70 protein-coding genes, 1 tRNA gene and 2 pseudogenes (1 of these 73 cut by a window edge) are annotated in these 52,303 nt (G+C 54.4%); 28 read left to right on the plus strand and 45 right to left on the minus strand.

The features are described 5' to 3' along the window. Positions 1-9: 9 nt before the first annotated feature. Together Q0683_RS08070 and Q0683_RS08075 are read right to left on the minus strand one after the other, a co-directional pair. On the minus strand, positions 10-207 hold the full coding sequence (locus Q0683_RS08070) for a lipopolysaccharide assembly protein LapA domain-containing protein (protein ID WP_298615169.1): 198 nt from the start codon (positions 205-207) through the stop codon (positions 10-12). Continuing rightward, the gene (locus tag Q0683_RS08075; RefSeq protein ID WP_298615166.1) at positions 208-459 is read right to left on the minus strand and encodes a hypothetical protein; all 252 of its coding nucleotides are present in this window, start codon (positions 457-459) and stop codon (positions 208-210) included. Positions 460-727: 268 nt separating this feature from the next. Between Q0683_RS08075 and Q0683_RS08080 the strand changes: the two genes are divergently transcribed. The 5 genes from Q0683_RS08080 (at position 728) to Q0683_RS08100 (ending at position 5,933) form a co-directional block, all read left to right on the plus strand. Beyond that, positions 728-2,752 carry a GspE/PulE family protein gene (locus Q0683_RS08080; RefSeq protein WP_298977195.1) on the plus strand — a complete coding sequence of 675 codons (2,025 nt, stop codon included), beginning with the start codon at positions 728-730 and terminating at the stop codon, positions 2,750-2,752. A gap of 73 nt (positions 2,753-2,825) precedes the next feature. Further along, on the plus strand, positions 2,826-3,923 hold the full coding sequence (locus Q0683_RS08085) for a type IV pilus twitching motility protein PilT (RefSeq protein ID WP_298977197.1): 1,098 nt from the start codon (positions 2,826-2,828) through the stop codon (positions 3,921-3,923). Positions 3,924-3,958: 35 nt separating this feature from the next. Further along, complete coding sequence (locus Q0683_RS08090) at positions 3,959-5,179, plus strand: type II secretion system F family protein (RefSeq protein WP_298977199.1); 1,221 nt, start codon at positions 3,959-3,961, stop codon at positions 5,177-5,179. Between the two features lie 8 nt (positions 5,180-5,187). Then, positions 5,188-5,664: a J domain-containing protein gene (locus tag Q0683_RS08095; RefSeq protein ID WP_298617056.1), complete on the plus strand. Its 477-nt coding sequence runs from the start codon at positions 5,188-5,190 to the stop codon at positions 5,662-5,664. After that, positions 5,661-5,933, plus strand: coding sequence for a DUF3143 domain-containing protein (locus Q0683_RS08100; protein WP_298977201.1), 273 nt, complete (start codon positions 5,661-5,663; stop codon positions 5,931-5,933). Before Q0683_RS08095 ends, Q0683_RS08100 begins: the two co-directional genes overlap by 4 nt. Here the strand turns inward: Q0683_RS08100 and Q0683_RS08105 are convergent. Further along, positions 5,930-6,274, minus strand: a complete 345-nt coding sequence (locus Q0683_RS08105) for a hypothetical protein (RefSeq protein ID WP_298617057.1) — start codon at positions 6,272-6,274, stop codon at positions 5,930-5,932. The two genes, Q0683_RS08100 and Q0683_RS08105, sit on opposite strands and share 4 nt — an antisense overlap. A 295-nt stretch (positions 6,275-6,569) precedes the next feature. Then, positions 6,570-7,721, minus strand: coding sequence for a cysteine desulfurase family protein (locus Q0683_RS08110; protein ID WP_298613733.1), 1,152 nt, complete (start codon positions 7,719-7,721; stop codon positions 6,570-6,572). Between the two features lie 111 nt (positions 7,722-7,832). Between Q0683_RS08110 and Q0683_RS08115 the strand changes: the two genes are divergently transcribed. The 3 genes from Q0683_RS08115 to Q0683_RS08125 all read left to right on the plus strand — a co-directional run bounded on the left by Q0683_RS08115 (position 7,833) and on the right by Q0683_RS08125 (position 9,895). Further along, positions 7,833-7,905, plus strand: a tRNA-Ile gene (locus tag Q0683_RS08115). Between the two features lie 76 nt (positions 7,906-7,981). Continuing rightward, positions 7,982-8,353, plus strand: a complete 372-nt coding sequence (locus tag Q0683_RS08120) for a ferredoxin-thioredoxin reductase catalytic domain-containing protein (RefSeq protein WP_298613731.1) — start codon at positions 7,982-7,984, stop codon at positions 8,351-8,353. 183 nt (positions 8,354-8,536) lie between these two features. Beyond that, a complete protein-coding gene (locus tag Q0683_RS08125) occupies positions 8,537-9,895 on the plus strand; it encodes an MFS transporter (protein WP_298617058.1) in 1,359 nt (452 codons plus the stop codon). On the opposite strand, the gene aguB is transcribed toward Q0683_RS08125, so the two are convergent. From aguB to rplC, 32 genes are read right to left on the minus strand one after another with little or no spacing between them, the layout of a single operon-like run. Next, complete coding sequence (gene aguB, locus Q0683_RS08130; protein ID WP_298977205.1) at positions 9,888-10,745, minus strand: N-carbamoylputrescine amidase; 858 nt, start codon at positions 10,743-10,745, stop codon at positions 9,888-9,890. The two genes, Q0683_RS08125 and aguB, sit on opposite strands and share 8 nt — an antisense overlap. Continuing rightward, a complete protein-coding gene (locus tag Q0683_RS08135) occupies positions 10,742-11,770 on the minus strand; it encodes an agmatine deiminase family protein (RefSeq protein ID WP_298977207.1) in 1,029 nt (342 codons plus the stop codon). The genes aguB and Q0683_RS08135 overlap by 4 nt, the downstream gene beginning before the upstream one ends. Before the next feature lie 9 nt (positions 11,771-11,779). Further along, a complete protein-coding gene (gene rpmE, locus Q0683_RS08140; protein ID WP_298613723.1) occupies positions 11,780-12,055 on the minus strand; it encodes a 50S ribosomal protein L31 in 276 nt (91 codons plus the stop codon). Between the two features lie 39 nt (positions 12,056-12,094). Continuing rightward, positions 12,095-12,508: a 30S ribosomal protein S9 gene (gene rpsI / locus Q0683_RS08145; RefSeq protein ID WP_298613721.1), complete on the minus strand. Its 414-nt coding sequence runs from the start codon at positions 12,506-12,508 to the stop codon at positions 12,095-12,097. A 2-nt stretch (positions 12,509-12,510) separates the two neighbouring features. Next, positions 12,511-12,969, minus strand: coding sequence for a 50S ribosomal protein L13 (gene rplM / locus Q0683_RS08150; protein WP_298613719.1), 459 nt, complete (start codon positions 12,967-12,969; stop codon positions 12,511-12,513). A gap of 16 nt (positions 12,970-12,985) precedes the next feature. Continuing rightward, a complete protein-coding gene (gene truA, locus Q0683_RS08155) occupies positions 12,986-13,828 on the minus strand; it encodes a tRNA pseudouridine(38-40) synthase TruA (protein ID WP_298617060.1) in 843 nt (280 codons plus the stop codon). A 6-nt stretch (positions 13,829-13,834) separates the two neighbouring features. After that, positions 13,835-14,185 carry a 50S ribosomal protein L17 gene (gene rplQ, locus Q0683_RS08160; RefSeq protein WP_298613714.1) on the minus strand — a complete coding sequence of 117 codons (351 nt, stop codon included), beginning with the start codon at positions 14,183-14,185 and terminating at the stop codon, positions 13,835-13,837. 22 nt (positions 14,186-14,207) lie between these two features. Further along, a complete protein-coding gene (locus Q0683_RS08165; RefSeq protein ID WP_298613712.1) occupies positions 14,208-15,173 on the minus strand; it encodes a DNA-directed RNA polymerase subunit alpha in 966 nt (321 codons plus the stop codon). A gap of 29 nt (positions 15,174-15,202) precedes the next feature. Beyond that, positions 15,203-15,595 (minus strand): 30S ribosomal protein S11, encoded by a 393-nt coding sequence (gene rpsK / locus Q0683_RS08170; protein ID WP_298613710.1) that lies wholly within the window; start codon positions 15,593-15,595, stop codon positions 15,203-15,205. Positions 15,596-15,637: 42 nt separating this feature from the next. Continuing rightward, positions 15,638-16,018 (minus strand): 30S ribosomal protein S13, encoded by a 381-nt coding sequence (gene rpsM, locus Q0683_RS08175; protein WP_298613708.1) that lies wholly within the window; start codon positions 16,016-16,018, stop codon positions 15,638-15,640. Positions 16,019-16,051: 33 nt separating this feature from the next. Further along, the gene (gene rpmJ, locus Q0683_RS08180; protein WP_011055957.1) at positions 16,052-16,165 is read right to left on the minus strand and encodes a 50S ribosomal protein L36; all 114 of its coding nucleotides are present in this window, start codon (positions 16,163-16,165) and stop codon (positions 16,052-16,054) included. A 60-nt stretch (positions 16,166-16,225) separates the two neighbouring features. After that, entirely contained in the window at positions 16,226-16,450 is a 225-nt protein-coding gene (infA, locus tag Q0683_RS08185) for a translation initiation factor IF-1 (RefSeq protein ID WP_011055956.1), read from the minus strand. Then, on the minus strand, positions 16,443-17,030 hold the full coding sequence (locus Q0683_RS08190) for an adenylate kinase (RefSeq protein WP_298613704.1): 588 nt from the start codon (positions 17,028-17,030) through the stop codon (positions 16,443-16,445). The genes infA and Q0683_RS08190 overlap by 8 nt, the downstream gene beginning before the upstream one ends. Further along, positions 17,030-18,340: a preprotein translocase subunit SecY gene (gene secY / locus Q0683_RS08195; RefSeq protein WP_298613702.1), complete on the minus strand. Its 1,311-nt coding sequence runs from the start codon at positions 18,338-18,340 to the stop codon at positions 17,030-17,032. Before secY ends, Q0683_RS08190 begins: the two co-directional genes overlap by 1 nt. A gap of 12 nt (positions 18,341-18,352) precedes the next feature. Beyond that, entirely contained in the window at positions 18,353-18,817 is a 465-nt protein-coding gene (gene rplO, locus Q0683_RS08200) for a 50S ribosomal protein L15 (RefSeq protein ID WP_298977232.1), read from the minus strand. A gap of 13 nt (positions 18,818-18,830) precedes the next feature. Then, on the minus strand, positions 18,831-19,355 hold the full coding sequence (rpsE, locus tag Q0683_RS08205) for a 30S ribosomal protein S5 (protein WP_298613698.1): 525 nt from the start codon (positions 19,353-19,355) through the stop codon (positions 18,831-18,833). An 11-nt stretch (positions 19,356-19,366) separates the two neighbouring features. Then, positions 19,367-19,729 carry a 50S ribosomal protein L18 gene (gene rplR / locus Q0683_RS08210; protein WP_298977234.1) on the minus strand — a complete coding sequence of 121 codons (363 nt, stop codon included), beginning with the start codon at positions 19,727-19,729 and terminating at the stop codon, positions 19,367-19,369. Further along, a complete protein-coding gene (gene rplF / locus Q0683_RS08215) occupies positions 19,730-20,293 on the minus strand; it encodes a 50S ribosomal protein L6 (protein ID WP_298977236.1) in 564 nt (187 codons plus the stop codon). Positions 20,294-20,311: 18 nt separating this feature from the next. Further along, a complete protein-coding gene (gene rpsH / locus Q0683_RS08220) occupies positions 20,312-20,713 on the minus strand; it encodes a 30S ribosomal protein S8 (RefSeq protein WP_298613692.1) in 402 nt (133 codons plus the stop codon). A 29-nt stretch (positions 20,714-20,742) separates the two neighbouring features. After that, the gene (gene rplE / locus Q0683_RS08225; RefSeq protein ID WP_298613690.1) at positions 20,743-21,288 is read right to left on the minus strand and encodes a 50S ribosomal protein L5; all 546 of its coding nucleotides are present in this window, start codon (positions 21,286-21,288) and stop codon (positions 20,743-20,745) included. Positions 21,289-21,346: 58 nt separating this feature from the next. Beyond that, a complete protein-coding gene (gene rplX / locus Q0683_RS08230) occupies positions 21,347-21,700 on the minus strand; it encodes a 50S ribosomal protein L24 (RefSeq protein WP_298977239.1) in 354 nt (117 codons plus the stop codon). Further along, positions 21,700-22,068 (minus strand): 50S ribosomal protein L14, encoded by a 369-nt coding sequence (rplN, locus tag Q0683_RS08235; protein WP_298613686.1) that lies wholly within the window; start codon positions 22,066-22,068, stop codon positions 21,700-21,702. The genes rplX and rplN overlap by 1 nt, the downstream gene beginning before the upstream one ends. Positions 22,069-22,079: 11 nt before the next feature. Continuing rightward, positions 22,080-22,328: a 30S ribosomal protein S17 gene (rpsQ, locus tag Q0683_RS08240; RefSeq protein WP_298977241.1), complete on the minus strand. Its 249-nt coding sequence runs from the start codon at positions 22,326-22,328 to the stop codon at positions 22,080-22,082. Then, positions 22,328-22,540: a 50S ribosomal protein L29 gene (rpmC, locus tag Q0683_RS08245; protein ID WP_298613683.1), complete on the minus strand. Its 213-nt coding sequence runs from the start codon at positions 22,538-22,540 to the stop codon at positions 22,328-22,330. Before rpmC ends, rpsQ begins: the two co-directional genes overlap by 1 nt. A 2-nt stretch (positions 22,541-22,542) precedes the next feature. Beyond that, positions 22,543-22,974, minus strand: coding sequence for a 50S ribosomal protein L16 (gene rplP, locus Q0683_RS08250; protein ID WP_298613681.1), 432 nt, complete (start codon positions 22,972-22,974; stop codon positions 22,543-22,545). 14 nt (positions 22,975-22,988) lie between these two features. Beyond that, positions 22,989-23,705 carry a 30S ribosomal protein S3 gene (gene rpsC, locus Q0683_RS08255; RefSeq protein WP_298977244.1) on the minus strand — a complete coding sequence of 239 codons (717 nt, stop codon included), beginning with the start codon at positions 23,703-23,705 and terminating at the stop codon, positions 22,989-22,991. A 12-nt stretch (positions 23,706-23,717) separates the two neighbouring features. Beyond that, complete coding sequence (gene rplV / locus Q0683_RS08260) at positions 23,718-24,086, minus strand: 50S ribosomal protein L22 (RefSeq protein WP_298613677.1); 369 nt, start codon at positions 24,084-24,086, stop codon at positions 23,718-23,720. Between the two features lie 30 nt (positions 24,087-24,116). Continuing rightward, positions 24,117-24,395 carry a 30S ribosomal protein S19 gene (gene rpsS / locus Q0683_RS08265; RefSeq protein WP_298613675.1) on the minus strand — a complete coding sequence of 93 codons (279 nt, stop codon included), beginning with the start codon at positions 24,393-24,395 and terminating at the stop codon, positions 24,117-24,119. A 22-nt stretch (positions 24,396-24,417) separates the two neighbouring features. Then, positions 24,418-25,284, minus strand: coding sequence for a 50S ribosomal protein L2 (rplB, locus tag Q0683_RS08270; protein WP_298977246.1), 867 nt, complete (start codon positions 25,282-25,284; stop codon positions 24,418-24,420). Positions 25,285-25,295: 11 nt separating this feature from the next. Next, entirely contained in the window at positions 25,296-25,598 is a 303-nt protein-coding gene (locus Q0683_RS08275; protein WP_298613670.1) for a 50S ribosomal protein L23, read from the minus strand. Next, on the minus strand, positions 25,591-26,223 hold the full coding sequence (gene rplD, locus Q0683_RS08280) for a 50S ribosomal protein L4 (RefSeq protein WP_298613668.1): 633 nt from the start codon (positions 26,221-26,223) through the stop codon (positions 25,591-25,593). The genes Q0683_RS08275 and rplD overlap by 8 nt, the downstream gene beginning before the upstream one ends. A 16-nt stretch (positions 26,224-26,239) precedes the next feature. Then, positions 26,240-26,878, minus strand: coding sequence for a 50S ribosomal protein L3 (gene rplC, locus Q0683_RS08285; protein ID WP_298977249.1), 639 nt, complete (start codon positions 26,876-26,878; stop codon positions 26,240-26,242). 367 nt (positions 26,879-27,245) lie between these two features. Here rplC and tgt point away from each other — a divergent pair, with 367 nt between their 5' ends. The 6 genes from tgt (at position 27,246) to Q0683_RS08315 (ending at position 32,107) form a co-directional block, all read left to right on the plus strand. Continuing rightward, complete coding sequence (gene tgt, locus Q0683_RS08290; RefSeq protein WP_298977251.1) at positions 27,246-28,388, plus strand: tRNA guanosine(34) transglycosylase Tgt; 1,143 nt, start codon at positions 27,246-27,248, stop codon at positions 28,386-28,388. Next, on the plus strand, positions 28,372-28,845 hold the full coding sequence (locus tag Q0683_RS08295; protein WP_298977253.1) for a DUF2752 domain-containing protein: 474 nt from the start codon (positions 28,372-28,374) through the stop codon (positions 28,843-28,845). Before tgt ends, Q0683_RS08295 begins: the two co-directional genes overlap by 17 nt. Before the next feature lie 362 nt (positions 28,846-29,207). Further along, positions 29,208-29,639: a BLUF domain-containing protein gene (locus Q0683_RS08300; protein WP_298977254.1), complete on the plus strand. Its 432-nt coding sequence runs from the start codon at positions 29,208-29,210 to the stop codon at positions 29,637-29,639. 1 nt (position 29,640) lies between these two features. After that, entirely contained in the window at positions 29,641-30,138 is a 498-nt protein-coding gene (locus tag Q0683_RS08305; protein WP_298613658.1) for a DUF177 domain-containing protein, read from the plus strand. After that, positions 30,135-31,634: an AAA family ATPase gene (locus Q0683_RS08310; protein ID WP_298617062.1), complete on the plus strand. Its 1,500-nt coding sequence runs from the start codon at positions 30,135-30,137 to the stop codon at positions 31,632-31,634. The genes Q0683_RS08305 and Q0683_RS08310 overlap by 4 nt, the downstream gene beginning before the upstream one ends. 11 nt (positions 31,635-31,645) lie before the next feature. Next, on the plus strand, positions 31,646-32,107 hold the full coding sequence (locus tag Q0683_RS08315) for an SH3 domain-containing protein (RefSeq protein WP_298613654.1): 462 nt from the start codon (positions 31,646-31,648) through the stop codon (positions 32,105-32,107). A gap of 10 nt (positions 32,108-32,117) precedes the next feature. Here Q0683_RS08315 and Q0683_RS08320 read toward each other — a convergent pair whose 3' ends face one another. After that, complete coding sequence (locus Q0683_RS08320; RefSeq protein WP_298613652.1) at positions 32,118-32,552, minus strand: hypothetical protein; 435 nt, start codon at positions 32,550-32,552, stop codon at positions 32,118-32,120. 152 nt (positions 32,553-32,704) lie between these two features. Between Q0683_RS08320 and murD the strand changes: the two genes are divergently transcribed. The 4 genes and pseudogenes from murD to Q0683_RS08340 all read left to right on the plus strand — a co-directional run bounded on the left by murD (position 32,705) and on the right by Q0683_RS08340 (position 36,723). After that, complete coding sequence (gene murD / locus Q0683_RS08325; RefSeq protein WP_298617063.1) at positions 32,705-34,069, plus strand: UDP-N-acetylmuramoyl-L-alanine--D-glutamate ligase; 1,365 nt, start codon at positions 32,705-32,707, stop codon at positions 34,067-34,069. Further along, on the plus strand, positions 34,066-35,238 hold the full coding sequence (locus tag Q0683_RS08330; protein ID WP_298977258.1) for an AI-2E family transporter: 1,173 nt from the start codon (positions 34,066-34,068) through the stop codon (positions 35,236-35,238). Before murD ends, Q0683_RS08330 begins: the two co-directional genes overlap by 4 nt. Before the next feature lie 4 nt (positions 35,239-35,242). After that, complete coding sequence (locus tag Q0683_RS08335) at positions 35,243-35,920, plus strand: hypothetical protein (protein ID WP_298977260.1); 678 nt, start codon at positions 35,243-35,245, stop codon at positions 35,918-35,920. A gap of 2 nt (positions 35,921-35,922) precedes the next feature. Further along, positions 35,923-36,723 (plus strand): annotated as a pseudogene (locus Q0683_RS08340) (DUF1838 domain-containing protein). Positions 36,724-36,789: 66 nt separating this feature from the next. On the opposite strand, the gene Q0683_RS08345 reads toward Q0683_RS08340, so the two are convergent. The 3 genes from Q0683_RS08345 to Q0683_RS08355 form a co-directional block, all read right to left on the minus strand. Next, the gene (locus Q0683_RS08345) at positions 36,790-37,812 is read right to left on the minus strand and encodes an aspartate-semialdehyde dehydrogenase (protein WP_298617069.1); all 1,023 of its coding nucleotides are present in this window, start codon (positions 37,810-37,812) and stop codon (positions 36,790-36,792) included. A 74-nt stretch (positions 37,813-37,886) separates the two neighbouring features. Next, on the minus strand, positions 37,887-38,423 hold the full coding sequence (gene ribH / locus Q0683_RS08350) for a 6,7-dimethyl-8-ribityllumazine synthase (RefSeq protein WP_298977263.1): 537 nt from the start codon (positions 38,421-38,423) through the stop codon (positions 37,887-37,889). A 47-nt stretch (positions 38,424-38,470) separates the two neighbouring features. Beyond that, positions 38,471-38,944: a hypothetical protein gene (locus Q0683_RS08355; RefSeq protein WP_298977265.1), complete on the minus strand. Its 474-nt coding sequence runs from the start codon at positions 38,942-38,944 to the stop codon at positions 38,471-38,473. 157 nt (positions 38,945-39,101) lie between these two features. Between Q0683_RS08355 and Q0683_RS08360 the strand changes: the two are divergent. From Q0683_RS08360 to Q0683_RS08385, 6 genes and pseudogenes are all read left to right on the plus strand, one after another. Next, positions 39,102-39,908, plus strand: a pseudogene (locus tag Q0683_RS08360) (thiazole synthase); the annotation flags it as partial. Next, complete coding sequence (locus Q0683_RS08365; protein WP_298612071.1) at positions 39,908-41,068, plus strand: glycosyltransferase; 1,161 nt, start codon at positions 39,908-39,910, stop codon at positions 41,066-41,068. The pseudogene Q0683_RS08360 and the gene Q0683_RS08365, both read left to right, overlap by 1 nt. A 53-nt stretch (positions 41,069-41,121) precedes the next feature. Then, positions 41,122-41,292, plus strand: coding sequence for a photosystem II assembly protein Psb34 (locus Q0683_RS08370; RefSeq protein ID WP_298612073.1), 171 nt, complete (start codon positions 41,122-41,124; stop codon positions 41,290-41,292). A 1-nt stretch (position 41,293) separates the two neighbouring features. Further along, complete coding sequence (gene tsaB, locus Q0683_RS08375; RefSeq protein WP_298612081.1) at positions 41,294-41,911, plus strand: tRNA (adenosine(37)-N6)-threonylcarbamoyltransferase complex dimerization subunit type 1 TsaB; 618 nt, start codon at positions 41,294-41,296, stop codon at positions 41,909-41,911. Further along, positions 41,901-43,379, plus strand: coding sequence for a CIA30 family protein (locus Q0683_RS08380; RefSeq protein WP_298612076.1), 1,479 nt, complete (start codon positions 41,901-41,903; stop codon positions 43,377-43,379). The genes tsaB and Q0683_RS08380 overlap by 11 nt, the downstream gene beginning before the upstream one ends. A gap of 13 nt (positions 43,380-43,392) precedes the next feature. Next, positions 43,393-44,700, plus strand: coding sequence for a DNA repair exonuclease (locus Q0683_RS08385; RefSeq protein ID WP_298977267.1), 1,308 nt, complete (start codon positions 43,393-43,395; stop codon positions 44,698-44,700). An 867-nt stretch (positions 44,701-45,567) separates the two neighbouring features. Here Q0683_RS08385 and era read toward each other — a convergent pair. Continuing rightward, positions 45,568-46,491: a GTPase Era gene (gene era, locus Q0683_RS08390; RefSeq protein WP_298977269.1), complete on the minus strand. Its 924-nt coding sequence runs from the start codon at positions 46,489-46,491 to the stop codon at positions 45,568-45,570. Positions 46,492-46,500: 9 nt separating this feature from the next. Further along, on the minus strand, positions 46,501-46,992 hold the full coding sequence (locus Q0683_RS08395) for a biopolymer transporter ExbD (protein ID WP_298611448.1): 492 nt from the start codon (positions 46,990-46,992) through the stop codon (positions 46,501-46,503). A 77-nt stretch (positions 46,993-47,069) separates the two neighbouring features. Between Q0683_RS08395 and gmk the strand changes: the two genes are divergently transcribed. Then, positions 47,070-47,645: a guanylate kinase gene (gene gmk / locus Q0683_RS08400; RefSeq protein WP_298611445.1), complete on the plus strand. Its 576-nt coding sequence runs from the start codon at positions 47,070-47,072 to the stop codon at positions 47,643-47,645. Here gmk and Q0683_RS08405 read toward each other — a convergent pair. Beyond that, positions 47,642-48,364, minus strand: coding sequence for an ABC transporter ATP-binding protein (locus tag Q0683_RS08405; protein ID WP_298611442.1), 723 nt, complete (start codon positions 48,362-48,364; stop codon positions 47,642-47,644). The genes gmk and Q0683_RS08405 overlap by 4 nt on opposite strands. 99 nt (positions 48,365-48,463) lie before the next feature. On the opposite strand from Q0683_RS08405, the gene Q0683_RS08410 reads away from it, so the two are divergent. Continuing rightward, positions 48,464-49,477, plus strand: coding sequence for a zinc-dependent alcohol dehydrogenase family protein (locus Q0683_RS08410; RefSeq protein WP_298611439.1), 1,014 nt, complete (start codon positions 48,464-48,466; stop codon positions 49,475-49,477). Between the two features lie 169 nt (positions 49,478-49,646). On the opposite strand, the gene Q0683_RS08415 is transcribed toward Q0683_RS08410, so the two are convergent. After that, complete coding sequence (locus tag Q0683_RS08415) at positions 49,647-50,798, minus strand: trypsin-like peptidase domain-containing protein (RefSeq protein ID WP_298977273.1); 1,152 nt, start codon at positions 50,796-50,798, stop codon at positions 49,647-49,649. A gap of 83 nt (positions 50,799-50,881) precedes the next feature. Between Q0683_RS08415 and Q0683_RS08420 the strand changes: the two genes are divergently transcribed. Both Q0683_RS08420 and Q0683_RS08425 read left to right on the plus strand, forming a co-directional pair. Further along, positions 50,882-51,073: a hypothetical protein gene (locus Q0683_RS08420; protein WP_298611434.1), complete on the plus strand. Its 192-nt coding sequence runs from the start codon at positions 50,882-50,884 to the stop codon at positions 51,071-51,073. 205 nt (positions 51,074-51,278) lie between these two features. Next, positions 51,279-51,773, plus strand: coding sequence for a hypothetical protein (locus Q0683_RS08425; protein ID WP_298611431.1), 495 nt, complete (start codon positions 51,279-51,281; stop codon positions 51,771-51,773). Here Q0683_RS08425 and Q0683_RS08430 read toward each other — a convergent pair. Further along, positions 51,768-52,303 carry the 3' portion of a DnaJ domain-containing protein gene (locus Q0683_RS08430; protein WP_298611428.1) on the minus strand. It continues 43 nt past the right edge of the window, so only the last 536 of its 579 coding nucleotides appear in the window; the start codon falls outside the window, past its right edge; its stop codon occupies positions 51,768-51,770. The two genes, Q0683_RS08425 and Q0683_RS08430, sit on opposite strands and share 6 nt — an antisense overlap.

Genomic DNA, 52,303 nt, shown 5'->3' on the forward strand with positions numbered 1-52,303 from the left:
ATCGCCACTTCATCGCCGTAGGGGACGGGTTAAATAGGGTACCCACAGGGCGATCGCTGCCACAAAAATCAGCAGCAAGCCAAGGGGCATCTCAATGGACTGCCAGAATAAAAATCTCAGGGATACCGCTTTAGCATTCTGTACCGAAAAAAGGGCGATCGCCCCACTGCCCATCATCCACAAAAGAAAGAGTAAAAAGCGGCGCATCTATCTTTTTTTACTTTCAGCCTTTTCTGCTTGGCGGATCATGTCTTCTGTTTTATGGTAGCGGTTATAGACCGAAAAGCCATCCAACATCCCTTTGAGCAGACCATTGAGCTGAGCGCGACTACTGGCACTGACTGTACTCAAGGGTGACGGCAAAAAGCGATCGCCAAAAGCCACAAAGACCACCCCCCCCACCAGCAGCGGCAGGATTAAATCCTTGACGCGCATGTTGAGACCCACCTTAACACGCATTGCGCAACCCTCCACAACAGAACAATTCAAGCGATTGATGGAAAGAAATACCCCTCAGCCTGCAGTCATCCCTACGCTATTAATGTGCCTCATGCAACAGGGAAAGTTTACAGTGAGTAGCCAAAAAACTAATTGAGCGATCGCCCTTTTCCCACCGCCGCCGCAGCATTGCCTCAATCTGAACCACCTCTTCCCGAAAGAGGGATGAAATCCTTGGGAAAGTTGTTGCTAGTATAGTAGGCAAGCCATCCAGACCCTAACGCGCCCTATGGTCAACACATCCTCATCTTCCTCTCGCAAAGCGCTGACTGTGCGCGGCAGAGCCGCCAGCCCCACAGAACGAGCTATTGTTGCCGCCGGTTATGCCAGTATTGATCAGGTGCGGGAGGCCATGAATACCGCCCGCAAAACCGGTAAATCTCTGGTGACCGTGCTGCAGGAGATTACGGGCACCACCATGCCCCCCGATTTGTTGCGCCAGTACCACAAGCAACAGCTTTTTGAACTCAAAGTCATCTACGGTGTCGATTGCCTCGACCCCGAACTCAATCGCTTCCCCATCGAGCAAATCGAGGAACTGATCAACACAATTGTCCCGATTGACACCTGCCGCACCTACCAAGTGATCCCTGTTGCCAAACATCTCGACGCCGACCCTCCCTATCTGCTGGTGGCAATGGTGGATCCCGATAACCTGCAAGCCATTGACAACCTCAACCGCCTCCTGCGCGCTCACAACCTCACCCTCAAGCGGATGGTGATCACCCTAGAGGACTACCAACGCCTCATTGACCCCATTCTCAACAAACAAGTGGCGGAAACGGCCGCCAGTAAAGCTGCCCCGGCCGCGATTGGTGAAATCAACATTGAAGAAGACATCGAAGCCATAGGGGGTCTCGAAGAACTGGAAGGGGAGCAAGAGGTTGACCTGGCTGAAGCTTTAAGAGGGGCAGAAGACGCACCGATTATTGCCCTGGTGAATAAAATTTTGGCCAAAGCCCTCACTGAAGGGGTTTCTGATATTCACGTTGAACCTCAAGAGGAATACTTGCGAATTCGCTTCCGCAAAGATGGGGTATTGCACCAAGCCTTTGACCCCCTGCCGAAGAAGATCGTACCCGCCGTGGTTTCCCGCTTCAAAATCTTGGCTGACCTCGACATTGCCGAGCGGCGTGCCCCCCAAGATGGTCGTATCCGCAAAATGTTCCAAGGGCGACGGGTGGACTTCCGCGTGAATACCCTCCCCAGCCGCTGGGGTGAAAAGGTCGTACTGCGGATTCTCGATAACTCCGCCACCCAACTGGGTCTGGACAAGCTGATTACCGACCCTGAGAGTCTGGCCATTGTGCGGGAGATGATCAAGCGTCCCTTTGGCTTGATCCTCGTTACAGGACCCACTGGTTCAGGGAAAACCACCACCCTATACTCGGCGCTTGCTGAGTGTAATCATCCTGGGGTCAACATCAGCACAGCGGAAGACCCGATTGAGTACACGCTCCCCGGCCTAACACAGGTGCAGGTCATTCGTGAAAAGGGCATGGACTTCGCCTCCATTCTACGGGCCTTTCTCCGCCAAGACCCCGATGTGATTCTGGTGGGGGAGACTCGCGACAAGGAAACAGCCAAAACCGCCATTGAAGCGGCCTTAACAGGTCACTTGGTGCTGACCACCCTGCACACGAATGATGCCGCCAGTGCCGTTGCCCGTCTCTCGGAAATGGGGATTGAACCTTTTATGGTCTCCGCCTCCTTAATTGGTGTCGTCGCCCAGCGCCTCATGCGGCGGGTATGTACTGAGTGTCGCATTCCCTATACTCCTACCCGTGAAGAATTAGCACGTTTTGGGCTGTCGGCCTCAGAGACAACCGGCATTACGTTCTACAAGGCCAACACATTAACCCCTGAACAAATTCAGACTGCTAAAGCCAGCGGGCAACCGATTTGCAGTAAGTGTGGCGGTGTTGGCTACAAAGGGCGGTGTGGGGTCTATGAAATTATGCGGGTGACGGAGCGCCTGCAAAGACTGATTACCGAGGGTGCCCCCACTGAACAGATTAAGGAAGCGGCGGTGGAAGAGGGGATGAAGACGCTGCTGGCCTACAGCTTAAATCTTGTCAAGCAGGGGTTGACTACCCTCGAAGAAGTGGAGCGCGTCACCTTTACGGACACAGGTCTCGAATCAGAACTCAAGGCCAAACGTAAGAGTTCTTTGACCTGCCGTAACTGTGGTGCCGAGGCGCAGCCCGAATGGTTAGAATGCCCCTATTGCATGACACCCCGCTTTGTGGATTGACAAGATCAGGATTATCCATATCCAGTGATAACTTTCGTGTTGTTGACCAAACCACTTAGATGAGGAACACCCTATGGAGCTAATGATTGAAGACCTAATGGAGCAAGTGGTGGCCAATGGCGGCTCCGATTTACATATCTCTGCTGGCTTACCCCCCTACGTTCGCATCAGTGGCAAGCTCACACCGATGGACTACGAGCCACTCACCCCAGAGCAATGCCAGCGCCTGATCTTCAGTATGCTCAACAATACCCAACGCAAACACCTAGAGCAAAACTGGGAGTTGGACTGCTCCTATGGGGTGCGGGGTTTAGCACGGTTCCGCGTCAATGTCTATAAGGATCGGGGAACCTACGCTGCCTGCTTGCGGGCCCTGAGTTCTAAAATCCCTACATTTGAGCAGTTGGGGTTGCCCAATGTGGTTCGTGAGATGTGTGAGCGCCCCCGTGGTTTGATTCTAGTAACCGGCCCCACGGGATCAGGAAAAACCACCACCCTTGCGGCCATGATTGACCTGATCAACAAGACCCGTGCCGAGCATATTCTGACAATTGAGGATCCCATTGAGTTTGTCTATGAACCCATCAAAAGTCTCATCCATCAACGGCAAGTAGGCGAAGACACCAAGAGTTTTGCCAATGCGCTGCGGGCAGCCTTGCGCGAAGACCCCGACATTATTCTGGTGGGTGAGATGCGGGATTTAGAAACGATTCAATTGGCCATCTCCGCAGCGGAAACGGGGCACCTTGTCATGGGGACGCTCCACACCAGTTCTGCGGCTCAAACTGTTGACCGCATGGTGGACGTGTTCCCACCAGAGCAGCAACAGCAAATTCGTGTCCAGCTGTCGAACTCGTTGGTGGCCGTCTTTAGCCAAACGCTCGTTCCCAAGAAAAATCCTAAGCCGGGTGAATTCGGGCGGATTATGGCCCAAGAGATTATGGTAGTGACCCCCGCGATCTCCAACCTGATTCGTGAAGGGAAAACGTCACAAATTTATTCGGCGATTCAAACGGGAGGCAAGCTGGGGATGCAAACCCTTGAAAAGGTTCTTGCTGATTACTATCGCGCTGGAATCATCACCTATGAAGCTGCCATGTCTAAATCCTCGCGTCAGGATGAGCTGCAACGTCTCATTGGCACGGGAACACCGGCGGCAGCCGCACGCTAGTTAGCAATCATTGAGAAAAGAAGGGGTATTCAGTCATGGCAACCTATGAAGTGCGGATACGGGATGCCCAAGGCAAGTACAAAACCGTCCGCGAGGAAGCTGCGACACCGCGGGAAGCACGTATGGCCTTGCAATTGCAAGGGGTACAGGTTCTAGAGGTCAAGGAGGCAAAAACCCTTACCCTGAAGTCTGATATTGACCTCAGTTTTTTAGCAAAGATTACGGTGAAGGACAAGGCCATCTTTGCTCGGCAGTTTGCGGCACTTGTGAACGCAGGCGTGGCGTTGGTGCGCGGGATCGGTGTGTTGGCCGATCAGTGCACAAACCCAAAACTGAAAAAAATCCTCATGGCCGTCAACAACGACATTCAGCAGGGGAGCAGCCTAGCGGATGCAATGCGCCCTCATCCAGAAGCCTTTGACAATCTTTTCATTGCTATGATCCAAGCTGGGGAAACGGGGGGGGTGCTGGACGAAGTGCTCAACCGTCTTTCCAAACTACTAGAGGATCAAGCCCGACTCAACAACCAGATCAAGTCTGCCCTGACGTATCCCGTCGTGGTGGGTCTGCTGGCAGTGGGGATTTTCTTGGGGATGGTGATTTTCCTCATCCCTGTTTTTGAGGGAATTTTCAAACAGTTGGGTGGGGAATTGCCCCCCTTTACAGCCATGATGGTGGCCCTTAGTCAGTTCCTGCGCACGCCCCAGTACATGGCTTTGTTGATTCTCTGTGTGGTTGGTTTGGTCTTAGGAATTCGCTTTTACTACAAGACCCCCAACGGTCGCCTGACGATTGACGGTTTGTTATTGAAGCTACCTCTTTTTGGTGAGTTGGTGGAAAAAACGGCGGTGGCACGCTTCTGCCGCACGTTTGGCTCACTCTCCCGTTCCGGGGTACCGATTTTGCGCTCCCTTGAGATTGTCAGTGCTACAGCGGGTAACCAAGTGATTTCCAATGCTATTGACCGCGCGGCAAAGGAAGTGCAACAGGGAGGAATGCTCAGCCTTGCCCTACAACAGGAACGGGTGTTTCCAGTTCTGGCGACCCAAATGATTAACGTGGGGGAAGAAACAGGGGAACTGGATAAGATGCTGATGAAGGTGGCAGACTTCTATGAAGACGAGGTGGAGCAAGCGGTCAAAGCCCTCACGAGTGTGATGGAACCCTTGATGATTGCGGTGCTAGGGGGTATGGTAGGGTCAATTCTGGTGGCGATGTACCTGCCCATGTTCAAGATCTTCGATCTGGTCAAATAACCCTGGTTATGGTCCCTCGGTCTCCGTCGCGCACCCATTACGATGTCCTTGAGGTGGCACCCACCGCCTCTTTAGCGGAGATCCGCCGTGCCTATCGGGAAAAGAGCAAGCTCTACCATCCGGATACGACCACGTTGCCGCTGGCGATCGCCCGTGAGGAGTTCCATCGCCTCAATGAGGCCTATGCAGTGCTGAGCAATCCGGAACAGCGGCAGTGGTATGACTTGCAATTGCGCTTGCGGTTACAATCAAAACAGGCCAGCCCGATGGGGATAGGAAGTTCCCATCGTCGCCCGCAAGAGTCTGGGCGTTCTACCGCGATGCTCTCCGAGGATCGCCCCCTCTCGCCAGGGGAGCTTTTTGCCTTGTTTATCTTAGGGATGACATTTGTCGGTTGTCTGGTGCTGGCGGTGATTGTCGGTTTGTCCCAACAGGGGCAAGAATGGATCTTGCAAATTGTCAGTTACATTTCAGAACTTGGATGAATACCCTGCCTAATCCCCAAACGCCCCTCTACAACCACGCCTTGCCGCAAATTGAAGCATGGCTTCAACAGCAGGGCTGTGTGCGGGACGAAACAGACATTCATTGCTGGGAGTTAGAGCACCCCCAGTGGTCAGCCCGGATTTGCTTGGACATTGAAGAGCTACAGGTAACCTATCGCGATCGCCGTGCAGGCACTGTTGTGCAACGATCTTTTAAGTACTCCTGTCCCCGCGCTGCCGTAGAGGAAGCGATTTTTGCAGGCCCTTAAACCGCCATCATGACGGGCATTGCTGGAGTTTTTTGGCCGGTTTGATCCTTGATTCGCTTCAAGCCAAAAATCCAGAGAATTTGATCTTCAATGGCTGCCGCTTGCTCTTTTGCCCCTGCTTTCAACAGCAGTTGGTAGGTCATCATCAGCTTCTCAATTTCAGCCACTTGGGTACGGACTTCTTCTTCATCTAGATAGAGACTTTCAAGAACTGCGTTCAAGTCTGCCTCGGGATCAGCCACTAAACAAGCCCCCTCCACCGCCACAGATTTGAGCTGCCCCTGGTATTGCCGCAGCAGACGGCGAATGGTGTAGGCAGTAACAGGTAATAACTTTCTCATGTTGTGTTCCCCCAGTTTTTATCGGCACTTTTCACAGCCAAGTTTCCCTCTGTTCACTTCCACCCGTGGGCAAATTTTGTGGGGGATCAACAGGGGAGATAACTATTCATGAAGGGCTGGTTTACCATACGTTATTATTCTATGCACTCTGCAACTGGGGGATCATGCGTAATTCTACGGAGAAGCACTTTTAGATGTGATTTAGATCACGAAAGTCATGACATTATGGACATTTGAGGACATTGTAAATTTATGTCAAGAAACTATAACTGTTAACAACATGTAACAAGGCCATTTATCGCGGCTGGCGGAGTTCCTGAATGCTATTGCGAATCTGCTGCAGGGCAAAATCAATCTCTGTCTCTGTAGTGGTACGCAATAGGCCAAAGCGCAGTGAGGCACGGGCAAGGGCGGGCGATCGCCCTAGGGCGAGGAGGACATGGGAAGGAGTTGGTTTTTCGCTACTACAGGCAGCCCCCGTTGAGAGGGCAACGTGGGGATAAATAGAGCGCAGGAGGGTATTACCCTCAACCCCACCAATACTGACATTGAGACAGTTGGGCAAACTCTGCTGCCAATCCCCATTGAGATAAATCTCCCCAAGGGAGGCCAGCCCCTGCCACAGCCGTTCTTTAAGACGCCATAGATGGGGAATATCGGTGCCTTGACGTTCCTGAGCCAGTTGTACCGCCGTGCCAAAGCCGACAATCAGGGGAGTGGCCAAGGTGCCCGATCGCCAGCCCTGTTCTTGACCGCCACCGTGGAGCTGAGGGGCTAATTGGACGCGGGGGCGATCGCGCCGCACGTACAGAGCACCAATCCCCTTAGGGCCATAGAGTTTGTGGGCAGTGAGGGACATGAGATCCACTTGGAGTGCTTGCACATCCAAGGGAATTTTCCCCAAAGCCTGAGCGGCATCGGTATGGAAGAGCACCCCGCGCTCGCGACAGCGGTGCCCAATCTCCGCCAAGGGCTGGAGCACCCCAATCTCATTATTGGCGGCCATCACCGACACCAAGATGGTCTCCTTGGTAAAGGCTTGTTCTAACTCACCAAGATCAATGAACCCTTTCTCATTGACCCCCAGATAGGTGATGCGAAAGCCAAGGGACTCCAAGTAGCGGCAGGGGGCTAAGACCGCATTGTGCTCGGTCTGCACGGTAATCACATGGCGACCCCGACTGTAGTAGGCTTCCGCCACTCCCTTAATCGCCAAGTTGTCTGCTTCGGTGGCACCGCTGGTAAAAACGATTTCTTCAGGATGGGCATGGATGGCTGCGGCAATGGTTTCGCGCGCTTGATCAATAGCTGCTGCCGCCTCCCAGCCGTAGGCATGGGCACGATTACTGGCATTGCCGGGGCGATCGCTAAAATAGGGCAGCATGGCTGCCAGCACTTGAGGATCAACAGGCGTGGTGGTCATCCCGTCCAAATAGATTGGTTTCATCCGAGCTGGCGATAGAGTATTCTATATTTCAGCCTAGCAAGCTCAACTCAGGGGCAAGTCTAGGTGCCAGCGGCACTATAGTGAAAATAGAACAACACGTTACCTCTCAGCCCAGGGTTGGCCGAGCGGATGAGGCAGCGAACTCATAATTCGCCATAGGCTGGTTCAACTCCAGCACCCTGGATTTTTCAATCGAATCACCGCGAATCCCGCGATGCCTTCCGCTAAACTGAAAGAAGCTTTATATCGCAAATTTTGCCATGAGTAGCCCCTATAAACCGCAACAGGCCTCCGACAAAAACCTTGAAGCCATGCGCAAGTTTGCGGAAACCTACGCCAAGCGCACGGGAACCTATTTTTGCTCCGATTTGGGGACAACTGCCGTGGTGTTAGAGGGATTAGCCAAGCATAAGGACGATTACGGCTCTCCCCTGTGTCCCTGCCGCCACTATGAAGACAAAGAAGCAGAAGTTGCGGCCGCCTACTGGAACTGCCCCTGTGTGCCCATGCGCGAACGGCGGGAATGTCACTGTCTTCTCTTTCTAACCCCAGATCATCCCTTTGCGGGTACGGCTCAAGAGATTTCCTTTGAGCAAATTCGCGAGGAAACCAATCGCTTTACAGTTTCTTAGTACTTTAGGATAACCATCATTGCATCCCTATAGATGCCGACAGGAACGAACTGACGGGCGGGAATGGGACTAGAGATTTCAAGGGGTGTAGGGGCATGATTCACAGGCCCTAAGGTACGCAAACTGCTCCCGCCGATACTATCCCCCCAAATTTGTCGAGGTGTAAAATGGCTTGCATGACCAATGCCAAAGCCAATCGTGACTTTGCCTCTTTCTCCTCTATTGCGGTGCCTAGGGAATCGAGCCTTTGCCCATCTTTATGCGGCGCAAACGATCAACCTAATTGGGGATGCATTCACGTGGCTCGGCCTAGGACTCCTTGCTTTTGAGTTGGCAGGCGAGAATTCGGCACTATGGCTCTCAACCGCCTTAACCCTGCGGGTCACCCTCTTTGTGCTATTGGCTCCTATTGCCGGTGTCTTAGCAGATCAGTTGGATCGCAAGGGGTTGATGGTGACAACCCATCTTGTGCGTATGGTTTTGGTCTCATTGTTTCCATTTGTCAGTGATAGCTGGCAATTGTATCTGCTGGTAGCCCTGCTCAGCGGATTTCACGCCCTCTTTACCCCAACCTACACGGCCACATTACCTCTAATCACAACTGCTGAGGAGTGCCCAGCAGCGATCGCCCTCTCGAATGCCACATATCAGCTCCTAAGTGTTTTAGGCCCAGCCCTTGCGGGCAGTGTTGCGGCACTGTTTAACACTCGTTCAGTGTTCTTCTTGGATGCCTTGACGTTTTTGGGAGCAGCGGGATTAATTGCTGGGCTGCCCACGGCTTTGCTTGTCCCTAGAGAAGGAGTGGTCTCCCCCCATAGAGGATTTCTTGAGGAGCTTAGCGTCGGCAGTCAGTGCCTTTGGTGGGATGCAGCGATTCGCTATGGGTTGCTGCTGCAATTGGTGGCGGCGATCGCCGGCGCTGAAATTTTGGTGAATACTGTTGGCTCTGTTCAGGGTACGCTACAGGCAGGAAGTCAGGCCTACGGCTCGATCATGGCGGCATTTGGTCTGGGTGCTACTCTGGCTGCGGTTATTTGGGGTTATTTCTGTCGCAGGCTCAGTGCAGTGGTGGCGATGGGTCTGGGAGGGATACTGACGGTGCTGCCGCTCCTGACTGCCGATGGTGCCAATGTTCCTAGCCTTGCTCTGCTGTGGGGGATCGCTGGTATGGGTAAAACCCTGGTCAATGTACCCATGCAGACAATGATTGCTGAGCGAGTGGCCGTGGATTTGCAGGGGCACGTTTACGGTGCCCAGTTTGCTTGGAGTCATCTTTGGTGGGTCTTGGCCTATCCCCTAGCGGGATGGTTTGGCAGTCAATTTCCCGCCCAACACTTTTTCTATGCAGGTCTCAGTGGTCTAGTGCTTTTCATCGCCTTTGCCGTTTTGAGCCAACCGTGGCAATTGCAGCATCTCCCCACCGGTTTTTGGCATAGTCATCCCCATGATCACGACAGCGAACATGATCATCATCATCCACACCGGCTACAGGTTCATCCGCACTTGCACTTTCATACCAACCAACCCACGGCAATTAGATAACACCATCGGCAGTCAACAGGGCTTTGTAGAGTCCGGGTCGGCGATCGCGGAAGAAGCCATAGGCGGCCCGCAGGCGCTCAATTTCCTCTAGATCGAATTTGTGAACTAGAACCGCTTCTTGGCAGCGATCGGCCTCGGCCACCAGATCTCCCCTCGGATTGGCAATAAACGAGCTGCCATAAAATACTTGCCCCCCCTCATCCCCAACGCGATTTGCCGCCACTACGGGAATCACATTGGCCACGGCATGGCCAATCATGACCCGTTGCCACGGATCCTTGGTATCTAGCGTTGGATCCTGAGGTTCACTGCCAATGGCGGTGGGATACACCAGCACCTCTGCTCCCATGAGGGTCATCACCCGTGCTGCCTCCGGGAACCACTGATCCCAACAGATGCCGACGCCAATTTTGCCATAGCGGGTGCGCCAGACCCGAAAGCCTGTATTTCCCGGTCGGAAGTAAAACTTTTCCTCATAGCCGGGGCCATCGGGAATATGACTTTTGCGATAGACACCGAGATTAACTCCCCCCGCATCAATCATCGCCACACTGTTGTAATAGACGGTGCCCGCCTTTTCAAAAAAGGAGACGGGAATGACCACCTCCAGTTCCCGCGCCAAGGCTTCAAAGTGGGCAATTGTTGGGTGGTTTTTTAGGGGGTGTGCCCGCTGAAAGTGAGTCTCCCGCTCTTCCTTACAAAAATAGTGCCCTTCAAATAGCTCCGGCAGGACAATGACCTGCGCTCCCTGCTGATGCGCCTGCCGTACCAAATCGCTGAGGTGCAAAATATTGGTCTCAACATCATCGGTCAGTTGAGCTTGAATGGCAGCAACAGTCAGTGTTCTCATAATTCCTGCTGGGTAATGCAATGGAAGGCGCCTCCTCCCTCCAAAATCGTGCGGGCGGGAAGGCCAACGGTTCTGCGACTGGGAAAGAGCTTAGCGATCGCTGCAACGGCTTTGGCATCGGCTTCGACACCATAGGTGGGGACAACCACCGTGGTATTGGCAATGTAAAAGTTTAGATAGCTCGCCGGCAAAATCCCTCCTCCGCGGCTAGGGATCCGCCCCGGTGAGGGCACCGGGATCACCGTTAGGGAGCGGCCTCTGGCATCCGTCAGGGTTTGCAACTGTTCGTAAATGGTCACCAAGGTCGCATGGTTGGGATCCTCAGGACTTTCGGGCAACATACAGACCACCGTTGCGGGGGCTACAAAACGCACGAGCGTATCAATGTGTCCATCCGTGTGGTCATTCACAAGGCCACAGGAGTCAATCCAGAGGATTTTGCTCACACCAAGGGCTGGCTTGAGGCGGGCTTCCACCTCCGCAGCGTCTAAAGAGGGGTTGCGGTTAGGGTTGAGGAGGCACTGACGAGTGGTAAGGCAGGTTCCTTCACCATCTACTTCGATGGCTCCCCCCTCTAATACTAGGGACACCGTCCTGTAGGGCACACCCATGAGCATGGCTAGGCGCATCGCTAAGTCGCTGTCGCCGGGGAAGAGGTACTTTTTCCCCCAACCATTAAAAGGCAAACAGAGGAGGCAACGCTCCCCCGCTGCATTGATTAAGCCCACAGGAGCCGTATCCCGCAGCCAAATGTCACCAAAGGAGAGTTCATAAAACTGGGCATTGAGACCCCCTAGGTAGGCGCGGGCAGTAGCTTCCCCTGCTTCATCCAGCACCAAAATTTTCAATTGTTCCCCGCGGCAGTGGCCCGTCAGGGGATCGGGATCAGCGATCGCCCGACATAGGGCGGCAAACTCCAAACGCACCTGCGGTAGTAGGTCACCCCACAAATCTTCATGACTGGGGAAAGCCAACCAACAGGCGCGGTGGGGCAGCCACTCGGCGGGCTGAAAAAAGGGGGACATGAGGAGCGATTAGCCCTTTTTGTTGGTTTTAGGCGCAGGCTTAGCAGCGGCTTTTTTCCCTTTGGGGGTTTGCTGGGGCTTGGCACCACTATATTTACGGCGGAAACGTTCCACTCGCCCTTCGGCATCAACAATTTTCTGGGTGCCTGTGAAGAAGGGGTGGTTGCCTGACCAGATGTCCACATGCAGCTCCGGTTTCGTGGAACCAACCGTCATGACCACTTCACCATCGCAATAGACTTTGGCTTCGGGATACCACTGGGGATGAATATTTGGTTTTGGCATAGGAGGCTCACCACAAACGAAAAGGATAGGACAAAAGTTTTAGCGTTTTGAGTATTGGGGGGCTTTGCGAGCTTTGCGCAAACCGTATTTACGCCGCTCCTTGGCACGGGGATCGCGGGTGAGATAGCCTTCCGTTTTCAAAGGCTTACGGTTTTCGATATCCAGTTGACACAGGGCGCGGGCAATCCCCAAACGAATGGCATCTGCTTGCCCTGTGAGACCACCTCCCCTAGCATTGACATAGATATCGTAGCTACTTTCAAGGCCAAGGGTTTCCAGGGGGGCTTTCACCAAGTTGAGATAGGCGGGATTGTTTTGCAGGTAGTCCGCCCCATTGCGGCCATTAATCAACAGTTGACCGCTGCCGGGGATCAGGCGTACCCGTGCCACCGCCGACTTACGGCGACCGGTTCCCAAGTAAACGACTCGTTTGGACTGATCAGCAATCTGCATCGTTAGGCTCCCGGAATTGTATTAATGGTTAAAGGCTGGGGTTTTTGGGCTTGGTGGGGATGCTCAGGCCCAGCATAAACTTTCAGCTTGGTAAAGAGTTTGCGGCCAAGGGAATTTTTCGGCAGCATCCCTTTGACAGCGTGCTCAATAATCCGCTCTGGAATACGGGCTTGCAGTTGATCAAAGGTTTCAATTTTCATACCGCCGGGGCGTCCCGAGTGACGACGGTAGAGCTTTTTGGAGCGTTTTTTGCCGGTGACGGTAACTTTCTCGGCATTGATGACAATCACAAAGTCACCAGTATCCATGTGGGGGGTGTAAATAGCTTTATTTTTGCCCCTAAGTATGCGGGCAATTTCTGCGGCTAGCCGACCCAGCCGTTGGTTAGCAGCATCAATAACGTACCACTGGGGAGCAAGGTCATCCACGGCGGGCAGGGGTGTCTTCATGGTATTGGTCATCACAAACTCCATGGTTCTATGCAATGGACAATTCAGGGGTAACAAACTGGGGCATCGCCTCGGTGCACAGGGTAAGGGGGAAAGGGGACTCAGGGTAACCCACCCCTAATAGACAAAGACCCGTAGGGGGGGCAGCATACTTAACGAGGTGGCGTTGCTCCTGCTGCCAAATTTCCGTAAAACTGGCGGGCGATCGCTGGCCGCGTCCCACCTGCACCAACAGCCCCACCAGCAGGCGCATCATGCCGTAGAGAAACCCCGATGCTTGGACTTCAATTTCCACAAGGGCACCGCGTCGTCGGCAGCTCACCTCCTGTATCTCTACCCAAGAATGGGCACGATTCGAGCCAGAGCGGTGAAAGGCACTCAGATGATGCCGCCCCAACAATGGCTGAAGCACTGCTGCCATCTTTTCCACATCCAAGGAATCATAGTAGTAATGCCATGTCCAAGGGCGCAGAAAGATATTGGGGCAGGGATCGGTATAGAGGGTGTAGCGATAGCGCCGCCACAGCGCTGAAAAGCGAGCATGCCAGTGACCGGGCACCGCTGCTGCTGCACGAATAACCACATCGGCGGGCAAGCGCGCGTTGAGAATACCCGGCCAACGATGCACGGGAATGGGTGAGTTGACCGTGACGTGTGCCACTTGACCCGCGGCATGCACCCCTGTGTCGGTGCGACCTGCTGCAACCACAGAGACGGGATGCTTGACAACGCTAGCGATCGCCTGCTCAATCACCTCCTGCACCGTACGTTGTCCCACCTGCCGTTGCCAGCCGTGGAAATAGGTGCCTTGGTACTGAATGAGCAGTGCCAAGCGTTGGCCGCGCTGCGGAGGTGCGATCGCCGTCCTCATGACCTGCTACACCAGTTCAATGACCGCCAATTCGGCATTGTCGCCCCGCCGCCGCACACTGCGGAGAATGCGCGTATATCCACCGTTGCGATCGCCATAGCGCTCTGGGGCTTGGGCAAACAGAGCATGCACCAGTTGCTTATCGTAGAGATAGCCAAGGGCACGCCGCCGTGCCGCTAAAGAGCCATCCTTTGCCAAGGTGATCATCCGCTCTGCCTCTGCACGTACAGCCTTTGCCCGCGCTTTGGTGGTGGTAATGCGGCCGTGGCGAATCAGTTCAGTGGTCAATGCCCGCAGCAGTGCCTTTCGTTGATCCGCTGGCAGTCCTAATTTGGGAACCCGACGTTGGTGACGCATAGACAAACCTCATTCAATCTCTCTAGTTACGGGCAGCTTTTTGGGGCGGTAGGGTAATTCCCAAGTGTTTTTGCAGTGCCTCGATCACTTCCTCGGCAGACTTTTGACCAAAGTTTTTGATCTCCAGTAGTTCTTCTTGGGAATACTCAAGGAGATCAGCCACTGTATTCACTTGCGCGCGCTTGAGACAGTTGTAGGCACGCACCGACAAATTGAGCTGCTCAATGGGGATTTGTCCTGTTTCATCATGCTCATCGGCGGGGGTGGTCTCGGAGGTGTGCAGGGGCACTTCCTTCAAGGGGCTAAAGAGATCCACAAGAATCGTTGCCGCCTGATTGAGGGCATCTTGGGGAGTCAAGCTGCCATTTGTCCAAATTTCCAGCTTTAGGTAGTCTTGGAGCTGGCGATCGCCCTCTGCACCGCTACCGCGTATCGAATCAACGGTATAGTTTACCCGTCGCACGGGCATAAAGACCGCGTCCAACTGGAGATAATCCAAGGCGAGGCGATCGTCCCGTACCCGTTCCACTGAGCGATAGCCACGACCCTGTTCAATCTTGAATTCCATCTCCAAGGTTGCCCCCGGCATCAGCGTGGCAATATAGTGATTTGGGTTGACCACCTCCATTTCAGCGCCCAGTTGCACCATGCCCGCAGTAACGGTCAATGGTTCATTCTCAGGGGCTTGGGCAAAAAGGCGACCCATTTGGGGTTCTGAGGTGTAGCTGCGAATCACCAACTGCTTCATCTGCAGCAAGATGTCCATGACATCTTCGCGCACACCGGGAATCGTCGAAAATTCATGATTTACCCCCGCAATCCGCACCGCTGTCACGGCACTACCGGGTAAGTTGGAAAGGAGAACCCGCCGCAGGGCATTTCCCACCGTAATCCCTTGACCGGGGGTAAGGGGATACAGCGCAAATTTACCGTACTGCCCCTGATCTTCCTCAACCTGTGTTTCTAGACATTCAATTTGGTATGCCATAGCTGTGCTCCCAAGGGATCCAAATTAACCTAAACCCGCCGCCGTTTGGGGGGACGACAACCATTGTGGGGAATAGGGGTCACATCCCGAATAAGAGTAATTTCTAGACCGGCTGCCTGCAGGGCGCGAATTGCTGTCTCCCGACCGGCGCCAGGACCACTCACCATCACCTCTATTTGCCGCATTCCCTGATCAATGGCTCGGCGAGCTGCGTTATCAGCAGCAGTCTGAGCTGCAAAGGGGGTGCCTTTTTTGGCACCCTTGAAACCGCTGGAGCCGGCGGAGGCCCAAGCAATCACCTCACCATTGGGGTCGGTAATTGAGACAATCGTGTTATTAAATGTGGACTGAATGTGGGCAACGCCACTGGGGACATTGCGCTTTTGCTTACGGGGGCCAGAGCGTTTTGCAGAGGGTGCCATAATCTATCCAAACCGTGAATCAGGTAGCAGGAGCGGAAAAGCTTATTTCTTAGCAGCAGGTTTTTTCTTGCCAGCTACAGTGCGGCGAGCACCGCGACGGGTGCGAGCATTGGTACGGGTGCGCTGACCGCGAACCGGCAATCCAAGACGATGCCGACGCCCGCGATAGCAGCCAATGTCCATGAGCCGCTTGATATTCATGGCCTCGAGGCGGCGCAGATCCCCTTCCACTTGGTACTCCTCAACGGCCGCCCGCAGTGCCGCAATATCAGCATCGGTTAAATCGCGGGTACGTGTATCTGGATTCACACCCGTCTTTGCCAAAATTTCTTTGGAGCGGGTCAAACCGATGCCATAGATGTAGGTGAGGGCAATTTCAATGCGTTTGTCGCGGGGTAGATCAACACCAGCAATACGAGCCATGAATCTAGTTCCTATGTATGCAACAACAGTGGGTTACCCTTGGCGCTGCTTGTGCTTCGGATTGGTGCAGATCACCATAACCCGACCACGTCGCCGAATGACGCGGCATTTTTCACAAATACGCCGTACCGATGCTCTTACTTTCATATCAGTTGCTCATGTAGTCGCAAATTTTATATCTTACCAGAGTAGCTAGCAAAGATCAAACTACTTTTTGCGCAGGCGATAGGTAATCCGCCCCTTTGTCAGGTCATAGGGGGTCAATTCCACCTTCACGCGATCGCCCGGCAAAATTTTGATGTAGTTGCGGCGAATCTTACCGGAAATGTGGGCAAGGACATTAAAGCCATTGTCCAAGTCCACCCGAAACATCGCGTTAGGCAATGACTCCGTCACTGTTCCTTCAATTTCAATGGCATCCTGTTTAGACACGGTTCACCTCCCCAATACGTGCTTGAATAGCAGCAGTCACCTCTTCGATCGTACGCGTTCCATCAATGTGCACAAACTTGGGATGACTCATGTACTGCCGAATCATCGGTAGTGTTTCCTGCTCATAGACCTGTACCCGCTTGAGAATGGTTTCCGGGGTATCATCGGAGCGCTGCTGACCATTGGCAGCTTGCTTGGCGCGATTAAGGGCGCGTTCCTGCAGAATCGCAGCCGGCACATCCAAGAAGAGCAAGTAATCATAGTCTTGGTGAATACTTTTGAGCATCTCCTCAAAGACCGCCGCCTGTGCCCCATTGCGGGGAAAACCATCCAAGAGCCAGCCTGGAGCGGTGTCCGGCTGTTGCAAGCGATTGGCCACCATCTCCACAATCACCTGATCGGGTACCAGTTCACCGCGATCCATGTAGCTTTGAGCCTGCTGACCGAGGGGCGTGCCCGCAGCCCGCTCCGCCCGTAGGATATCCCCTGTGGAAATATGGGGAATTCCAAAGAGTGTGGTTAGAATTGCTGCCTGTGTCCCTTTGCCCGAGCCAGGGCCACCAAACAAAACTAAGCGCATTACTGCTTCACCATCCCCTCATAGCGTTGTGAAATCACATAGGTTTGAATCTGTTTTGAGGTGTCAATGGCCACCCCCACCAGGATCAGTAGGGAGGTTGCTCCTAACCCTTGGAACGTGGTCACTTTGGTTGCACTCTCGACGGCTGTAGGAATAATTGCCACTAGTCCTAAAAAGATTGCCCCTAGGAACGTCAAGCGGTTGAGAACCCGCTCTAGGTAATCCGAAGTCGCTTTCCCCGGTCGGATTCCCGGAATACTGGCGCCCATTTTTTTCAAGTTTTGGGACATGTCCACGGGGTTGACCACCAAGGAGGAGTAAAAGTAGCTAAAGAACAGAATCAGGAGCAAATAGAAAATTACGTATAGCCACGGTGTCGGCCCTGCAGGGGAAACATAGCTCGCCAGTCGTGCCACCAGTTCATTGCGGGTAAACTGCGCCAAGGTGGAAGGCAGAATCAATACCGCAGAAGCAAAAATAATCGGCATTACCCCCCCTTGGTTTAGGCGCAGGGGCAAGTAACTGGTTTGTTCGCGGTAGAGTTTGCGCCCCACTTGGCGACGTGCAGAGATGATGGGAATGCGACGGGTACCCTCCTGAACAAAGACAATACCGACAATCATGGCTAAAAAGACAGCCACAAGAATAACGATGCCGCCAATGTTGCCGCCGCTCTCTGCAAGGGCAATTGTCTGACCCACCGAGGAAGGTAAATAGGCAACAATGCTCAAAAAGATCAAAAGCGAAGCCCCGTTACCCACGCCCCGCTCAGTAATCAACTCGGAAATCCACATTACCACGGTTGAGCCAGCGGTCAGGCCAAGGATAATCTCAGCCACAAACCACGCGCCGGGATGCAAAGCCGCACCGGGAATCGAACTGACAAAAATGGCAATGCCAAAACTTTGCAGAACTGCCCAGCCTACAGCGACGTAGCGAGTAATCTGGGAAATTTTGCGGCGGCCGGCCTCCCCTTCATCCTTTTGCAGCCGCTCCAAGGAGGGCAAAGCGGCAGTCAGCAATTGCATGATGATGGAGGCGTTGATGTAGGGTAAGATGCCGAGGGCAAAAATCCCAAGGGCAGAGAGTCCACCGCCTGAAAAGATGTCGAGAAAGCGAATCACGGCATTATCTTGAACGGTCTGGGCAAAAACAGCGCGATCAATCCCCGGAATGGGCAAATAAATCCCAAGCCGTACCAAGATCAGTAGCCCAATGGTAATCAGGAGTCGCCCCCGCAGACCAGCTGCTTGAGCCATCTGCATAAATGTTTCTTGGGCAGTGGGTGCCTTGCCGCGATTCACAATCATATGGGGGTTCCTCTATTTACTGTCGGCAGCAACGGAGGTCTCTACACATACCCCACCGGCAGCTTCAATCTTGCTGCGGGCACTGCCACTAAAGGCAGCGGCATGAACCTCTAGCTTGACGTTTAGCTCACCATCCCCCAACACCTTGAGGGGATATTTAGCGGTGGTGAGAATACCCGCCTCAAGGAGAGACTCAGCCGTCACGACACTATTGGCGGGTAGGGTATTGAGACGACCCACGTTGATCGTAGTGTAAACCTTCCGGTTGACGAGGGGAAAGTGCTTAAGTTTGGGAAGACGACGATAGAGGGGGTTTTGACCGCCTTCAAAGCCGGGACGGGTGGAGCGACCGGACCGGGATTTTTGTCCCCGCATCCCAAAGCCACCGCTTGCTCCTTGACCTGCGGCAATACCCCGACCAATCCGCCGTTTGCGCCGTCTTGATCCCGCTTGGGGGTGCAGATCCTGAAACCGCATGGACAACTCCTAACTATTTGCTATAGAGATTTTCGATGGGAATTTCCCGCTCTTCAGCAACTTCCTGGAAGGTGCGCAACGCCGCAAGGGCTTCGAGGGCAGCGCGGGCATTATTGAGGGGATTGCTAGAGCCTAGTTGTTTGGCGAGTACATTGCGTACCCCTGCCAGTTCCAGAACAGTGCGCACGGAGCCACCCGCAATTACCCCAGTTCCTGGGGCAGCGGGGCGAATCATAACGCGGGCAGCGCCCCCTTCGCCAAACGTGGGGTGGGGAATTGAGTTGGATTTGGTGATTGGCACGTCAATAAGGTGCTTTTTGCCATCGGCCACCCCTTTGCGCACGGCACTAATGACATCGGCAGCTTTGCCGACACCCACACCCACTTGGCCACGCTCGTTGCCAACGACAACAATGGCGCGGAAGCTGAGTTTCTTACCACCTTTGACCACTTTGGAGACGCGGCGGATCTGCACGACCCGCTCTTGCCAGTCGGTCTCTTTTTCAACTTTGCGGGGGTTTTTACGACGATTTGCCATCGGTTCATCCTCTAAAAGTCTAGTCCAGCTTCACGGGCAGCATCCGCCAAGGCCTTAATACGACCATGGTAGAGATTGCCACCGCGATCAAAGACAACGCGCTCAATACCAGCAGCTTTGGCACGCTCTGCAATGAGTCGCCCCACTTCGATGGAGGCGGCACAGGTGCTGCCATCCCCCAGTTTCTGCCGCAGTTCTGGCTCAAGACTGGAAGCAGCCACGAGGGTGTGGTGGCGAGTATCATCAATCACTTGGGCATAGATGTGCTGATGGGAACGAAACACAGCGAGGCGGGGGCGATCGCTGGTACCTTTGACTTTGCGGCGAATGCGCTGATGCCGACTTTGGCGAGCCGCAGTACGAGTTTTCTTCATCTATTTCTTCCCTGTCTTACCAACTTTACGACGCACAAATTCACCTATATAGCGAATACCCTTGCCCTTGTAGGGTTCAGGGGGATGTACGGCGCGAATACGGGCAGTGGTGTTGCCCACCAGTTCTTTATCAATACCACTCACAAGGATAATCGTGCCTTGCTGTACTTTTTTACCTTGGTTGTCCTCAATTTCTAGGGTAATGCCCTCGGGTGGCACAATCTCAACGGGGTGGCTATAGCCCATGTTCAGAACAAGGGTTTTACCTTGGAGTTGGGCACGGTAACCAACTCCTTGAATCTCCAGCTTTTTTGTAAATCCTTGGGAGACGCCTTCCACCATGTTGGCCAAGAGTGTGCGGCAGAGGCCATGGCGTTCTTTGGCCGGGCGAGAGTCATCGCGGCGTTTAACCACAATGGTTTCCCCTTCTTGGGCAACACTTACCTCGGGCGGAAAAACGCGGCTAAGTTGACCCTTGGGGCCTTTGACTGTGACCTGCTGCCCCTCTAGGGTGAGGGTGACATTTTTGGGCAGAGGGATGGGACGCTTGCCGATACGAGACATGTGGGACTTCCTCCGAGCTTACCAAACGTAACAGAGTACTTCGCCGCCAATGCCCTGCTTCCGTGCCTCGCGATCGGTCATAATGCCGCTGGAGGTGGAGATAATGGCAATGCCGATGCCACCGAGCACCCTGGGCAACTCACGGGAATTGGCATAGACGCGCAGACCGGGTTTGCTCACCCGCTTGAGCGCAGTAATAACCGGCTGGCGCTGCTTGCCGCGATATTTGAGGGAAACCACAAGCTGCCGTTTAACGCCGTCCCCTTGCTCTTCAAAATCGCGAATAAACCCTTCCGCTTTCAGTACCTGCGCAATACTGCGGGTCATGCGCGTGGCCGGAACTGTAGTGGTTTGATGCCGCGCAAGGTTTGCGTTGCGGATGCGAGTTAGCATATCGCCAATCGTGTCATTTACTGCCATAGTTGCTCCTTAAAAATCTGCCTGCGGCGTTAGTTCTCACGGAACGGCATGCCCATTGCTTTGAGCAGGGCGCGTCCCTCTTCATCAGTATTGGCAGTGGTGATGATTGAGACATCCATGCCGCGAATTTGATCAATGTCGTCGTAGTTGACTTCGGGGAAAATCAGTTGCTCGCGCAAGCCTAGGGTGTAGTTGCCCCGCCCATCAAAGCTTTTGGGGTTGACACCGCGAAAATCACGAATTCGTGGCAGTGCCAAGTTAATCAACCGATCCAAAAAGGCATACATGCGCTCGGAGCGCAGCGTCACCGCCACCCCTACGGGCATGCCTTTGCGAATCTTGAAGCCGGCGATCGCCTTCTTGGCACGGGTGACTACGGGCTTTTGGCCTGTAATCATGGCAATTTCTGCCAGTGTGGCTTCAAGGGCTTTGGCATTTTGTGCTGCTTCACCAAGACCGCGGTTGACAGTTATTTTGACAATCTTGGGCACTTGGTGAATGTTTTTGTACTGGAATTGCTGCATGAGCTGAGGCACAACGGTCTTGTTATAGTGATCTTTGAGGCGTTGGGGCATAGGGCTTCTCCTAGGGACGTTCTCTGGGCTGGGTCAGAGAGGGGGAAATATGTTAGACCTAGTCAATAATTTCACCGGTTTTTTTAAGCATCCGTACCTTACGGCCATCTTCGGTGTAGGTATAGCAGATGCGGCTGGCAACGTTGTGCTTGGTGGAGTAGAGCATCACCTTGCAACTGTAGATCGGTGCCTCTTTGGTGATAATTTGCCCGGATTCTCCCTCTTGGCGGGGCTTGACGTGTTTGGTTTTCAGGTTCACCCCTTTGACAATCACTTGACTGGTCTTGGGGAAAACAGCAAGGACTTCACCCACTTTAGCTTTGTCCCTGCCAGCAATAACTTGGACTATGTCCCCTTTTTTCACGTGCATACGATAGCGCACAGGCTTTTTGTTTGCTTTCTTGGCCGCCATTAGAGTACCTCCGGTGCCAATGAAACAATTTTCGTGAAGTTTTTATCCCGCAGTTCCCGCGCCACCGGACCAAAGACACGGGTGCCGCGAGGGTTGCCATCTTGGTTAATCAAGACAGCAGCATTGTCGTCAAAGCGAATGCTCATGCCACTTTCGCGGCGAATGGTTTTGCGGGTGCGCACAATCACAGCGCGAACCACGTCGGATTTTTTCACTGCCATATTCGGGATGGCGTCTTTGACAGTGGCAATGATCACATCGCCAACACTGCCGTAGCGACGGTTGCTGCCGCCGAGGACGCGAATACAGAGGAGCTTTTTAGCGCCGCTATTATCGGCAACGTTGAGATAGGTTTCCTGTTGAATCATGCTGGCTCTCCTTAGGCAGTGCGACGACTGAGAATCTCGGCAATGACCCAACGCTTGGTGCGACTCAGGGGACGGGTTTCCCGAATGCGCACGCGATCGCCCACTTTAGCTTCGTTGTTTTCATCATGGGCTTTGTAGCGGCGGGTTTTGACGACAATTTTGCCGTACTTAGGATGGGGGGCGCGGTTTTCGACGGCAACGACGACGGTTTTTTGCATTTTGTCGCTGACAACAATGCCAACACGTTCTTTTACTGCCATTAGCTTTGGCCTCCACTGCGGCGACGTTCATTCTCAAGGGTTAAAAGCTGTGCCAACTCATGGCGCAGATGCTTAAATTGATGGGGCTTGACCGCTTGGCGGGTAGCTTTTTTGAAGCGCAGCTCAAAGAGTTCTTTCTTAATCGCAGCAATGCGATCGCTCACCTCTTGATCACTGAGTTTTCGTAGATCTTTCATTTTCGTCAGTGCCATCTTTAACCCTCCTGTTGTTCCTCTTCTTGATTGCGCATCAGAAAACGGGTCTTGATCGGCATTTTGTAGGCGGCAAGACGCAGCGCTTCACGGGCAATGGCCTCCGGCACACCGGCAATTTCATACATAATGCGACCGGGCTTAACTACCGCCACCCAGTACTCCGGTGAGCCTTTCCCTGACCCCATCCGTGTTTCCGCTGGCCGCATCGTCACGGGCTTATCGGGGAAAATGCGAATCCAGATTTTGCCACCGCGGCGGATGTAGCGGGTCATGGCGCGACGGCCTGCTTCAATTTGTCGTGAGGTGATCCACGCGGGCTCAAGGGCTTGGAGGGCATAGTCGCCAAAGTGGATGGAGTTGCCACGACTGGCAACCCCCGTCATGCGACCCCGCTGCTGTTTGCGAAATTTTGTACGCTTTGGACTTAACATCGCTGGCTTTCCTATTAGTTAGAGCGATTTTCAAATTGGGGTAGGCGGCGTTGGGGACTGCGGCGGCTGGGTTCCCGTGTCACTGCTTCAGTTTGTCCCGGCAGGACTTCGCCTTTGAAGAGCCACACCTTCACGCCTAAAATGCCGTAGATGGTGCGCGCTGTGCGGTAGGCGTAGTCAATGTCTGCCCGCAGGGTATGTAGGGGGACTCGCCCTTCCCGTATCCATTCAGTGCGGGCAATTTCTGCCCCATTCAGGCGACCCGCCACTTGGACTTTAATGCCCTCAACTCCCGCTCGCTGTGCCCGCTGAATCGCTTGGCGCACGACTCGGCGGAAGGCCACCCGCCGCTCTAGTTGCTGGGTAATATATTCTGCCAAGAGACTGGCTTCAGCATCCACGCGGTTAACTTCCACCACGTTGACTTTAATGGTGCGATTACTGGGGAGCATCTGCCGCAGTTGCTTGCGCAGTTCCTCAATCCCTTGGCCGCCTTTACCAACGACCACACCGGGACGGGCGGTGCGAATTTGCAGCTCTATTTGATCTGCTTTGCGCTCGATGCGCACTTCCGCAATGCCGGCGTTGGCCAGTTGCTTGTTAATAAACGTGCGAATGCGGTGATCCTCCTGCAGTAGCTCTGGATAGCGATCGCTATTGGCGTACCAGCAGGAGCGATGTTCTTGGGTAATGCCGAGGCGAAAGCCAATTGGGTGAATCTTCTGTCCCACGGTGGTATCCTTCTACGATTCGTCAGCGGTGGTTTGGGGCGCCACAGCAATGGTGATGTGGCAGGTGGGCTTGCGAATTTGGTAAGCGCGGCCTTGGGCGCGAGGACGGAACCGCTTCAGGCAAGGGCCTTGATCGGCATAGGCTTGACTAATGACCAAGGTGGCGGGATCTAAGCCTAAATTGTGGGTGGCATTGGCCGCCGCCGATCGCAAGACCTTTGTAATCGGCTCGCAGGCACGATAGGGCATAAAGCGCAGCATAATGAGGGCATCGCGGTAGGTGCGACCCCGCAGTTGATCCAGTACCCGCCGCACCTTGTGGGGTGACATGCGGACATACTTGGCGCAGGCACGGGCAGTAGGAGAAGAGGTAGAAACCATAGACGGCTATCCCAGACGTGAACAAGAGAATCATTGGCGGGCTTTTTTATCGCCCTTAGCATGACTGCGGAAGTTGCGGGTGGGAGCAAATTCCCCTAGTTTGTGACCCACCATCTGCTCAGTGATGTACACCGGCACGTGCTGCTTGCCGTTGTGGACGGCAATCGTATGGCCAATCATTTCCGGCACAATCGTTGAGGCACGCGACCACGTTTTGATCACTTCTTTGGCATTGCGCTCATTGAGGGCTTCAATCTTGCGTAGGAGATGATCTGCCACAAAAGGGCCTTTTTTTAACGAACGTCCCATAACCTAACTTCTCCACAAAAACCTAAAACTGACGACCATCGCGACCCCGCTTAGAAGACTTCTTGCGACGGCGCACAATGAGAGCATCGCTGAGTTTTTTCTTCTTGCGAGTTTTGTAGCCAAGGGTGGGTTTACCCCAAGGAGTGACAGGTCCCGGACGACCAATGGGGGCACGCCCTTCCCCACCACCGTGGGGGTGATCCACCGGGTTCATCGCCGAACCGCGCACCTTCGGACGACGACCTTTCCAGCGGTTACGACCCGCTTTCCCCAAGCTGATGTTGTTTGCTTCAACATTCCCCACCTGGCCAATAGTGGCGTAGCACTCCTTACGGAAGAGCCGCACTTCACCCGAGGGAAGCTTAAGGGTCACCATATCCCCTTCTTTGGCGACCACTTGAGCCATGGCACCCGCAGCACGCACCATTTGCGCACCACGACCGGGGGTAATTTCTACATTGTGAACGCTAGTCCCAAGTGGAATTTTGCCCAAGGGCAGGGCATTACCCACCTCAATGGGGGCATCGGGACTGGCAATAATTTCGGTGCCGGGAGTCAAATCCCGAGGATGGATGATGTAGCGTTTTTCCCCATCGCGATAGTGGAGTAGGGCAATGCGGGCATTGCGATTGGGATCGTACTCCACAGTTGCTACTTTAGCAGGAACATTGAGCTTGCTGCTGCGGCGAAAATCAATAACTCGATAGCGACGTTTGTGGCCGCCACCCCGTCGCCGACTAGTAATCACACCGCGATTGTTGCGGCCTTTGTCCCGCTTGAAACCACGGGTCAGGGACTTTTCAGGCTTGTCGGTCGTAATTTCCGCAAAGTCAGAAACAGTTTTCTGGCGAACGCCGGGGGTATAGGGTCGGTAAACACGAATGCCCATGATCTACTCCGTTAAACTTCGGGGAAGAGAACGATCTTGCTGTCGGGGGCAAGGGTGACGATCGCCCGCTTGTAACGAGGACGCTGCCCAACAAACCGACCCACGCGGCGCTCTTTTGGGGGCAGGTGATAGGTATTCACTGCCGTCACCTTGACGTTGAAGAGTTCCTCAATCGCGGCTTTGATTTGCGGCTTGGTGGCGCGCCGATCCACATCAAAGGTGTATTGGTTGTTTTCCAGTAAAACTGTGGCCTTCTCTGTGATGATGGGGCGCTTGATGAGATCCGCAAGGGCGCGGGGTTGGACTTTAGTCACCGTACACCTCCTGGATTTTGGCGATCGCGCCTGTGGTAGCAACAATGCGATCGGCATAGAGTAAATCAAAAACATTCAACTGATCGGCACGCAGCAGCTTCAGGGTGGGCACATTTCGTGCCGAGAGTGCCACCATTTCGGCAACATCTTCTACCAGTAGCAGCACTTTTTGCTCTGGTTCAATGCCCCAGCGTTGCAGAGCCGTCACCAACTCCTTCGTTTTCGGACGCGGCAAATGCTCGGCAAAGTCCTGAACCACGATCAAGTCTTCAACTCGGCTCATCAGAGCTGTGCGCAGGGCAAGCCGCCGCTCCTTACGATTCATTTTTTGGCTATAGTCGCGGGGCTTAGGACCAAAGATGACACCGCCACCCCGCCAAAGGGGAGAACGAATAGAACCGGCCCGGGCGCGCCCTGTTCCCTTTTGCCGCCAAGGCTTACGACCGCCACCGCGCACCTCTGCACGGGTTTTAGTGGAAACGGTTCCCTGACGAGCATTGGCCAACTGCCGCACAAGGGCGCGATGCACAATATGACTGGCGGTTTCAGGTTTTGCCGTCCGAAGATCAAGGGTGGCTTCGCCACTCGCGGCGCCCTGCCAGTCTTTCACTACACATACAACCATGACTACTCTCCAGCCCTTACTTGCGACCAACCACCTTGGCGGGGGTAATACTCACTAAAGCTCCGGGTTTGCCCGGTAGTGCCCCTTTAATTAGAATCAAGTTGCGCTCAGGATCAACGCGAACCACCTGCAACTTGCGGATAGTAACGGCCGTATTGCCCATGCGACCTGCCATTCGCTTGCCGGGAAAGACGCGCCCTGGATTTGTTCCTGCCCCCGTGGAACCAGGCAGGCGGTGGTTTTTGGAGCCGTGAGCCATGGGACCGCGCTTAAAATTGTGGCGTTTTTGATAACCGGCAAAACCTCGGCCAATGCTGGTGCCGCGAACATCCACCAGCTGTCCTGGACTAAAAATATCAACGGTAATGGTCTGCCCCAATTGGTAGGCAGAGGCATCCTCAAGGCGAAACTCCCGCAGATGGCGCATGGGGGGCGTTTGTGATTTGTTGAGGTGGCCGCGCTCCGGTCGGCTCAGGTTTTTCTCCCGCACTTCGCCATAGGCAACTTGAATCGCCGTGTAGCCGTCGGTTTGGGGGGTTTTAATTTGTGTGATCGGACACGGCCCCGCTTGTACCACCGTAATGGGGACAGATCGACCCGCCTCGTCAAAGATTTGGGTCATGCCCAACTTTGTCCCTAAAATACCAACTGTCACGATCGCGTTCCTTATAAAATACGAATCACAACAAAACAGCAAGAGGCGGCTTATAGGCTCCACCTCAGCAGATTCCTACAGTTAGGAATGGTGGATTGACCCAGCAGTTACACGGTCAAGACGATGACGCTCAGGGGGCATCCATCGTTAATCGAGGACAGGCGCAGATAAAGGTGGCAAGGCTGTGATTGGCGGTTGCGAACACGCTGCCACCCCTGGATCCGTGGAACCATGGACTTAAGGGGATTGAGGCAATCGCACCCACTCAGTATCCGTTTTTGGTCACAAGCTCTAATCATAGATCAGTGATTGTGGGTTTGTCTAGGCATTTGGTAACATTTTTACGCCCTCTTGGGGAGCCACCAGCGTGTTTGAATTTATCCGCCAGCAGGAATGTGCCCACACTCAAGCTCGGGCAGGTCTGTTTCACACGCCCCATGGCACGGTGGCAACGCCGCGTTTTATGCCCGTGGGCACTTTGGCCAATGTGAAAACTCTCACCCCAGAGCACCTCAAGGCGGCGGGTGCGCAAATGGTGTTGGCCAATACCTACCACTTGCATCTACAACCGGGGGAGGACATTGTGGCCGCAGCGGGGGGACTGCACCGTTTTATGGGCTGGTCAGGGCCTATTCTCACGGATTCGGGGGGCTTTCAGGTCTTTAGCCTCAGTGAACTGCGGCAAGTTTCCGATCAGGGGGTGGTCTTTCGTTCGCCCCACGATGGCCAAATCATTGAATTGTCGCCGGAGCAGGCGATCGCCATCCAAGAGGCTTTGGGGGCAGATGTAATCATGGCCTTTGATGAGTGTCCCCCCTACCCTGCTAGCCGTGAGGCGGTCACTCAAGCCACGCAACGCACACTGCATTGGTTAGAGCGCTGTATAGCCAGCAAGCAACGCTCTGATCAAGCCCTCTTTGCTATTGTTCAAGGGGGTATCTATGCCGACCTGCGGCGAGAATGTGTCGAGGCCATGGTGCCCTATGACCTGCCGGGCTATGCCATTGGGGGCGTCAGTGTGGGCGAACCCAACTGGGCCATGCATGAGATAGTGGCGGTGACAGCTCCCCTCTTGCCGGCTCACAAGCCCCGCTATTTGATGGGGGTCGGCACCCACTTGGAAATGTTGCGGGCGATCGCTGCCGGGGTCGATCTGTTTGATTGTGTAATTCCCACGCGGTTAGCCCGCCATGGCTGTGCCATCGTTCAAGGGCAACGCTGGAACCTAAAAAATGCCCGCTTTCGCCGCGACTATGAGCCGCTGGATGCCACCTGTCCCTGCTACACTTGCGCTAACTTTAGTCGCGCCTACCTCAGTCATCTAGTTCGCGCCAAGGAGTTACTGGCCTATACCCTCCTCTCAATCCATAATGTGACAGAACTGATTCGCTTCACGCAGGCGGCACGCCAAGCCATTTTAGAGGAGCGATTTGCGGCCTTTGCGGCAGAATGGGAGCAGCGATTGTTGACGAAAGCTGAAAATGAGGAAACCGATGCTGCGTTTCTCTGATGCCGTTTTATCCAAGCAGGAACGCCTGAGCCGCTGGGGCTTTTTGGGACTGACCACCGCCCCTTTGGTGGGGGCAGTTCTGTTCAATCACACAGGGACGCCGCCTTTTTTACTCTGTCCCTTTCGGGCAATCACGGGCATTCCCTGTCCAGGGTGTGGCCTGACCCGCTCTTTTCTGGCGATCGCCCGCGGCGACTTTGAAAATGCCCTGCGCATGCACCTGTTTGGCCCTGTCCTATTTTTGGCATTTGCAGGGGCTGCTGTTTTAATGGGTCTAGAACTGAAAACCGGCCGCCGCTTGCGACACCCCCCCTTTTACTCCTTCAATAGCCGCATTCAAAGCTGGTGGTGGCTGGGGGGCATTTATCTGGGCTACTATGCCCTGCGGCTGTACAGCCTATTCCAGACAGGTGAGTTTTATATCAATCCCCTAAAAACCATCTTTTTGAGGAGTTAATTAATGACTATCTCCATTCCTTTCGTCGATCCCCAAACGAAAGCACCACTCGGCAAGGATGATGCTGCATACTATCGTTGAGAGTGGCTCTGTTTATCCAATTGTCAATCACATTCCCAGATCTGTTGATTCAATGCAAAACCATACCCAAGGTTTTGGTCTGCAATGGAATAAATCTCAAAAATACAAATAAAAATACAGATAGATGATACAGATCAAAAACAGTCTGAAACTCGATTCTTTGCAACAACAGACCGGCAGCCTGAGGAGCTTGCCGGCAAAAGTGTTTTAGCCGTCTTTAGCAATGTTCCTTTTCATGGGATAATAAAAATTGGTTGTGTCCGATCGGGAACCGAAAAGTTATGAGACTACATCGCCTGCTCTATCTTAGTTATGCCACGGATGGTCTATCCTACCCAGACCTGCGCGACATCATGGCCAAGTCAGAGGTGAACAATGTGCGCGATGGCATTACGGGAATCCTGTGCTACGGCAATGGGATGTTTTTGCAAACCCTAGAGGGCGATCGCCAGAAGGTGAGTGAAACCTATGCTCGCATCCTCAAAGATCCGCGCCACCACAGTGCCGAACTGATTGAATTTAAGGCAATTGAAGAGCGAACCTTTATCAACTGGTCAATGCGTCTGGTGCAATTGGGCGAAATGGACAGTGATGCCGTTCGGCGACTGCGGTTAAAATACTCTCCAGCGGCAACCTTTCTGCCCACCTCCATGACGGCTGAACAGTGTTTCCACTTCCTAAAAGAAATCTATCAAATGACTCAAGGAACCTAGCGTGACTCCTGCCCACTGGCTGGCTATTCCAGAATTGCTGCGGCTGCCTGCCCAGACCTATGCGTGGCGGGTAGATACCGACTTTTCTGAGTTGCCAACACTCACTCCCATCCAAGGAATTGTAACCGCTACTCACCGCCACACCTACTTAGAACTGCGTGCCGATGTGCAGACAATTGTTACTCTTTGTTGCGATCGCTGTTTGCAGTACTATAACCACCGCCTTGAGTGCACGACCACAGAACTGATCTGGCTGGCGGAAACTCCAACCAGTCAGCCCGAGGATGATCTCGTGGAAACCCTGCCTGCTAACGGTCACCTTGATCTGGCCGACTGGCTCTACCAGCAACTGTGCCTTGCCCTGCCCTACCCCAAGTACTGCGATCCCAATTGTGGCGGTATTCATCCCCCCACTCCTGCGGAAACTCCCATTGATCAACGCTGGGCGGCCTTGGCGCAACTGCAAGCGGCTCTGGAGCGGTCGGAACCATCGCCATGAATGCTCAGTCTGACCTTGAACTGTTGCTGCGGGCACGCTATCCCCTGTTGTATGTGGCCACAACAGAGGAAGAACGCCTTGAGGCGACACTGCACGCCATTAGCGATCGCCTGAATCAGCGCCCCATCTATATTTGGGATTTTGTCGAGGGGTATCAGGGCAATCCCAACGACGTGGGGGCGGCCAAGCGCAATCCCCTCAGTGCCCTTGAATTTGTTGAAAAACTACCGCCAGCAGCAGCGGCAATGGTTCTGCTGCGGGATTTTCATCGCTTTATTGAGGATGTGGCGGTCTCCCGCAAACTGCGCAACCTGGCACGGCAGCTCAAGTCCCAACCCAAAAACCTAATTCTGCTTGCGCCGACAGTGCAGTTGCCCCCAGAACTGCGGGATGTGATTACGGTGGTTGAGTTCCCCTTGCCGCAACGGGAGGAAATCCGTTGTGAACTCGTGAAGCTCTGCCAAAGCCTTGGCAATGTTCCCTCAGAACCCGTCCTCGATGAGCTAGTTCGAGCCTGTCAGGGCTTGACCCTTGAGCGAATTCGCCGCGTCATTGGTCGGATTATTGCCCTCCACGGTGTGGTGGACAACAGCCATGTGGATCTGATCTTGGAGGAGAAGCGACAAATTCTGCGGCAAACTCAAGTCCTTGAATTTTACCCCACTCAAGAGACGATTGCCGACATTGGCGGTCTGGATAATCTTAAGGAATGGTTGCTGCGGCGCGGCGGTGCCTTTTCTGAGCGGGCACGGCGCTATGGGCTACCCTATCCGCGCGGGGTGCTGCTGGTGGGAATTCAGGGCACGGGGAAGTCCCTGACAGCGAAGGCGATCGCCCACCAATGGCACTTGCCCCTGTTGCGATTGGATGTGGGCCGGCTCTTTGGGGGTCTGGTGGGGGAATCCGAAGCGCGTACCCGTGAGATGATTCAGATTGCCGAAGCCCTAGCCCCCTGTGTTCTCTGGATTGATGAGATGGATAAAGCCTTTGCGGGCATTGATGGTCGAGGGGATGGCGGTACCAGTAGCCGCGTTTTCGGCACAATTCTCACTTGGCTGGCCGAGAAGACCTCCGCCGTTTTTGTGGTGGCGACGGCGAATAACATTCAAGTGTTGCCCCCAGAATTGCTGCGTAAGGGGCGCTTTGATGAAATCTTTTTTGTGGGGCTGCCCAATGTGGAGGAGCGGCGAGCAATTTTTGAAGTGCACCTCAGTCGCGTGCGGCGCGATCGCCTGCAAAACTACGATCTAGAGCGCCTAGCCTACGAAACCATTGACTTTTCTGGGGCTGAAATTGAGCAATGTATCATTGAAGCCATGCACCTTGCCTTTAGCCAAGATCGCGACTTTACCACCGAAGATCTCCTCCAGGCAGCCAGTGAAATTGTCCCCTTGGCACGAACCGCTCGCGAACAGGTGCAGCAGTTACAGGAATGGGCGGCCTCCGGGCGGGCACGGTTTGCCTCACGGGTCTTGTCTCCCTCCACAGGGCGTTAGATCATGAGATCATGAAACCAGTTGTACGTGTACTGCAATGGCTTTTGGGAATCTTTTTGGGTTTCAGCTTGATTGCCCTTGTGGCCGCAGCCCTCATTACGCCCCTCGTCTTTAACTTGCTCTGGTCACCGCCGCGTCCTAATGTTGAGGCACAAAGTTCCCCAGAACCAGTAGAACCAGTGCCAAATTCAAGCAGCCCTCCCCCTGAACCGACCCCTACTCCCTCGCCGCCAACGCAGCCCGAAGGGCGGGTTATTTATGGAGACGGCTTGCGGTTGCGCGATCGCCCCAGTCGCGAGGCCAATGCCCTAGGGGGTGTGGCCTTTGATGAAGTGGTGACCATCCTAGAGCGCAGCGAGGATGGCGAATGGCTCAAGGTTCGCACTAAAGAGAATCTGGAAGGCTGGGTACTGGCCTTTGGGGTGCAGGAAATAACGGCTGAATCCCCTACGCCAAGCGAGACGCCCCAATAGGTCACTCTAGCTATTGAGAAAATTCCTGCATTTGCTGAAACGAACGGTACTCGCGATCGCCACTGAGCCATTCCACCAGGGTGATTTTCACCCGTCCGCCCACATTGGGAGTGACCAAAAACTCCGCCTCTGCCCCGCTATCAATCACCCGATTGCGCAACTGGGTGAATCCCGCTTCGAGGAGTCGTTTGCTCGGTGAGTCATAGATTTCGTAGTAGATCTGGACATTGCGTGCTGGTGTGGCCGTTTCGTTGCGCACCCGCCCCGTTAGGCGGTGGTACCAGACACCTGCAATATTCTCGCTCTGCAATTGAACATCGGTGACTCGCACCACTTTAGGCGCTTCACGGCGGCGGGCGATCGCGGGCCTACCATCAAAAAACAAGACCCCGACACCGCTTGTCAGCAGCAGACCGCAGAGCCAAATTGCGCGTAAACCAAGCATTATTCTCTACCCGATGTGACAATAATAGAGTCTAAGACGGAATATGCAGTGGGAGCGATCGCCTAGGCGGTTCCATTGACCTTGAGGATACCACCCTAGGGACTGCTGCCCGGAGTCTGTACCTGCTGGATTGGATTCACCCCACTTATCCTATGCCAACTGTTCATGTGATTGGTCTCGGTCGCTCTGGCATCGCCGCCGCCCGTTTACTGAAACGTCAAGGCTGGCAAGTGGAGGTGAGTGATAGGCGCCAAACCCCTGCCTTACAATCCCAGCAGCAACTCCTCGAAGCCGAAGGCATTGCCGTTCAACTCAACTACGACTTTGATCTGCAAACCCTTGCTCATGTTGGCCTGCAAATACCCCATGAAATTGTCATTAGTCCCGGTGTGCCTTGGAACTCGCCCGCTTTGATTGCCGCTCGCCAAGCAGGCATCCCCGTGCGGGGGGAAGTGGCAATTGCGTGGCAGGCCCTTGGCCATCTGCCGTGGGTCTGTATTACGGGCACCAACGGCAAAACAACCACCACCGCCCTCACTGCTGCCATCTTTCAGGCAGCGGGGTACAATGCTCCCGCCTGTGGCAACATCGGCAATAGTATTTGCGAGGTGGCTTTAACCGCCCACACCCTTGATTGGGTGATTGCCGAGATTAGTAGCTATCAATTGGAGTCCAGCCCCCCCCTGCAACCCCAATTTGCCCTTTGGACCACCCTCACCCCGGATCACTTGGAACGCCACGGCACCCTTGAGGCCTATGTGGAAACCAAAGCCCACCTAATGAACGGGGCTAAACAGGTGATCCTCAATGGGGATGATCCCTACCTGCGTCAGCACATGGTCAATCGCTGGCCACAAGCTTGGTGGATCACTACCCAGGGGGCGGCCGCCCTACCCAAGGGGATTGCCCAGGGCATCTATATTGCTGGGGATCAGGTGTGGGTTCAGGATCAGCCTCTGCTGCCCACCCATGTCTTGCAGATGCCGGGTCAACACAATCAGCAAAACTTTCTGCTTGCGGTGGCAGCGGCACACCTGGCGGGGATTCCTGCGGCAACTATTGCCAAAGCGGTGGCGGGGTTTAACGGTGTGCCCCATCGTCTAGAGCGCATTCGCCAATGGCGACAGGTGGCGTGGATCAACGACAGTAAGGCCACCAATTATGACGCCGCCGAAATTGGGTTGCGTTCTGTAACCGGCCCTGTGATTCTCATTGCCGGTGGGCAGGCGAAAAAGGGGGATGATCGCGCTTGGCTCAACTTAATTCAGGAAAAAGTTGCTTGGGTGCTCTTAATTGGTGAAGCGGCACCGCAGTTTGCGCAGCGTCTAGAAGCCATCGGCTTTACAAATTATGAGATCATAGAGACACTGGATCGGGCAGTGGCGGCGGCTGCTGAACTGGTGACCCAGTACCCAATCAAAACTGTACTCTTTTCCCCTGCCTGTGCCAGCTTTGACCAATATCAAAATTTTGAAGAACGCGGTAATCACTTTCGTCAACTGTGCTTAGAGCTATGAGCCAATCTGCGGCCTCGGGTCACTGGTGGAATCGCCTTTCTATTCCCAGTCGGTTTCTAATTATTGGCTTGGCAGGGCCTATCCTGACGCTCAATTTTTGGGCATTTGCCACTGTTCTCAAGTTCTTCGGGCCTTTGGTTGCGGTGCTTGTTCTTGCCTCCCTATTTGCCTTTTTGCTGAACTATCCAGTGCGCTGGATGGAAGAACAGGGCAATCCGCGGGGGCCGTCGGCAGTGGTTGTCTTTCTGCTGGCACTGGTTTTGATTGCCATCATTGCCTTGGTCGTGGTGCCCAATCTCTTTAATCAGGCGCAGCAGCTCATTGCCCGCCTGCCAGAGTGGTTTAACTCTAGCCAACGCCGACTCTTGGAATTTGGGCTGTGGGTGGATTCCCTCAATTTACCGGTCACGGTAGATGTGGATGCCCTTGCCAACCAGTTGCTGGAAAAACTCAAGGATCAACTGCAAAGCTTAGCGCGGGAGGCGCTGAATTTAATTTTGGGCACGGTGAGCAGTGTGGTGGATGTGCTGATTAATTTCATTTTGACTGTTGTTCTCACCTTCTATTTACTTCAGCACGGTGACGAACTGTGGGAGGGTCTGCTCAGTTGGTTGCCCGATACGCTGCGCCCCACAGTCTCAGAAACCATTCGCCGTAGTTTTGAGAGCTATTTTATCGGTCAATTGGTGCTGGGGCTGTGCATGGGCATTGGCTTGACCACAATTTTTATCTTTTTGAAGGTACCCTATGGCTTACTCTTTGGGGTGATCATTGGCGTGATGGCCTTGGTGCCCTTTGGCGGCACGGTGGGAATTATTTCCATTAGTTTACTGGTGGCACTTCAGGATGTTTGGCTCTCCCTCAAGGTGGCGGGATTTTCGTTTCTCTTTCAGCAGTTTCTTGAAAATGTGGTGGCTCCCCGTATTATTGGCAGCTTTACGGGTCTGAATCCGGTGTGGGTCTTTTTAGCAATTCTGACGGGGGCGCGGGCATCGGGCTTGGTGGGGGTCTTGATTGCAGTGCCGATCGCCGTGGTGATTAAAACCTTCCTTGTGAGCGTGCGATCGCGCCTTAATACCGAGGATGTGGATACCACCCTTGCGCTACCCGACAATCCGCCCCCCTTACCCCCTGTTTCTTCCTCGATGAAGCCCTCCTCGGTGGAGTAGAACCATGCGGCGTGCCCTTCATCCCGGAATTGTTACCTCCCTTGTTTTGATCGGTACAACCGCCGCCATTACCCTTGTCACGGCTTTGATCGGCTACCATTTGGGGCGAGAGTCATTGCGCGGTGTATCCCAGCCGGTGGTGAATCCCATCCTTGGCAGTGCCGTGAATGCAAATGATCAAAGCCAAGGGGAGCGATCGCCCATTCTGGACGAAGCACAGATCATTGCCCAAACCAAGGCTCGCATTGCCGAAATGACCCAAAGCTCTGGCGATCGCGAGATTGTGCCGGCCCCCACCGCCTCCAATGAACCGCCGGCAACGGACTCAGAAGCCAGTCGGCCATTGCCCATTGTGGCTGAGGACAAGGGAGTGCGCTTGGAAATTAGCCGTGTGGACACTATTGGCCAAGATTTAGCCCTGCACGTTAGCTTGAAAAACGACAGTAGCCAAGGGGTACAGTTTATCTACACCTTCCTCGAAATCAAAAATGACAAAGGCACCCTTTTGAGCGCCCTGACCGAAGGCCTACCGACGGAATTGCCCGCCGGCAGTGATCTGGTCAAAGGCACGATTCTTATTCCCAAAAGCCTCCTCGGTAATACAAAAACCTTGACCCTGCGCCTTGCTAGCTATCCCAATCAGGATGTGCAATTGCAAGCTGCCAATATTCCCGTGGAGTAGCCATGCCCGCCGCTGAATTTGTTCAAAAATGCCTGAGTGCTCGCGATTGGGTGCGGGTACGGGCGGATCTGACGGGCAAGACCACGTTTATCGCGTGGCAGGGAGCCGTGTATAGCTTTGTTCCCCAAGAGCGTCACCGTCATCTATTCAACATTGTTGGCATGAGTGCCGCTCGCTGTTTGCCCCATCCGGAGGGGGGGTGGTATTTTCTCTCCCGTGAGTTGACGTTTTATCTTGATCCGGAGCGTCAATCGGTGTGTGATCGCTGACACAACCCTTGGACAGAAGAAACAGTGCCTGTCCTTCCCGTGGTTAATGATCCCGTGCAGGGGCTATTTCGCCGCGAGGTGCCTGCTCAAGTCAGTGAACACACCACTACCTTTCAGTTTGATCTGTTTCCCTATTACGACAACCCCCTTGGGGGTGAGGAACGGTTTCGGCCCTACAGCCCCCAGCCCATCTACCAAGTGGCGGAACTCTTTAAGCTCACGGTGGCTACTGCTGATTTACAGCAGGATACGGAGACAATTGCCGATGTTCACTTGTGTTGGAGTCGAATTGGCCCTTGGCTGCCTTGGATGAAGATGGGCGATCGCCCCGGCTATCTCATTTATAGTGCCACAGGCTGCAAAGCCCTCACCGTTGAAGATTTACCCTCGCTTTTGCAAGAGCAATTAGAACGACTGCCCCGATACCGTGAAGCCCCTACCGAATATCGCGAGGGTGCCGATATGACTTCTTGGCTGTATTTTCAGGAGCACTTTGAGGCCTATTTGGAGGGGGCAGTGTTTCCAGGGACTTGATGAATACCAACCTGTTCCTATTCCCCTGGGGGCAGGCTATCCCCAACCGTAGTCAGCCTTTTTTGCTTAAATTAACCCTTGGGCAATCAGGGATTCGGCAATTTGCACCGCATTCAAGGCTGCTCCCTTACGGATTTGATCGCCACACAGCCACAGTTCAAGGGCATTGGGTTCGGAAATATCTTGGCGCAGCCGTCCCACCAGCACGGGATCCTTGCCTGTGGCCTCTAGGGGCATGGGAAAATAGTTGCGCTGCCAATCCTCAACAAACTGGACTCCTGCCGCCTGTTGTAGGCGATCGCGCGCCTCTTGCAGCGGAAAAGGCTCAAAAAATTCCACATTCAGCGCCTCTGAATGGGCACGCAGCACTGGAACTCGAACACAGGTAGCCGTCAGCCGCAACTCTGGGGCATGGAAAATTTTGCGGGTTTCATTGACCATCTTCATCTCCTCTTGGCAGTAGCCCTGCTCATTCAAAGGAGAATTGTGGGGAAACAGGTTAAAGGCCAAAGGGTAGGGAAAGACCTCTGTGCGCGGTGGCTGCCCCTTGAGAATATCGAGGGCTTGATCCTTGAGTTCTTGCATGGCCTTAGCTCCCGCCCCACTGGCAGACTGGTAGGTAGCCGCGACAATGCGCCGAATTGGCCGCACCCGATGCAATGGCCATAGTGCCACTGTCATCAAAATCGTGGTGCAGTTGGGATTGGCAATAATGCCTTGGTGTGTTTTTAGATCTTCAGGGTTGACTTCGGGCACCACCAAAGGCACATTGGGTTCCATGCGATAGGCACTGGAATTATCGATGGCGATCGCTCCCCCTTTGATGGCGATCGGTAGCCACTGCCGCGACACAGTTGCCCCCGCCGACGCCAAAATCAAATCCAGCCCCTTGAGGGTTTCCTCGCTCACCGCCTGTACCGGCAGCACCGTCCCACCAAAAGAGAGGGTTTGACCCGCTGAACGCGGTGAAGCCAAAAGACGCAACTCGGCTACTGGAAACGATCGCTCCGCCAAAATGGTCAAAATTTCCGTACCAACGGCACCTGTAGCCCCTAAGATGCCAACCCGTAATCCCTGTGCCAATGCCATGCCTCCTAGGAATATAAGCCCATTTTACGCTCCTTGAGAATGGGAGAATAGCCGAACCGGTTCAGTCCTTGGTTTTACCCCTCGGTAAGGGCAGGTGTAGTGGGGGTCAGTTTGGCCGCAGGCGGATTGAGATTAGTGGGAAGAATTTGCATTAGGCTTGCCATCTCAAGGGCGTTGAGGGCGTATTCCCAACCTTTGTTGCTTTTGATGCCGGCCCGTTCGAGCGCCTGTTGCATGGTGTCTGTGGTAAGGATGCCGTAGATAATGGGCACCCCGGTTTGCATCGAGGCGGTGGCAATGCCTTTGGTAACTTCAGCAGCCACATAGTCAAAGTGGGGAGTTTGGCCACGGATGATAGCACCCAAGCAGATAATTGCTGCGTAGCGACGACTAGCCGCCAGTTGAGCTGCCACTAGGGGAATTTCAAAACTACCGGGTACCCAAGCATAGTCCACTTGAGAACCATGGGGATTGGGGTCAACCCCATGGCGGCGCAGGCAATCTTGGCAGCCCTCTAGGAGCTTGGTTGTAATCAAGTCATTGAAGCGGGAAATCACGATGCCAAAGCGAGGGGTTCCCCGAACTGAATAGGTGCCTTCAAAAACAGCCATAGGTGGAGGTGCCAAATCTTACCCCAAAGAGTATAACCTGCAACCGCCTAGGCGGTGCGATCGCCCTGCTCCACAAGGGAGTGTTGGGACTGCCACCGCTGCACAATACCGGTTAATTTGGCAACGAACGGGTCAGGGGCTAAATCAGGATGAAATTCACTAATTCTTGTATCAGCACGGGGTTCTGAGGGACGGGAGGAGCCAGCTTCAGGCACACTAATCGGCAGTGACTGGCAGATGATGGCTTCAAACTCGCTGTTGAAGTGATAGATGGGTTGCTCACGCCGTTGCCACAGTTGTAAAATCTGCTCAACAGAGATGGCTTTATAGCGCCCTAGATAAAGGGCTTCAATGAGGGCGAGGCGAATCCAACGGGGCGGGAAGTGACGCAGCCAGCGATCTAAAATGGCTTCAACCGAGGAGCCATCGAGATCAAACCCATATTGACGTAGCAGGCGATCGGCAGCCTGAATGGCGGCATTGTTGCCAATGTGTGCCATGCGCCAATGTTGCACTCCCATAGGTATGGTGCCTCTATCATGCCACAAGTTATCCAAGGTCGCGGCTTTACGACAGAAGCTATAGAACCCAATCGGTGTAAAAAAGGCTGTATGGTAGAAAGGCAAGCCCTCCTACTTTTCACTTCACAAGTGCATCATGGTGACTGCACCTGCTCCTGAGCTGTTGATTCAAGATACCCCGCTCACAATCGCCGGGCGGCAGTTCCATTCACGCCTGATGACCGGCACCGGCAAATACCGCTCCATTGCTGATTTACAAGCGAGTGTTGCCGCCAGTGGCTGTGAAATTGTTACGGTGGCTGTCCGTCGCGTCCAGACCAATGCGCCTGGTCATGAAGGCCTTGTGGATGCCCTAGATTGGTCGAAAATTTGGCTCCTGCCCAACACCGCAGGTTGCCAAACCGCAGAAGAGGCAATTCGCGTTGCCCGTTTAGGTCGGGAAATGGCTAAGCTCCTTGGTCAAGAGGACAACAACTTTGTGAAGCTAGAGGTCATTCCCGACCCGAAGTACCTGCTGCCGGATCCCTTTGGCACGCTCACAGCCGCAGAGCAACTGGTCAAGGAAGGATTTGCCGTTCTTCCCTACATCAATGCGGATCCCCTGCTGGCCAAACGCCTTGAGGAAGTAGGCTGTGTCACCGTGATGCCCCTTGCCTCCCCCATTGGTTCAGGCCAAGGGCTACGCAATGCCGCCAATATTCAAATCATCATTGAGCAGGCGCATGTTCCCGTTGTCATTGATGCTGGAATTGGCACCCCCAGTGAGGCTGCCGCGGCAATGGAGTTGGGCGCCGATGCCCTTTTGATTAATACCGCGATCGCCCAAGCGGGCAATGCCCCGGCAATGGCCAAGGCTATGGCACTTGCAACCACTGCTGGCCGTCTTGCCTACCTTGCAGGGCGCATCCCCGTAAAAGCCTACGCCAGTGCCAGTTCTCCTCTCAGCGGCAGGATTGGTGATTGATGATCCGCGAACTCCTAGGCGGACTGCTCTTCCTTCTCACCCTCACTGGCAGCCTCTTCTATTGCGTAGCCTTGGGGGTAACATGGCAGTTCTTTAGCCGCAAGCGCCCTACTCCCCCTCGCGTTGCACCTTCGGTGTCGCTGCTGGTGCCGATTTGTGGCCTAGAAGCAAGGGCATGGCAGAACTGGTCTTCCCTGTGTTGCCAAGATTATCCTACCTATGAGGTGCTCTTTGGGATTCAGCAGCCAATGGATGCTGCCGTTTCCGTCGTGGATCAGATTTGTCGGCAGTACCCTGAGCGTGCTCGCTGGTACCTTTGTTCTGAGCAGCATGGCTACAACCGCAAAGCAAACAATGTTTTTCAGTTATTCCGCCACGCCCGCTACGACATTATTGTCGAGGTGGATAGCGATGTCGCTGTGGATCCCCACTATTTGCAGACAATTACAGCTCCGTTTGCAGATCCGCAGGTGGGGGTGGTGACCTGTGGCTACATTGACCCGCATCCCCAACACCTAGGAGCTGCTTTCTTGGCTCTCGGTCGCTGCATTGACTTTATCCCTGGCGTTTTAGTTGCCCGCCTCCTCGATGGTGGCTTGCGCTTTGCCATTGGGCCAACTGTTGCCCTGCGGCGTCAGGTTCTAGACCAAATGGGCGGATTTGCTGCCGTTTTAGACCGCATTGGCGAAGATTATCATCTCGGCTACCGCGCTTGGAAACTGGGCTATCGGGTCGAACTCTCCCCCTATATCCTGAAGAATGACTGTGGCAATGACTCTTTCTGGAAGGCGGTACAACGGGAACTGCGCTGGGCACGCTCCATTCGCGCCAATCGCGGCAATCAGTACTTTGGCATGGTGTTTATGTTTGGCACGGTCTATAGTGCTCTGCTGTGGGGACTGTTTCCAACCCCCTGGACCCTCAGCGTATTTCTGGGAGTTCAGGGCATTCGCTGGTTGCAGGCCATTATCAGCATGGTCTTGATGGGGACGCCTCGGTTACTGTTGTGGCTGTGGCTATTGCCCCTGCGGGAGGTAATGAGCTTTCTCATTTGGCTGGGGGGCTGTTTTGGCGATCGCATCTATTGGCGGGGTCGCTGGCTGCGGGTCAGTCGCCACGGTCAATTGCAAGAAATTGTTAAGGATTCTCAAAAGTCCTAAGGTTTGCTTGTTAGAATAGCCCCACTGAAAATCTGGAATTGAGGTGTGTTGCGATGCGCTATACCATTGAGGAGGGTGGTCGCCTCAACAACTTTGCCATTGAACCCAAAGTTTATCAGGCGCAGCCTTGGACGCGACAGCAAAAAGTACGGGCAGCTCTGGTGGTGGTGGGCGGATTGCTCTTAGTCGCCGGCTTGGTGGCGATCGCCATAGGAGTGAGCTAATCTGCTCTGCCTCGGTTTTGATACAAGCGATGCCCCCCTAGTTGCCGGCCTCTATGACTTAAGGGCGCATCAATTGCTTGAGGTTAAAACTTGGTTTTTGGGTCGTGCACTGGCCAGCCAGCTACACCCCTGCCTGAATGAATTTATGGGTTCCTATGCTTGGGGCGAGATAGGCGCAATCGCCGTCGGTTGTGGTCCGGGTAGCTTTACGGGAACGCGCTTGGGGGTAGTGACTGCCCGCGTCTTAGCCCAGCAATTGGAGGTGCCCCTTCTGGGTCTATCTAGCCTTGGGACAATCGCCTGGCACTATCGCTATGAACTGCGAGAACAGGATGGGGTGGTGTCGCGGCGTGCCCAGCAGGGGCATCAATACCTTGGCATTTACCGTTATCAGGGGGGCAGTCTTAACTCGGTGTGGGGCGATCGCCTACTTGCTGACAGTGAAGCAGAAGCCCTCTTAGCCTCTTGGCTTTACCCCTACCGGCCCTTGGCTCCCCCCCCTCCCAGGGACTACGGCTGCGCCCTGCTGACATGGGCAGCCCACCGGTGGCACGATACACTAAGGGCAGGGAAAGAATTTCCCCATTGGTCAAGCGTGGTGCCCCTTTATGGCAAATAACTGGGAACTCGGTCGCTTTCTCGATACCCTGCGCTTTTTTCAAGCTTTGCCGCTTGTGGGAACGTTAGAGCCACTACGCCCTGTGCTGGCACCCCTTTTGCCGGATCTCTTTGAGCCGCCCGCCTATCGCGGCAGTGGCCTAGTGGTGGTGATGGGGGCAACGGGTCGAACGGGTCAAGCGGTGGTGAAAACCCTCCTAAATCAGGGCTATGCGGTGCGGGCAGTGGTGCGCGATCGCGCCAAGGCGGAGCAGGTACTTCCCCCCGCTCCTTTTTTAGAGATTACAGTGGCCGATGTCACTCAACCCCTTCCCGCCGATCTCCTGCAGGGTAGTCGGGCGGTGATCAACTGTGTCGGGGCCAAGGTACAGCCCAATCCCAACGCGCCACCGCCGGGTCTTGAAATTGTCGGTGCTAGTCCAGAGGCCGTTGAATTCGAGGGGATGCGGCATCTGTTGGAACGCGCTCAACCCTACTTTCAAAGTCAGCCCAACACCTATCCCCTCTTTGACTACCGCTATCCCACGCCCCCGTTGAGGGAGGTTTGGGGTGCCCTTGATGATGTGGTCATGGGCGGCGTCAGTGCCAGTCAGTTTTACCTCAAGGAGCACAGTGCTCTTTTTACGGGGCTGGTTTCTACGGAAAATGCCGGCGGGTTTGTTTCCATCCGTACCCGCAACCTCAATCCCCCCCTCAACCTCCAAGGGTACACGGGCATTCAACTGCGGGTTCGCGGCGATGGTCAGCGCTATAAATTTTTCCTGCGCAGTGACCCAGCGTGGGATGGCATCGGCTATGCCCTGTCCTTTGACACGGTGGCCGATCAGTGGATCACGGTTGAATTGCCCTTCAGCCACTTTATCCCCGTGTTTCGGGCACGCACTGCCCCCAATGCGCCGCCCCTCAATGTGGGGCAAATCTACTCGCTGCAATTGATGCTCAGCAAATTTGAGTACGACGGTGCCCTCAATCCCCACTTCCGCCGCGGCACTTTCAGCCTTGAGATTGAATCGCTCCAAGCCTATGGAAATGTGCCCTTGCCGCGCATCATTCAGGTGAGTTCGGCGGGGGTTACCCGTCCACAGCAGGCAAGTCTGAACCTCAAGGGACAGCCCTTGGCAGTGCAATACAACGAGCAACTGGGGGGCATCCTTACTTGGAAACTGGCGGCAGAAAATCTGCTGCGCCAAAGTGGCCTACCCTATACCATTGTTCGCCCCTGTGGCCTGACGGATCAGCCCGGTGGCAAAGACCTACGCCTTGATCAAGGCGATCGCCTGACGGGGTCTCTGAGTCGCGAAGATTTAGCCGCATTTCTGGTTAGTTTGCTGAATTTGCCTGTGGCCTGCTATCGCACGGTGGAAGTGGCAGCCACAGATCAACCCGCTGCGGCGACTCCCAACTGGGCAATTCGCCTTGCGCAACTGTCTAGCGATTGCCTACGGCACGCTGAAAGCGATCGCCCCTAGGAGATGCTCTCAAATGGTGCGTTTTCTCCATGTTGCGGATGTTCACCTCGGCTTTAGTAAGTATCGTCAGGAGAATCCCAGCCGTACCCTTGATTTTTTTACCGCCTTTGACAGTGCCCTGCAAACCTACGCCATTGAAGCAGGAGTGGATTTTGTGCTGATTGCCGGGGATCTGTTTGAGGAGCGCATGATTACCCCCGGCATTCTCAATCAAGCGGAGTACGTCCTCGATAAGGTGCGATCGGCAGGGATTCCAGTGCTGGCGATCGAGGGCAACCACGACAACTGCCCCTACGGCGTCAAATCCAACTGGCTCCGCTACCTCTGTGAAAAAGACTACTTGTCTCTTCTAGAGCCTGATGAAAATGGTCTGTTGCACCCCTGGGATGTAGAGACGGCGCGGGGTGGGTACATTGATCTTCCCTGCGGGGTGCGGGTCATTGGTTCCCAGTGGTATGGCGCCAGTGCTCCCCGTGCCATTCAACAGCTTGCCAGCCAAATTCAGGCATTGCCGCCAGGACCTAGAGCCACAATTATGCTCTTTCACCATGGCCTTGAGGGGCAAGTCTCCCGCTACCAAGGGGCATTGCGCTATGAAGAACTTCTCCCCCTGCGCCAAGCGGGGGTGGACTACCTTGCCCTAGGGCATATCCATCGCCACTATGCCGTTGAGGACTGGATTTTTAACCCCGGCGCCGTTGAGGCCAACTCAATTCAGGAAAATCAACAGCAAAATCCGCGCGGGGTGCTGCTGGTTACCCTCGACAATGGCCCACCTCAGGCAGAACTCAAGCAAGACTACTGGCAGCGCCCTATCTATCGCTACAGCCTCAACCTCAGCCCCAGTGATACCGTGACCCAGGTGGAGCGCCGACTTCAGGACTTGGTGCGGCGACATCGGGAAGAGATGGCGGAGGCAATTGTGGAAGTTACCCTGCGGGGAGAAGTGGGGTTTGAGCGCAGTGAGTTGGCTGTGCGATCGCTCCAAGGGCAACTCCAGGAGGCCTCCCATGCCTTTATTTTTCGTTTGGGGTTTGCAGCAACGCCTGTGGCCTACCAAACCTACCGCAATGCAACGGCTGAGCCACCCCCGCGTGCCCTAATTGAAGAACAGGTGTTTGCGGATCTATTGGCCAGTGTTGCTGAGTATCGCGATCGCGCCGAACCCTTGGCCAAGGTTCTCATGCACCTAAAAGAAGATCTACTTCAGCCCAACGTCAACATTCCTGACCTCTATCAATGGCTGGCAGACTTCTCCTCAGCGAATGGAACGAGAGGGGTTGATTGCCCCATGGATCAACTGGCCAGCGGGAGACTGTAGGAAAGCTTGCCATTTTTGCCGGACTTGGGCATTCTGCGGTTGCACCGGCCGTGGTTTGGCCAGTTATTAGGGTGTTGTACCAATAGCCCGCCATGGCAAAAGCATCCGCCCCGTCTTTGGCCTGAACAATTCGCTGCTGTTGAGCTGGCCACAAGGGCATCGCTCGAATACGCCCCCAAGGGGAACGTGACAAAAGCAATCACCTGGGCTAGCCCAGAGCCAGTTTTCAAGTTCTGGACATCCTCCTCGGCCGGAGGGCCAAAGGTGCCTTCGGTGGGTTCATATCTGCTACTCGTATCTCCAATGGCGGTGTGGAGACATCCCCCGCTTTCAACGCCGAGAATTCATTTTGGGGAAGAAGTGGAGGGCGCACTAAAAACTGGGCATCCTCTTGGGTGTCAATATCGTTGGGGGCACCCCTAGGCAATGGCGATCGCGCAAGGCCTTAAACGCGTCCCCAAGGAACCCATTGGTTCTACCCTGTCCACTCGCAATGCTATATCCCTCACGTGAATGCTCCGCTGATAAGCGACTTCCCAATCCTGTTACCAGAGAGGGAGGCGGCATTCTCACCTACCGCCGGGAACTTTTGCCTTTGCAGCACCCCAGGTCATTTCTGCCTGGGGGTTTTGGGTTGAAGTGGTTCATGCCAACTTTTGGCCTATTCCCTGCGTTTATAAATCGGGTGATGCCAGGACTTACAGGTTCAGTTGTACCTTGCCAAGCAGGTCTTATATCTGCCCGGATCCCCAGAAGTCTTTTCTGGCGGGCAATAGTGCCATACATGGCTAGAAAAACCATATCCTATCCGCCGCTAACTAGGGAATAACGCTTCCCGTCCATTCGTAGGATGCGCGACGGCATTGCTCAATCCTTCTCAATCCGATAGCCCAACTCTGCCAAGCGCAGCCGATCCTGTCGCCAGCGGGGGCGTACCTTCACAAACAGCTCTAGATAAATCTTGCCACCAATGAGGGTTTCCATTTCTTGGCGGGCAGCGGTGCCAATTTGTTTGAGCAACTGACCCCCTTGGCCGATAATGATGGCCTTTTGGCTGGGACGCTCCACGTAAATCACCGCGTGGACACGAGTCAGGTGGCGCTCCTGCTGTAGCTGTTCAATCGTCACCGCCACCGAATGGGGAACCTCCTCGCGGGTGTGGTGCAAAATTTGCTCGCGAATTAATTCCGCCATGATGAATCGCTCCGGCTGATCGGTGACCATCTCCGGCGGATAGTAATAGGGGCCAAGGGGCAACTGCTCCTCGATTGCCGATTGCAGCAGACTTACCCCCTCTCCAGTCAAAGCTGAGCAGGGATAGGCCGGCCAAGGGCCGAGGCTTTGATAGTCCTGTTGCCGCGCTTCGCGCTCCCCTTCTGCGAGGAGGTCAATTTTATTGATGGCCACAAGAACGGGAGATTGGGTCGTTGTCAAGAGATCTGCAACGTAGCGATCGCCCCGACCGGGTGGACTGGCAGCATCCACCACAAACACAATCGCATCCACCCGATTGAGTATTCCCTTTGCATTCTGCACCAGCACTTCACCGAGCCGATGGTGGGGCTTATGGATACCCGGCGTATCCACAAAAATAAACTGCGCCGTGGCCGTGGTTAGGATGCCCCGCAGGCGATTGCGGGTAGTTTGCGCCACAGGGGAGGTAATGGCCACCTTTTGCCCCAACAGATGGTTAAAGAGCGTTGACTTACCCACATTGGGGCGACCCACTAGGGCAATGAAGCCGGAGCGAAAGCCCGCTGGAGCAGCAGGAATGCTTGGAATCGTTTCCACTGTTACACCCTATTGGGTTGGAGTCGTCTGATTGGGAGTTGTGGCCGGTGGTGAGGGCAGAGGGCTTGGCTCCGTACTGAGAACGGGTTTTTCGACAGGTTGGGTTGCCAGGGCAACACGGCTACCCCCCACTGAGCGCAGCAGATCTAAGACTTGGATGACTTCGTTGTAGCTCACCACCTGGGACGCCCGCAAAATCACCATCCCCGCCGGATTGGTTTTCAAATACGTGGCGAGGCGTTCGTAGAGTTGACTGCGGTTGACGGGGTCTTTGTCCACAAAGAGTTGTCCTGCCGGATCAATGCTCACCACCAGCATCTTTTGGGACTGGGCTTGACTGGTGCTGGCTTGGGGCAAATTCAATGTAATGGCCTGCTGCCGCGTTAAACTCACCGCCGCCAAAATAAAGAACGTGAGGATACAAAAAACCACATCAATGAGGGGCAGCATCTCAATACGGGCATTTTCGCTCTCACTAGGCAAATGAATCTTCACGGCCATTCCTCAACCACGCTGCCTTTAATGATAAAACCCTGAGCAGACAGAGTAGGATTAGAAAGTTTCTCCCCGATGGAACTATGACCACTGCAACGCCCCAGCCCGGACAACTCATTGTGATTACCGGCCCCAGTGGTGTGGGCAAAGGAACGCTCCTGCGCCAACTGCGGCAGCGACACCCTGAGCTTGCCCTTTCGGTTTCAGCGACCACTCGTCCGCCGCGCCCCACGGAGGTGGAAGGGGTGGATTACTATTTTGTGTCTATGGAAGAATTTAAGGGAATGATTGCTTCGGGTAAGCTCTTGGAATGGGCGGAGTTTGCGGGTCACTACTACGGCACCCCACGGGATCCGCTGCTCCAGCTTATTGAAGAGGGAAAGACGGTCATCCTTGAAATTGAGCTGCAGGGGGCGCGCCAAGTTCGCCAATCCTACCCGCAAGCGCGCCACATTTTCATTCTGCCCCCGTCCCTCACTGAACTGGAACACCGCCTGCGCAGCCGCGGTCAGGACAGTGAGGAGGCGATCGCCCGCCGCCTAGCCCAAGCGGAAACGGAAATTGCCGCTGCCTCAGAATTTGACGTGCAAATTGTCAATGATGATTTGGAAAAGAGCTTAATTGCCCTCGAAACCGCCATTTTTAGCCCTGCTGCCTAGGGTTCTGCCCGCACAATGCCGAGGTAGAGTTCCCCCACTTTGGGGTCATTGAGCAGTTCGCTGCCCAGTCCCTCATAGCGATCTTTGCCCATTTCTAGGACATACCCGCGATCGCACATGGCAAGGGCTTTCCGCGCATTTTGCTCCACCAGAATAATGGCCGTGCCCTGGGCATTAATCTCCTTGATTTTGGCAAAGACATCATTGACCAGCGCTGGCGAGAGGGCAGCGGAGGGTTCATCCAAGACCATTATTTGCGGATCCAGCATCATGGCGCGACCCATGGCCAGCATTTGCCGTTCTCCCCCCGAAAGCGTCCCTGCCCGTTGCTGTCGGCGCTCAGCCAAGCGGGGAAAGGTGTCATAGACGCGTTCTTTGAGAGCCTTGAGGTTGCCGCTTTTGATAAAGGCGCCCATCTCTAAGTTTTCCTCAATGGTCAAGGAGCGAAAGACATTGGCAATCTGAGGAACGTAACCGATGCCTTTTTTGACAATTTCATTGGGGCGCAAGTAGGTAATATCTTCCCCTGCAAGCGTGATTGTGCCCAAGCGCGGCGTCAACAAACCGGCGATTGTTTTTGCCAATGTTGATTTTCCTGCTCCATTGGGGCCAATGACTGCTACCAGCTCCCCTGCTTCGAGACGAAAATTGACGCCCCGTAAAATATCCACATCGGGAATATAGCCAGCATAGACCTCAGTAACGTGGAGCAAACTCATGGTGTAAAGGACATCGCCGGAGGGTTGACATCTTACTAGATTAGTATAGGGACTCTGCTGTTTTGGGCAGGGAAGACTCAGAAGACGGTGAAAGACGCCATGAAAGCAATTGCCATCACAGAATTCGGTGACCCCGATGTTTTAGTCTTGCGGGAGGTGCCTGAGCCAGAGATTCAGACGCCCCATGAGGTCAAAATTCAACTGCGGGCAGCCAGCGTCAATCCCATTGATACCAAGTTGCGACAGCGGGGCACCTTTTTTCCCGATCGCCGGCCCGCAATTCTCGGCTGCGATGGGGCAGGGGTAGTTGTGGCGGTGGGTGCAGCAGTACAGCGATTTCGAGTGGGAGACGAAGTGTATTTTTGCTACGGCGGATTGGGCGATCGCGGGGGCTGTTATGCCGAATATACCGTTGTCCCGGAAATTGCCGTTGCCCCCAAACCCAAATCCCTCTCATTTATCGAGGCCGCTGCCTTGCCCCTAGCAGTCATCACCGCCTGGGAAGCCCTGGGCGATCGCGGTGCTGTGCCCCCTTTGAATGTGCTCTCGACAGCGAAAACCGTTCTCATTCACGCCGGGGCGGGCGGGGTGGGGCATCTGGCCATTCAACTGGCACGGCGATCTGGCGCCCGCGTTGCCACGACCATTAGCTCTGCAGCCAAAGCGCGTTTTGTTGAAGGTCTGGGAGCGGCCCTTGCCATTAACTACCAAACCACGGATTGGGTACAGGCGGTCTTGGATTGGACCGAGGGCAAAGGTGTTGACCTAGCACTGGACACTGTGGGCGGCCCAACCTTTAGTGAAACGTTCAAAGCGGTGCGTCCCTATGGCACCTTGGCCACCCTCTTGGAACCCGCAGCCGATACCCCCTGGAAAATTGCCCGCCAACGCAACCTCTTGATTCAACTCACGCTCATGCTGACCCCCCAACTCATGGAGTTGAGTGATGCCCTTGCCCATCAGGGCAAAATTCTTGAGCAGGTTGCCACCCTAGTGGATCGGGGTGAGCTGCGGGTTGTTGTGGATAAAACCTTTCCCCTTGGTGCAGCGGCGGATGCCCACCGCTATCTCAGCCAACGCCTAGTGCAGGGGAAGGTGGTTCTCGTCCCATAATGGGGGATTTTTTGATGGTTGCTCAGCTCCTTGCCGCCCTGTTACTCCCAACCGCTGCCAACGCTCCTTAGCGACCTCTATTGAGTTTGTTGCATTTTTAACGGACGCCTTAGCTATTGTGGTCGCCGGTTTACGGAAGAAACAGTGCTGCCAGAGGCTTGGCGCTAACTTATTCTGGCTGAGAGGAGGGGTACAACTCTGGCGGCATTGGCTCCGGTTGAAGGCTAACGGTTTGCTGGCGATCGCCCCGCCGAATCTCCAAGGTTACTTTCTCTCCCAACTTGGTTTGCTCGACAACACTTTGGATTTGTTGGGGGGTAGGCTGGTTGATAGTGTTGATCTTGACAATCCAATCGCCCGCCTGCAGGCCTGCTTTAGCTGCAGGGGAATTGGGAGCGATGCCAATGATCAGCGTGCCTTTGTTTTGTTGTAGTCGCCACGTGGGGCGATCTTGACGGATTTTGGCCGCCAATTCCGGCGTCAATTGCACCATGCGAATTCCTAAATAGAGGTGTTGGGCGCGGCCGGTGGCGATAATCTGCTCAGCAATGCGATAGGCAGTATTAATAGGAATGGCAAAGCCCAGACCCTGCGCTTGGGAAATCACGGCAGTGTTGACGCCCACCACTTGACCGGCGGCATTCAGGAGGGGACCCCCGGAATTCCCCGGATTAATTGCCGCATCCGTCTGAATAAAGCTCACGCGCTTATCGGCAGCGCCGATTTCATTGCTGGCACGCCCTGTGGCACTGATAATTCCGGCCGTTACCGTGTTACTCAGCCCCAAGGGGTTCCCAATGGCGATCGCCCACTCGCCGGGCACAAGGGTATCCGAATTGCCCAGTTGCACGGTGGGTAAATTTTTAGCCTGAATTTGCACCACTGCCACATCGGTCAGGGAATCAGCACCCACCACTTTGCCTGCGTACTGGCGACCATCGGGCAGTGTGACTCGCACAGCACTAGCGCCTTCTACCACGTGAGCATTGGTCATGACCTTGCCATCGGGGGTGAATATAAACCCAGAGCCTTGACCTTGGCGTACCGGCACATCGGGTATGGGAAAAGGATTGAGAAAACCATCCTCTTCACTGGGTTGCATCCGCAGCGTATCAATGCTTACCACCGCTGGCCCTGCCTCAGCAACCACCTTGGCAATGAAATTCTCACCCCCATTGGGTTGATCTGGAGGGGCAAGGGGAGGCAAAGATGCCGCAGGATTGGGAGTGGGCGGGGTGCGATTTGGCAGACGTAGTGAACAGCTTGTCAGTGCCCCTAGGGCGATCGCCATCCCGACTCGACTCAACCGCGTAAGAATCATACAGCACTCAACTCGGCAGTAGATCCACTGTAGCCTTATCCTGAAAGTAGAGAGTCTAGAGAGTCTGTCTAACCTCTACTGCCATGCTCACTGTGATTAGCCACCTAGAACAACCCATGAGCTTTGATAGCTTTTTTGGGCCGGTAACCCTCCAGCCGGGTCGCAATGAAAATGTCGATGAACGCCGCTGGCGCAACTGCAAAACCCACAATGCTGACCTGCAAGCCCTGATCAAAAAGGGACTGATTGTTGTTGCAGAAGAGGAATCAGTCTAAACTGAGAGCGCAAAGCTACTTTTGCCCCTCATCTTTGCAAATTTCCCTAGGTGACCGATAGATGACCAAACCCATGCAGAAACCTATGGCGCTGTGGGTATTCCCCCTGCACCCCGGCCCTCAACTGTATCCAGCCCATCTGCAGCTGACTGACGAGTGGCTCCCCTGCTTTCCGTTTGAGCCACGGCACTGCCTTGTTTGAGCCATGACGGATAGAGTAGTTGCTCTCTTACAGCAGGGACAAGAGGCCTTCGAGCGGGGCAACTATCAACAGTCCGTTGCTTTCCTCGGACAGGCGGCGGCGTTGGCGGTGGGAAACCCCAAGCAAGCGGGGGAAATTCGCCTCTGGTTAGTTGTTGCCTACAGTGCTGCTGGGGATCAAGAGGCAGCCGTGAGCCTCTGCCGTCAACTCCAACGCCATTCCGACCATTACACGCGGCAGGAAAGTCGCCGCTTGCTGGCGATTTTGGAAGCCCCCCAATTAAAACGTCGGCCTGAATGGAATAGCGAAATTCCCGACCTATCCCATGTGGGCGATCGCTCCTACACATCCCCCTACAGCCATTCCCTGAAAAAGCCATCGGCTGCCACCCCAAAACCTCAAGAACCACCGCCCCCTGCTACGCCTTTACCGAATGCCTTCATCTGGCTTGCCCTCACGGGTTTGGGCGTGGTCACACTCTTGGCCGCTTGGTTATAGTGACCTCTGCTCGAGACGAGCGAACTGACGATTGATCTCTCGCCACAGGCGCTGATTATGGGGGTTCAGTCGTAGAGCTTTCTTGAGGTAGGTTCGCGCCGATGACGACTTGCGTTGATCAATCAATTTGACAGCCCACTGGTAGTAGGTTTCTGCTTGCCAAGCAAACACTTCTTCGTCCGCAGGCAGTTGTCGTTCTAAATTTTCCAAAAGGGCGATCGCCCGTGGAAATCGTTCTTCTGCCAAAAAAAGCTGCCACTGCTTGTGCGCTTGACGTTTTAACTGCTCCTGTTCAGGGGTCAAAGGAGATACATGAGTCCTTTTGACCGTTACACTAACCGCTGGAGTAGAAGTATCCTTGGCCACGTCACCGTTATCTGTATCCTGCCAATGTTCAAGCAAATAGCGGTAGGCCTCATGTACTGCGACAAATTGATCTTGATGCACTTCAGGATTGATATCGGGATGATATTGCCGCGCTAATTGACGGTAGGCTGTTTTAATCTCTTCCAGAGAAGCACCGATAGGAA

The organism is uncultured Thermosynechococcus sp. (assembly GCF_938074695.1).
GTDB lineage: Bacteria > Cyanobacteriota > Cyanobacteriia > Thermosynechococcales > Thermosynechococcaceae > Thermosynechococcus.

What these genes read in the sequence shown, in the direction of transcription:
- Q0683_RS08070 (WP_298615169.1), bottom strand. Translation starts at nt 207, where the DNA reads ATGCGCCGCTTTTTACTCTTTCTTTTGTGGATGATGGGCAGTGGGGCG.
- Q0683_RS08075 (WP_298615166.1), bottom strand. Translation starts at nt 459, where the DNA reads ATGCGTGTTAAGGTGGGTCTCAACATGCGCGTCAAGGATTTAATCCTG.
- Q0683_RS08080 (WP_298977195.1), top strand. Translation starts at nt 728, where the DNA reads ATGGTCAACACATCCTCATCTTCCTCTCGCAAAGCGCTGACTGTGCGC.
- Q0683_RS08085 (WP_298977197.1), top strand. Translation starts at nt 2,826, where the DNA reads ATGGAGCTAATGATTGAAGACCTAATGGAGCAAGTGGTGGCCAATGGC.
- Q0683_RS08090 (WP_298977199.1), top strand. Translation starts at nt 3,959, where the DNA reads ATGGCAACCTATGAAGTGCGGATACGGGATGCCCAAGGCAAGTACAAA.
- Q0683_RS08095 (WP_298617056.1), top strand. Translation starts at nt 5,188, where the DNA reads ATGGTCCCTCGGTCTCCGTCGCGCACCCATTACGATGTCCTTGAGGTG.
- Q0683_RS08100 (WP_298977201.1), top strand. Translation starts at nt 5,661, where the DNA reads ATGAATACCCTGCCTAATCCCCAAACGCCCCTCTACAACCACGCCTTG.
- Q0683_RS08105 (WP_298617057.1), bottom strand. Translation starts at nt 6,274, where the DNA reads ATGAGAAAGTTATTACCTGTTACTGCCTACACCATTCGCCGTCTGCTG.
- Q0683_RS08110 (WP_298613733.1), bottom strand. Translation starts at nt 7,721, where the DNA reads ATGAAACCAATCTATTTGGACGGGATGACCACCACGCCTGTTGATCCT.
- Q0683_RS08120 (WP_298613731.1), top strand. Translation starts at nt 7,982, where the DNA reads ATGAGTAGCCCCTATAAACCGCAACAGGCCTCCGACAAAAACCTTGAA.
- Q0683_RS08125 (WP_298617058.1), top strand. Translation starts at nt 8,537, where the DNA reads ATGCCAAAGCCAATCGTGACTTTGCCTCTTTCTCCTCTATTGCGGTGC.
- aguB (WP_298977205.1), bottom strand. Translation starts at nt 10,745, where the DNA reads ATGAGAACACTGACTGTTGCTGCCATTCAAGCTCAACTGACCGATGAT.
- Q0683_RS08135 (WP_298977207.1), bottom strand. Translation starts at nt 11,770, where the DNA reads ATGTCCCCCTTTTTTCAGCCCGCCGAGTGGCTGCCCCACCGCGCCTGT.
- rpmE (WP_298613723.1), bottom strand. Translation starts at nt 12,055, where the DNA reads ATGCCAAAACCAAATATTCATCCCCAGTGGTATCCCGAAGCCAAAGTC.
- rpsI (WP_298613721.1), bottom strand. Translation starts at nt 12,508, where the DNA reads ATGCAGATTGCTGATCAGTCCAAACGAGTCGTTTACTTGGGAACCGGT.
- rplM (WP_298613719.1), bottom strand. Translation starts at nt 12,969, where the DNA reads ATGACCAATACCATGAAGACACCCCTGCCCGCCGTGGATGACCTTGCT.
- truA (WP_298617060.1), bottom strand. Translation starts at nt 13,828, where the DNA reads ATGAGGACGGCGATCGCACCTCCGCAGCGCGGCCAACGCTTGGCACTG.
- rplQ (WP_298613714.1), bottom strand. Translation starts at nt 14,185, where the DNA reads ATGCGTCACCAACGTCGGGTTCCCAAATTAGGACTGCCAGCGGATCAA.
- Q0683_RS08165 (WP_298613712.1), bottom strand. Translation starts at nt 15,173, where the DNA reads ATGGCATACCAAATTGAATGTCTAGAAACACAGGTTGAGGAAGATCAG.
- rpsK (WP_298613710.1), bottom strand. Translation starts at nt 15,595, where the DNA reads ATGGCACCCTCTGCAAAACGCTCTGGCCCCCGTAAGCAAAAGCGCAAT.
- rpsM (WP_298613708.1), bottom strand. Translation starts at nt 16,018, where the DNA reads ATGGCTCGTATTGCTGGTGTTGATCTACCCCGCGACAAACGCATTGAA.
- rpmJ (WP_011055957.1), bottom strand. Translation starts at nt 16,165, where the DNA reads ATGAAAGTAAGAGCATCGGTACGGCGTATTTGTGAAAAATGCCGCGTC.
- Q0683_RS08190 (WP_298613704.1), bottom strand. Translation starts at nt 17,030, where the DNA reads ATGCGCTTAGTTTTGTTTGGTGGCCCTGGCTCGGGCAAAGGGACACAG.
- secY (WP_298613702.1), bottom strand. Translation starts at nt 18,340, where the DNA reads ATGATTGTGAATCGCGGCAAGGCACCCACTGCCCAAGAAACATTTATG.
- rplO (WP_298977232.1), bottom strand. Translation starts at nt 18,817, where the DNA reads ATGCGGTTTCAGGATCTGCACCCCCAAGCGGGATCAAGACGGCGCAAA.
- rpsE (WP_298613698.1), bottom strand. Translation starts at nt 19,355, where the DNA reads ATGGCAAATCGTCGTAAAAACCCCCGCAAAGTTGAAAAAGAGACCGAC.
- rplR (WP_298977234.1), bottom strand. Translation starts at nt 19,729, where the DNA reads ATGAAGAAAACTCGTACTGCGGCTCGCCAAAGTCGGCATCAGCGCATT.
- rplF (WP_298977236.1), bottom strand. Translation starts at nt 20,293, where the DNA reads ATGTCTCGTATCGGCAAGCGTCCCATCCCTCTGCCCAAAAATGTCACC.
- rpsH (WP_298613692.1), bottom strand. Translation starts at nt 20,713, where the DNA reads ATGGCAGTAAATGACACGATTGGCGATATGCTAACTCGCATCCGCAAC.
- rplE (WP_298613690.1), bottom strand. Translation starts at nt 21,288, where the DNA reads ATGCCCCAACGCCTCAAAGATCACTATAACAAGACCGTTGTGCCTCAG.
- rplX (WP_298977239.1), bottom strand. Translation starts at nt 21,700, where the DNA reads ATGGCGGCCAAGAAAGCAAACAAAAAGCCTGTGCGCTATCGTATGCAC.
- rplN (WP_298613686.1), bottom strand. Translation starts at nt 22,068, where the DNA reads ATGATTCAACAGGAAACCTATCTCAACGTTGCCGATAATAGCGGCGCT.
- rpsQ (WP_298977241.1), bottom strand. Translation starts at nt 22,328, where the DNA reads ATGGCAGTAAAAGAACGTGTTGGCATTGTTGTCAGCGACAAAATGCAA.
- rpmC (WP_298613683.1), bottom strand. Translation starts at nt 22,540, where the DNA reads ATGGCACTGACGAAAATGAAAGATCTACGAAAACTCAGTGATCAAGAG.
- rplP (WP_298613681.1), bottom strand. Translation starts at nt 22,974, where the DNA reads ATGTTAAGTCCAAAGCGTACAAAATTTCGCAAACAGCAGCGGGGTCGC.
- rplV (WP_298613677.1), bottom strand. Translation starts at nt 24,086, where the DNA reads ATGGTTTCTACCTCTTCTCCTACTGCCCGTGCCTGCGCCAAGTATGTC.
- rpsS (WP_298613675.1), bottom strand. Translation starts at nt 24,395, where the DNA reads ATGGGACGTTCGTTAAAAAAAGGCCCTTTTGTGGCAGATCATCTCCTA.
- rplB (WP_298977246.1), bottom strand. Translation starts at nt 25,284, where the DNA reads ATGGGCATTCGTGTTTACCGACCCTATACCCCCGGCGTTCGCCAGAAA.
- rplD (WP_298613668.1), bottom strand. Translation starts at nt 26,223, where the DNA reads ATGGTTGTATGTGTAGTGAAAGACTGGCAGGGCGCCGCGAGTGGCGAA.
- Q0683_RS08295 (WP_298977253.1), top strand. Translation starts at nt 28,372, where the DNA reads ATGCTGCGTTTCTCTGATGCCGTTTTATCCAAGCAGGAACGCCTGAGC.
- Q0683_RS08300 (WP_298977254.1), top strand. Translation starts at nt 29,208, where the DNA reads ATGAGACTACATCGCCTGCTCTATCTTAGTTATGCCACGGATGGTCTA.
- Q0683_RS08310 (WP_298617062.1), top strand. Translation starts at nt 30,135, where the DNA reads ATGAATGCTCAGTCTGACCTTGAACTGTTGCTGCGGGCACGCTATCCC.
- Q0683_RS08315 (WP_298613654.1), top strand. Translation starts at nt 31,646, where the DNA reads ATGAAACCAGTTGTACGTGTACTGCAATGGCTTTTGGGAATCTTTTTG.
- Q0683_RS08320 (WP_298613652.1), bottom strand. Translation starts at nt 32,552, where the DNA reads ATGCTTGGTTTACGCGCAATTTGGCTCTGCGGTCTGCTGCTGACAAGC.
- murD (WP_298617063.1), top strand. Translation starts at nt 32,705, where the DNA reads ATGCCAACTGTTCATGTGATTGGTCTCGGTCGCTCTGGCATCGCCGCC.
- Q0683_RS08330 (WP_298977258.1), top strand. Translation starts at nt 34,066, where the DNA reads ATGAGCCAATCTGCGGCCTCGGGTCACTGGTGGAATCGCCTTTCTATT.
- Q0683_RS08335 (WP_298977260.1), top strand. Translation starts at nt 35,243, where the DNA reads ATGCGGCGTGCCCTTCATCCCGGAATTGTTACCTCCCTTGTTTTGATC.
- Q0683_RS08345 (WP_298617069.1), bottom strand. Translation starts at nt 37,812, where the DNA reads ATGGCATTGGCACAGGGATTACGGGTTGGCATCTTAGGGGCTACAGGT.
- ribH (WP_298977263.1), bottom strand. Translation starts at nt 38,423, where the DNA reads ATGGCTGTTTTTGAAGGCACCTATTCAGTTCGGGGAACCCCTCGCTTT.
- Q0683_RS08355 (WP_298977265.1), bottom strand. Translation starts at nt 38,944, where the DNA reads ATGGGAGTGCAACATTGGCGCATGGCACACATTGGCAACAATGCCGCC.
- Q0683_RS08365 (WP_298612071.1), top strand. Translation starts at nt 39,908, where the DNA reads ATGATCCGCGAACTCCTAGGCGGACTGCTCTTCCTTCTCACCCTCACT.
- Q0683_RS08370 (WP_298612073.1), top strand. Translation starts at nt 41,122, where the DNA reads ATGCGCTATACCATTGAGGAGGGTGGTCGCCTCAACAACTTTGCCATT.
- Q0683_RS08380 (WP_298612076.1), top strand. Translation starts at nt 41,901, where the DNA reads ATGGCAAATAACTGGGAACTCGGTCGCTTTCTCGATACCCTGCGCTTT.
- Q0683_RS08385 (WP_298977267.1), top strand. Translation starts at nt 43,393, where the DNA reads ATGGTGCGTTTTCTCCATGTTGCGGATGTTCACCTCGGCTTTAGTAAG.
- Q0683_RS08395 (WP_298611448.1), bottom strand. Translation starts at nt 46,992, where the DNA reads ATGGCCGTGAAGATTCATTTGCCTAGTGAGAGCGAAAATGCCCGTATT.
- gmk (WP_298611445.1), top strand. Translation starts at nt 47,070, where the DNA reads ATGACCACTGCAACGCCCCAGCCCGGACAACTCATTGTGATTACCGGC.
- Q0683_RS08405 (WP_298611442.1), bottom strand. Translation starts at nt 48,364, where the DNA reads ATGAGTTTGCTCCACGTTACTGAGGTCTATGCTGGCTATATTCCCGAT.
- Q0683_RS08410 (WP_298611439.1), top strand. Translation starts at nt 48,464, where the DNA reads ATGAAAGCAATTGCCATCACAGAATTCGGTGACCCCGATGTTTTAGTC.
- Q0683_RS08415 (WP_298977273.1), bottom strand. Translation starts at nt 50,798, where the DNA reads ATGATTCTTACGCGGTTGAGTCGAGTCGGGATGGCGATCGCCCTAGGG.
- Q0683_RS08420 (WP_298611434.1), top strand. Translation starts at nt 50,882, where the DNA reads ATGCTCACTGTGATTAGCCACCTAGAACAACCCATGAGCTTTGATAGC.
- Q0683_RS08425 (WP_298611431.1), top strand. Translation starts at nt 51,279, where the DNA reads ATGACGGATAGAGTAGTTGCTCTCTTACAGCAGGGACAAGAGGCCTTC.